Raw genomic sequence first — 57,671 nt, 5'->3', positions numbered from 1 at the left:
CATCCGGTCCTCGAGGTCGGACATGTCCAGAGGCGTCTCAGCCAGCCACGGGTAACCCGGCATGATGGATTCCGGCACCAGCGACTGCGGGTCGATCAGGTGCTGGACCTGCCACTCGTTGGAGTACTTACCGCCCACCCGGGCCAGGTCCGGGCCGGTCCGCTTGGACCCCCACTGGAACGGGTAGTCGTACTGCGACTCGGCCGCCAGCGAGTAATTGCCGTAACGCAGCATCTCGTCACGGAAGGGCCGCACCATCTGCGAATGGCAGGCGTAGCAGCCTTCCCGGATGTAGATGTCGCGCCCCCGCTGCTCCAGCGGGGTATAGGGCCGGACGCCGTCCACCTCTTCGACGGTGTCGTCGATGTAGAACAGCGGGACGATCTCGACCAGGCCGCCGACACTGATGACGGCCAGAGTCAGGACGATCAGGAGTCCGGCGTTAGTCTCTACGCTTTCGTGCTTCATGATTCCTCTTCTCCCCTGATCAGGCCGTGCGGGCTTCGGCTTCGATGGCTTCCTGACGGGCACGGGCTTCCGCCTTGATGCCCGAGCGGACCGTCATGAAAATGTTGAACGCCATGATCACCATGCCCAGGAGGAACAGACCGCCGCCGATGGCACGCACCACGTACGGCTGATGCAGGAACACCACGGACTCGGTGAAGGTGTAGGCCAGGTTCCCGTACTGGTCGAAGGCGCGCAGCATCAGGCCCTGACCGATACCGGCCACCCACATCGCAGTGATGTAAAGCACGATGCCGACGGTGGCGAGGAAGAAGTGCACGTACACCAGCTTCAGGCTGAAGAGGTTCACGTTCCACAGCCGCGGGATCAGGTGATAGAGCGAGCCGAAGCTGATCATCGCCACCCAGCCCAGGGCACCGGAGTGCACGTGGCCCACCGTCCAGTCGGTGTAGTGGGACAGCGCGTTCACGCTCTTCAGCGACATCATCGGCCCCTCGAAGGTCGACATGCCGTAGAACGCCAGCGCGGTGATCAGGAACAGCATGATCGGGTCGGTGCGCAGTTTGTCCCAGGCGCCCGACAGGGTCATGATCCCGTTGATCATGCCGCCCCAGGACGGCAGCAGCAGCAGGATGGAGAAGGTCGCCGCCAGGGTGGAGACCCAGTCCGGCAGGGCCGTCCAGTGCAGGTGGTGCGCACCCACCCACATGTACAGGAAGATCAGCGCCCAGAAGTGGATGATCGACAGCTTGTACGAGTAGATCGGACGGCCGGCCTGCTTCGGCACGAAGTAGTACATCATCCCGAGGAACGCGGCCGTCAGGAAAAAGCCCACCGCGTTATGGCCGTACCACCACTGACGCATCGCGTCCTGCACACCGGAGAACATCGGGTAGGACTGCGGGTTGAACAGGCCCACCGGCACTTCGATGTTGTTGAAGATGTGCAGCAGCGCGGTCGCAAGGATGAACGACATGAAGAACCAGTTCGCCACGTAGATGTGCGGCTGGTTGCGGCGCAGCAGCGTCATGGTGAAGACCAGGAAGTACACCACCCAGGTCACCAGGATGATCAGGTCGATCTGCCAGTTGAACTCGGCGTATTCGCGACCCTGCGTGATCCCGGCCATGTAGCTGATCACGCCCAGGATGAGCGCGAGGTTCCAGCCATAGAACGTGAAACTGGCCAGGGAGTCGTTCCACAGTCGCGCGTGACAGGTGCGCTGAACGACGTAATAGGACGTGGCGAACAGGGCGTTACCCCCGAAGCCGAAGATCACCGACGTGGTGTGCACCGGGCGGAAGCGCCCGAAGGTGATCTGCGCGATGTCGAAGTTCAGGAACGGCCACGCGAGCTGCGAGGCAATCCAGACCCCGGCGGCCATGCCGAACACGCCCCAGAGGACGGCGGCAACCGCGAACTTCTTGACGATCGCGTAGTTGTACTGCTCGGTTGAAGCGACTGACGCTGCGGGTGCGGCACCCGCGGTAGTGGCTGCTTGTGACATGACTTTTCCACCTTGCTGCGGGGAACACGAAGGTCCCGATGGATCGGGGGCTCAGAACTCTACCCCATTACCGGTCGACAAAAAAAACCAAGACCACCCCCTGCAGTCGGACATTCGTTCGAGAGCAGGGGAACTTTCTGGCCGCTGAAGGATACACCGGCGGATACCCCTGACGCGAGAGTGCACCGAGTGATTCCGCTCGGTGTTGAGGCAAATCACGCACCCGCGATTTTGACGCGGGATTTTCGAGGGAGTGCGAGCGGCGGGCTTCAGGAGACCGGCCGAATCGGGATGGTGCGCCCTTCCGGCGCGCGCGGCGGGGGCGCATCCGGCACCCAGGCGTGCCCGTACACGACCTCCCAGGTCGCCGGCAGGCGGCCTTCCACGCCGAATCGCTCGGCGTAGGCCTCGGCCACGGCCACCAGGCGCCGGGGGCCGGTAAGCCCGCGGCCACGCCCGGCCAGGGCGTTGCGCACCCCCACACCCCGCAGATCGCGCATCAGTCGGGTGAGATCGGGATAGGTCAGGGTCAGGGTTTCCTGATCCATCACCGGGTCGGCGAAGCCTGCGCGCACCAGGGCATCGCCGATGTCGTGCATGTCGATGAAGGCATTCACGTGGGCGGCCGCACCGCCGTCCACCGCGGCGAACGCCTCGCGCAGCTCGCTCAGGGTGGCCGGGCCGAAGGTGGTGAACATCCACAGGCCACCGGGCGCCAGGATCCGGCGGACCTCGGCAAACGCGCGATCCAGACTGCTGCACCACTGCAGCGCGGCGCTGGAGATCGCCAGATCCTGCGAGGCGTCGGCCAGCGGCAGGGCCTCCATGTCGGCACACAGCACCCGCGGGCGCCGCAGCCAGCGCCCGCGCCGGCGGGCCCGCTGCAGCATGGGCGGCGCGAAGTCGACCCCGGTCAGACGGGCGCTGCGATAACGGCGGGCCAGGTCGTCGAACGATTCGCCGATCCCGCAGCCCAGATCGATCACGCGTTCCGGCTGCATGCGGATCAGGTCCAGGCGTTCGAGCAGGCGCCCCTGAACCTCGCGCTGCACTGCCGCGTGCGTTTCGTAGTCGGCAGCGGCGCGGGCAAAGCCTTCACGCACCCGTGCCTTGTCGAGTTCGAAGCCGGAAGGGTCGATGTCGCTCATGCGGGGATCTCCGCCAGCGTTGCATGGATGAATTCGGCGACCGTATCGGGCGCCGCCAGCGGCAGGGCGTGCGGACCGGGCACCCGCCGAATGCGCGCCCCGGGCACCCGGGTCGCCAGATGCCGTTCCAGACCCGGCGGGATCAGGGCGTCGTCCTGGGCCAGCAGCGCGGCCAGCGGCAACCCGGCGCCCAGATCGCCACGCCGGTCCGCATCACGCAGCGCGGCGAGCCCCGCCACCAGGGCCTCGGGTCGCGCCGCCGCCGCTTCCAGCCCGCCGCGCAGGGAACGCGCGAGCGCGGCGGGCTCCCGCGCGCCCCGCGCGCACAGCGCAGCAAACTGGCGGCGCAGGCGTCCGGTGTCGCTGCCGAGCAGACGGGCAAAACCGTCCAGCTCGCGGGGATCCATTGCCTCCGGCCAGTCCGCCGCGCGCACGAAGCGCGGACTTCCCGCCACCAGCATGCGCCCCCGCGCATGCGCGCCCGGGACAGCCAGCGCGGGCAGTGCGCCCAGCGACCAGCCGGCCCACACGGGACTCTCGAGGTCGTCGGGCAACCCCGCCACCAGCTGCGCGGCGACGGCATCCGGATCGGCCAGCTCGTCACCGCCGCCGGCGGCGCCATGGCCGGGCAGGTCCGGGGCATGGATCCTCCCCGCGTACCCCCGCGCCCGCAGCGCACGGATCACGGGCTCCCAGACCGCGCCGGAGAAACCCCAGCCATGCAGCAGAACCAGCGCGGGGGCGCTCCCGTCCCTCACGAGCGCCCCCTGCCCCGGCCACGTCCCGTTGCGTATGATGGGCCCGCATTCGCCAACCGGAACCGCTCCACCATGCTCAGCGCCATTGCCATCGTCCTCGCCTATCTGCTCGGGTCCGTATCCAGCGCGATCCTGGTCAGCCATGCGCTGCGGCTGCCCGACCCGCGCACCACCGGCTCGCGCAACCCCGGCGCCACCAACGTGCTGCGCACCGGCGGACGCACGGCGGCCCTGATCACCCTGCTGGGCGACGTGGCCAAGGGCTGGCTGCCGGTCTTCATCGTCCTGCAGTGGACGGACCTGCCGGGCTGGGCCGCGGGCGCCGTGGGCCTGGCGGCCTTTCTCGGCCACGTCCTGCCAGTGTACTACCGCTTTCAGGGCGGCAAGGGTGTCGCCACCGCGCTGGGCGTCCTGCTGGCGCTGAACCCGCTGGTCGCCCTGCTGAGCGCGCTGACCTGGCTGGCGGTCGCGGCGATCTGGCGCTATTCCTCGCTGGCGGCGCTGGTGGCCGCCGGCGCGGCGCCGCTGTACCTGGCCTTCGCCCCGGGCGAGCCGGATTTCTGGATCGTCACGCTGGTCGCGGTGATGGCCCTGATCCTGTTCATCCGCCATGACGAAAACATCCGGCGGCTGATGCGCGGCGAGGAATCCCGCATCGGCGAGAAGAAAAAGCCAGCCTCCGGGGAAGACGACGCCGAAGAAGACGGCTCCGCGTAGGGCGGCTGCGGCCCGGCTTCAGCCGGTCAGCTCCGCCAGCGGCCAGCGCGCCCGGGCATGGATGACCGGGCTGCCGGCGTCGTCCACCGCCTCGGCGGCGCGCCCGGTCTGCAACCGGCGCAGGCCGGCCAGCGCGATCATCGCTCCGTTGTCGGTGCAGAATTCCGCCCGCGGAAAATGCACCGGCACACCGCTCTCGCGCGCCATGCGCTCCAGACCCGCGCGCAGGGTCGCGTTCGCGGCCACCCCGCCGGCCACCACCAGCGCCGGCGCACGGCTCTGCTTCAGCGCACGCCGGGTCTTCTCCACCAGGGTCTCGCTGACCGCCTCCTCGAACGCCCGCGCGACATCCGCCGGGGCGTGTCCGCCCTTGCGCACGGCCGTCAGCACCGCGGTCTTCAGCCCGGAGAAGCTCATGTCCAGACCGGGCCGGTCGAGCATCGGCCGCGGCAGGCGCAGCGCATCCGCCTGTCCGTCGGCCGCCAGCCGCGCCAGCGCCGGCCCGCCCGGATAGCCCAGCCCCAGGAGCTTCGCGGTCTTGTCGAAGGCCTCGCCGGCCGCATCGTCGATGCTCTCGCCCAGCAGCTCGTAATCGCCCAGCGCACGGGCATGGATCAGCTGGGTGTGCCCGCCGGACACCAGCAGCACCAGAAACGGGAAATCGAACTCGCCCTCCAGCATCGGCGCCAGCAGATGCCCCTCGAGGTGATGCACCGGCAGGGCCGGCACACCCCAGCCCCAGGCGAGCGAACGCGCCACGGCGGCGCCGGTGAGCAGCGCCCCCAGCAGCCCCGGCCCGCCGGTGTAGGCGATGGCATCCAGCTCTTCCCCGCGCATGCCGGCCTCGTCCAGCACCGCGCGCACAAGCGGCAGCAGCCGCCGGACATGGTCGCGCGAGGCCAGCTCGGGCACCACGCCGCCGTAGACCGCGTGCAGATCGGTCTGGCTGTAGAGCCGGTGCGCGAGCAGACCCTCGCGCTCGCTGATCAGCGCCACGCCGGTCTCGTCGCAGGAGGTTTCGATGCCGAGTACGTTCACCCGGGAATCATGCCCCGCGGCGCCCCGGCGGGAAAGTGCCCGCACCGGCCCCGTGTCTCCGTCACAGCCGCCCCCGGCGGTCGGGAAGGCCGGCCCGCGACAGCGAGGGGCAGTCGCGGGTCAGGGCCATGACCTGAAAGCGCTCGCCCATCTCCCCCGGCAGTGTCAGCATGCGCACCGCCTGCGCCGCGCGCAGGGTGGTCTCGGCGTCACTGGCGTCGCCCACCCGCGCATCGAAGCGCGCGGGCAGCCCGGCCGCCAGCAGGAACTCGCCCTGTGCGGCGTACACCGCGACCTCCAGCCCGACGGCATCCGCCGCCTCCGCGACCGCGGTAAAATCCACGCTGGCGGTCAGATCCATCAGCCCCGGCTGCGCCAGTGGATCCAGCACCATCTGCTGACGGTGGTAGCCCACCAGCGTCCCCTGATGCCGCTCCGGGGCGTAGAAGGCATCGCGCGGGAAGCCGTAGTCGACGATCACCACCGCGCCGCGCTCCAGATGCTCCGCCGCGGCCGCGACCCAGGCATTCTGGGCCGGACGCCACTCCGAGGTGTAACCCTCGGGCCACGGCCCGCAGCGCGCGTGCAGCTCGTACACCGCGCTGCGCAGCGGCTCCGGGGCCGGGCGTTCGGCCAGCACCAGACCGCCCTCGTCCGCGGACACGCCCATCTGCCCCACCGCCCCGTCGCGCCAGCGGAACAGCTCCACCGGCAGGGCATCCAGCACCTCATTGGCCAGCACTACGCCGCGCCAAGGCTCCCGCGGCAGGGCATCCAGCCAGGTCACCCGCGCGAAGTCTTCCGCCGGCAGCACCGCCTGCAGATGCTCGCGCTGGCGCTGGCGCAGATCGGGGCTGACCTCCAGGATCCAGTACCCCGCCCACGGCACGCCCGCCTCGCGCAGGGTGGCCAGCACGTCGCCCGCCAGCCTCCCGGTGCCTCCGCCGAATTCCAGGATCACGCCCTCGCCGCCGAGGTCCTGCTGCAGCACCGGCGCCAGCCATGCCGCCAGGGTCTCGCCGAACAACGGCGAGATCTCCGGCGCGGTGACGAAATCCCCGCCCGCGCCCAGCTTGTGCGCCCCGTTGACGTAATATCCCAGACCCGGTGCATAAAGCGCCCGGTCCATGTATTCGACGAAGGGCAGGAAACCTTCGGCCTCGCGGATGCTCTGTTGCAGGGAGTCCACCAGCCGCGCGGAAAGGTCCGCGGCCGGGTCCCCGGGGCCTGTGCTAGATTCTGCCGGCGGCATTGGTCATTCGTTCCATGCAGGGAGTTGGCAGTGGCAGAGAGTGCCCCAGGCAAGGATTCACCGAAACCCCCGGAGGACGGCGGCGAACGCCGCGTGGTCCTGATCACCGGCGGCGCGCGGCGCATCGGCGCGGCCATCGCGCGCGAACTGCACGCCGCCGGACTGGACGTCATCGTGCACTGTCGGCGCTCGCGCGCCGATGCCGAAGCGCTGACCGACGAACTGAACGCCCGGCGTCCCGACAGTGCCCGACCGCTGCAGGCCGACCTGCTCGACCCGCAGGCCCCGGAGGCCCTGGCCCGGGAAGCGCATGCCTGGCGCGGCCGGCTGGACTTTCTGGTCAACAACGCCTCCACCTTCTACCCCACGCCGGTGGGCGAGATCACCATGGCGCAATGGGACGATCTGATAGGCTCCAACGTGCGCGCCCCGCTGTTCCTGACCCAAGCCTGCACCCCCGCCCTGCGGGCGAGTGGCGGTGCGGTGGTGAACATCGTCGACATCCACGCCCTGCGACCGCTGAGCGGCTACCCGGTGTATTCCGCGGCCAAGGCCGGGCTGCATGCCCTGACCCAGTCGCTGGCACGCGAGCTGGGCCCGGAGGTGCGCGTCAACGGCGTGGCACCGGGGGCGATCCTCAGTCCCGAGGACCCGGCCAACGTCGCCCCCCACGAGGCAATGGTGGAGCGCACGGCCCTCAAGCGGCCCGGCGACCCGGCGGATATCGCCCGCACCGTGCGCTTCCTGCTGCTGGAGTCCCCCTACATCACCGGCCAGGTGATCCCGGTGGATGGCGGCCGGTCGGCCTCGCAATGACACCGGAACGCGTTAGACTGGAAGAACCGAAACCCGGAGACCGCAGGCATGCTTGACCCGAAACATTTCGATGACCTCGCCCGACGCATCACCGAAAGCCTGCCGGAATCGGTGCGCAGCGTGCAGGAAGACGTCCACCGCCAGGTGCGCAGCTCGCTGCAGGCCGGTCTGGAGCGCATGGACGTGGTGACCCGCGAGGACTTCGACGTCCAGGTCGCCCTGCTGGAGCGCACCCGCGAGCGCCTCGCCGAACTGGAGGCCCGGGTGGAAGCCCTCGAGCAGGCCGCCCGACCGCAGGACACCGATTCCGACAACTGATCGCCGCATGTGGCGCCGGCCGCGGCCGCGCCATCACCAACCAGTTGCCGCCGGGCCCGGAACGCCCGGCCCGAACAGGGAGAGGCAGGGATGCCCATCGCCATTGTCACCGCGCGCGCGACCGACGGGATCCGCGCACCGGCCGTCACCATCGAGACCCACCTGGCCAACGGCCTGCCGGCCTTCCAGATCGTCGGCCTGCCCGAGGCCGCGGTGCGCGAAAGCCGCGACCGGGTACGCGCGGCCATTCAGACCGCAGGCTTCGAATTTCCGCGTCGGCGCATCACCGTCAACCTGGCGCCCGCCGACCTGCCCAAGGAGGGCGGGCGCTTCGATCTGGGGATTGCACTGGGGATCCTGGCGGCCAGTGAACAGGTCCCGCAGAGCGCCCTGGATACCCGCGAATTCCTCGGCGAACTGAGCCTCGACGGGCACATCCGTCCGGTGGGCGGCGCCCTGCCGGCCGGACTGGCCGCCGGCGAGGCGGGGCACCAGCTGGTCCTGAGCCCCGATGACGGTCGCGAGGCCGCCCTGACCGGACGTGCCGACATCGTAACCGCGCGCCACCTGGGCGAGGTCTGCACGGCCCTCAACGGTGGCCCCGCCCTGCCCGCCGCCGAACCTCCGGCAGCGTGTCCACCGGCCTACCCCGACCTGGCCGACGTACGCGGCCAGCATCGCGCACGCCGCGCGCTGGAGATCGCCGCCGCCGGCGGGCATCACCTGCTGATGGTCGGACCGCCGGGCAGCGGCAAGTCCATGCTGGCCGCCCGCATGCCCGGGCTCCTGCCGCCCATGGATGACGCCGAAGCCCTGGAAACCGCCGCGATCCACAGCCTGCGCGGTACCCGGCACCTGCACGAGGACTGGCGCAGCCGCCCGTTCCGGCAGCCGCACCACACGGCCTCGGGCGTGGCCCTGGTGGGGGGCGGCGGGACGCCCCGCCCGGGAGAGATCTCGCTGGCCCACAACGGGGTACTGTTCCTGGACGAGCTGACCGAGTTCGACCGGCGGGTGCTAGACGTGCTGCGCGAGCCCCTGGAGACCGGCGTCATCCACATCTCCCGCGCCGCCCACCAGGCCGAATTCCCGGCGCATTTCCAGCTGGTCGGCGCCATGAATCCCTGCCCGCAGGGCTTCGACTGTGACCTGGGGAACGCGTGCCAGTGCACCCCGGAGCAGCGCGGGCGCCATCGCAAGCGGCTGTCGGCGCCCCTGCTGGACCGGATCGACCTCGCAATCGACGTACCGCGCATCCCGCCGGCGGAACTCGGCCGCGACACCCCCGATCCGGACGCCGAGGACAGCACCACGGTCGCCCGCCGCGTGGCCGCGGCGCGCCGGCTCCAGCTGGAACGCCAGGGCTGTCTGAACCGGATGCTGGAAGGCCGCGCCCTGCAGCAGCACGCCCGCCTGCCCGAGGAAGAACGGGCGCTGCTGGATGCCGCCGCGGAACGTTTTCGCCTGTCGGCCCGGGCCTACCACCGGATCCTGCGCGTGGCCCGCAGCCTCGCCGACCTGGCCGGGGCACCGACGATCGGCCGCGCCCAGCTGACCGAGGCCCTCAGCTTCCGCGCCCTGGACCACTGGCGCGTGGAGTAGACACGAAAAAGCCCCGCCACGACGCGTTCGTGGCGGGGCTTTTCGCAGCCCGGCCTCAGGACTCGTCGAACGTCGCGATATAGGCAGACAGATCGGCGATATCCTGATCCGACAGATTGCGCGCGTTCGGCGCCATCAGGTGGGTGTCATCCCCCACGGTCTCGCCGGCGCGGTACGCCACCAGACGACCGGCAATGAACTCCGCCGTATTCCCGGCGATGGCCGGGAAGATGCCCACGCCCTGCCCCCGGGCGCCGTGGCAGGCGACGCACGTGCCGTACAGCTGGTTTTCCGCGCGCGTGGCGTCACCCGCAGCCAGATCGATGCCGTTGACGGTTTCACCATTGCCATTCGTGGCGGCTTCCTCCGCGGCGGCCTCCTCCTCGGCGGCGGCCTCTTCTTCCTCGCTCGCGGCTTCCTCACCGTTGCCGTTCTCCGCGGCACCGTTGTCCGGCGACCAGCCGTGATCCACGTCCGCCTGATCCAGCATGTAGGCGACCGCCTGGCGAACCTCGTCGTCGCTCAGGCTCGGGTCCCCGCCCTTCGCCGGCATCGCATTGAAGCCGTTGATGGAGTGATCAAAGAGGGTATCCATGCCCTTGTCACTGAAGCGCGAGGACCATTCGTCGGTGTCGTCCACGATGGGCGCACCCGAAGCACCCGTGTCGTGACACGCCGCGCAGACATTCTGGTAAATATCCCCCGGACTCAGATCGGCCGCTTCCTCGTCCGCCACGTCCACCGGACCGGCCTCGACCCGTCCCGCCGGAGTCAGGCGTTCCGTCAGCTGTTCCTCGGTAATGGTGGTGCGTTCCGCCGTGCCCATCTGGCCGAGCCAGTTCACCAGCTGGGCCACCAGGAAAATGACCGCGCCCGCCAGCGCGATTGCCGAGATGAACAGCAGCACCTTGTTCCCGGCATCCATCTTGATCGGTTGATTCGCCACTTCTCTCCCTCCGAGATCCGGCCGAATGCGGCCTTGATTTTGGTTTCCCCTGGAATCCGGGCGCGGCCCTGAAAGCTGCGGCGCACGGGCGCGCACGAGGGGCGAGAGTATAGGGCATCCGGCGCAACCAGACCACAAACCAAGTACAGCACTCAAAAATCACTGGACGAAAAAGGCCGCGCGGCGTACCATTTCGCTCCGTAGCGCCCGTAGCTCAGCTGGATAGAGCGCCACCCTCCGGAGGTGGAAGTCAGAGGTTCGAATCCTCTCGGGCGCGCCATTTCCCGCAAGACCCAGACCCTGCCATCCGATTCGGGGGGTCACTGGTGAACCTCCCACGACGGCCGATGACGACATTGAAGACGGGGCAGGCAGGATGCACGGCTCCGAGCTTTTGTGCCGGAACCGGTCCTCGGCGAGCGAACGGAGCACGCAGACGGAAGGCCATCCGGCTGGCCTGACGGCCGGTCGTCAGGCGAAGAGATCTTCCGGACGTTTTGCCGTCAGAATCCGCTCGGACCAGCGCAGCAACGTCTCCGAATCCGCCTGTTCGATTCGGGCACGATACGTTTCGGCCGCCTCGGCGCCGAAACGCATCTCCACCAGGCGCAGCAGCACGGCTTCCCCGCCTTCCTTGCGACCCTCTTCACGACCCTCTTCACGGCCCTCTTCACGACCCTCTTCACGGCCCAGTTCGCGTCCTTCCCTTCGCCCCTCCTCGATCCCCTGCTGCTTCCAGTCCCGGGTCCATTCCTCCACACGTTCCGCAAGCATGCTGCGTACCTCCTGCAAGTCCGCTACCTGTTCCAAGTCTACACCCGGCACGCGCGCCGGCAGCAACACGCGCTTGATCCACACCGTAAAACTCCGCCGCAGTCCCGTCTGTTCCGGACGGCGCAACCACGCCACCAGCCTCTCCAGGACCCGTTCCATGTCCTCCGGACGACGGCTGTTCTCCAGCGCAAACAGCGCCGCCGCAAGATTGCGCACCTCCGGCAGCCCGTCGTCCCGAAAACGGCTTTCGTCCAGCAGCAGATAACGCAACTGCGGGCGATAGCGTTCCAGACCGCCCGGAACCGTCTCGATCAGCTCTGCAACCTCCTCCGGCGCCTGCCAGCGGCGCGAACCGCTGTAGAGCACCACCGGCAACACCGGCGGCAATCGACCGGAAGCCGTCAATTGAGCGCCCTTGCGCAGATCCTCGTACAGCAGCCCCAGATAGGTCATCAGCCGGAGCGCCATGAACCGCTCCGGCGAGGACTGGAATTCCAGCAGCAGATACACATACAGCCACTGCCCGTCCCCCGCCCAACGCACGCGCCAGACCATGTCGTCCTCGCGCTCGCGCAGGTCCTCGCTGACGTAGCCGTCACTCACCCGGCTCAGCGTGGAAAAATCCAGCCGCTCCACCCATGGCTCGCGGACATACCCGCGAATGAGATCCGCCACCATCTCCGGGTGACTGAACAGCAGCTTGTACCCGTAATCGTGCCCACGGGCCCGGCCCGCAGCGTCCTTGTCCTGCCCCATCCCTGGGTCCTCCCTGATTGTGCGTGGCTCACAACTCTATCCCCGCTCGCGACACCGAACCAGAATCGCCGCCGAGATCACCGGCGGCGCCCGGGGCCCGCGCACCCCCCGCGCCAAACTGGCGCCCCGCATTCGAGCACTGGCAGCGGACGTTCCTGTGCATGCGCTGCGGGGACGTTCCGAAACGGGCAGGCATTGACGGAACGACTCCACTGGCTCAAGCACGCGGAATCGTGGCAGGCTCCCATGGCGCTGCCGTCCCCCGGTTTCTCAACGGGTCTTCCCGTTGCGGTCTCGGCGCACGAGGCCTTGAAAATAAGGCCGGTCGTGCAGTACATTAGCAACCCTTTCCGCCACGAGCGGTAGCGCATGACGTCCGGCAACCGGCACCACCCGCGATGCAGTCCCGCGACCCGCTGCCCGGGCGCACACGGGTGTACCGCGTTCGGGGGCGCATGAGGCGTTCGGGCGCGATCCGGTGGCTGCGGGCCGCCTGGCTGCTGGTGCTGCTGAGCCTGGCGGCCCCCGGGAGCTCGGCGCTCGCCGGGGCGCCCGAGTTCGAGGAGGTCTTCGATCAGCACGGGGTGGTGATGCTGTGGATCGAGCCGGAGTCCGGCGAGATCGTCGATGCCAACCCCGCCGCGGCGTCCTTCTACGGCTACTCGCGGGAAGAACTGCGTGGCATGCCGATCCAGCAGATCAACACCTTCACCCCGGAGCAGGTCGCCGAGGAACGCGAGCTGGCTGCACTCGAGGGGCGCAACTATTTCATCTTCCGCCACCGCCTGGCCGATGGCGAGATCCGCACCGTTGAAGTGCATTCCCATCCGTTCCCCTTCGGCGACCGTACCCTGCTGCTGTCGGTGATTCAGGACATCACCCCCGGCCGCAACCTCCAGCAGGGCCTCTGGCATTATCAGGAACGCTTGGAGGAAATGGTCGAGCTGCAGTCCACCGAGATCGTCGCCCGGGAGCGCCAGCTGCGGTACTGGCTGATCGGCGGCCTGGTGGTACTGTCCGTGCTGGTCGTCGCCCTGGCGCTGAACATCCGCCGGCGCCGCCGTATCGAAGAGCGCCTGCGGACCTTCAGCGAGGACTTTCACACCTTCCTCGACCAGACCACCGATTTCATCTATTTCAAGGACGCGCAAAGCCGCATCCGCTTCTGCAGCCAGCCGATGGCACGCGTCACCGGGCACGATGACTGGCGCGAGATGGTGGGCAAGCATGATCGCGAGATCTTCCCCGCGGATACCGCGCGGATCTACGAGGAGGAAGAGAAAGCCATCTTTGCCGAGGGCCGGCCGATACTCAATCGGGTCGACCCGTTCTACGATGCCGATGGCCGCCCGGGTTACGTGCAAACCCACAAGCGGCCGCTGTTCGACCCCCAGGGGCGAGTGCGCGGCGTGTTCGGCATCAGCCGCGACATCACCGAACACAAGCTCATCGAACAGATCCTCTCCACGCTCAACGGTGAACTGGCCCGGCTGGGCGGCGAGGAGTTCTTCCAGCGTGCCTGCCGCCTGCTGTGCGAATCGTTGGGGACCGAGATTGCCTTCGTTGGCCGCCTGGAGGAGGGGCAGCATCGGGTTGAGGCGTTTGCCGGCTGGGCCGACGGTCAGCCACTGACGCCCTTCCGCTACGATCTGGCTGGCGCCCCCTGTGCCAACGTGACGAAAGACGGTACCGCCTGTTACCCGGAGAACATCCGGAGCCTGTTCCCGCAGGACCACCTGCTCGAGGAGATGGACATCGAGGCCTATGTCGGCCACAACCTGATGGATCGGCAGGGCCGGGCCCTGGGGATCCTGGTGACCCTGAGTCGCCACCCGCTGAAAGAGCGCCTGCACGAACTGGCCCCCGCGATGCTCGGTCTGTTCGTCGACCGCGTCGCCTCCGAGATGCAGCGCAGCGAGGCCGAAGACCGGCTGATGCAGGCCGCCAGCGTCTTCCATCATGCCAACGAGGGGATCCTGATCACGGATCCGCAGGGCCGCATCCTCGACGTGAATGCCGCCTTCTCGCGCATCACCGGCTACCGGCGCGAGGAGGTGCTGGGCCGTAATCCGAGCATGCTGCAGTCCGGCAAGCACGACGAGGCCTTCTACGCGGACCTGTGGCAGACCCTCGAGGCCGAGGGGAGCTGGTCGGGCGAGGTATGGAACCGCCGCAAGGACGGCGAACTGTACGCCGAGATGCTGACCATCAGCGCGGTCCGCGATGGCGAGGGTGCGGTGCAGCGCTATGTGGGGCTGTTCTCGGACATCACCCCGCTGAAGGAGCAGCAGCGACAGCTTGAATACATGGCCCATTTCGACGCGCTCACCGAGCTGCCCAACCGGGTGCTGCTGGCGGATCGTCTGCATCAGGCCATGGCCCAGGAGGCGCGGCGTGGACAACAACTGGCGCTGGTCTACCTCGACCTGGACCGCTTCAAGGAGATCAACGACGGTCACGGCCACGAGGTGGGCGATCACATGCTGGTGGCACTGGCGGAGCGTCTGAAGGGATGCCTGCGCGAAGGCGATACGCTGGCGCGGCTGGGCGGCGACGAGTTCGTCGCGGTGCTGCTGGACCTGCCGGACATTGAATCCGCCCAGCCGCTGCTGCAGCGCCTGCGCGAGACCGCATCCCGCCCGGTGCACGACGGCAGGCACCACCTGCAGGTCACCGGCAGCCTCGGGGTCAGCCTGTATCCCCAGGCCGAACCCGTGGACGCCGACCAGCTGCTGCGCCAGGCGGACCAGGCGATGTACCAGGCCAAGCTGGCCGGCGGGGACCGCTACCACCTGTTCGATGTGGCATCCGACCGCAACCTGCGCGATCAGCACGAGGCCCTGGAGGCCATCCGTCAGGGCCTGGCGAACGACGAGTTCGTGCTCTTCTACCAGCCCAAGGTGTCGATGCGCAGCGGCGAACTGGTGGGGGCCGAAGCCCTGATCCGGTGGCAGCATCCGCAGCACGGCCTGCGGCCCCCGGGCGCATTCCTGCCGCAGCTGGAAGGCCATCCGCTGATGGTGGAGCTGGGCAACCGGGTGATCGAGATGGGGCTCGCGCAGATCGAACAGTGGCGCGAACAGGGCCGCCCGCTGACGGTCAGCGTCAACGTGGATGCGCTGCAGCTGAGCGACCCCGGTTTCATTGCCGGGCTGCGCGCCGCCCTCGCCCGCCATCCCGGGGTACTGCCCGGGGACCTGGAACTGGAAGTGGTCGAGACCAGCGCCCTGCACGACATCACCCACGTGTCGTCCCTGATCGAGGAGTGCCGGGAGCTGGGCGTACGTTTCTCGCTGGACGATTTCGGTACCGGCTATTCCTCGCTGTCCTATCTCAAGCGCCTGCCGGTCGAGACCCTCAAGATCGACCAGTCCTTCGTGCGCGACATGCTGTACGACCCGGACGATCTGTCCATCCTGCACGGGATCATCGGCCTGGCCGGGAGCTTCCAGCGCGAGGTGCTCGCCGAGGGAGTGGAGACCGAACTGCACGGCGAGATGCTGCTGCAGCTGGGCTGCGAGATGGCCCAGGGCTATGCCATCGCCCGCCCCATGCCCGCCGACCAGCTGCTGTCGTGGCAGGCGCAGTGGCAGCCGCACGCCAGCTGGACGCAGGCCACGCCGGTCGCGAACGAGCTGCGCCCGATGCTGTTCGGCATCGTCGCCCACCGCGCCTGGGTCAACTCGCTGCAGGAGTTCCTGCAGGACCGGACGGAATGGCCGCCCGAGCCGGATCCGCGACGGTGTCCGTTCGGTCGCTGGCTGCATGCCCATGACCCCGACGGCGACCGAATGCCGTCGATCCACGCCCTGCACGATCAGGTCCATCAGCTGGGCGATGAACTGGTCCGGCTCAAACACGAGAGCCACGCCGCACGGGCCCTCGCCCGGTTTGGCGAGATGGAGGCGCTGAGCCACCAGATGACCGGCGCGATCCGTGGCCTGATCGGCGCGCATGCGCCCCGGCCGGAAGAATGAAGCGGACATGTACATGGATCGACGCAGCTTTCTGGTCACCGCCGGCGCCACCCTCCCCGCCCTGCTGGGGGCCTGTGGCCGTCCGGACTCGCCGCTGGAGATCGCCGGCCACGTATGGCCGGGCTACGAGCCGATGTTCCTGGCTCGGTCCATGGGCTGGCTGGACCCCGACCGGGTCCGGCTGCGCAAGACCGCTTCCGCCAGCGAATCCATGCGCCGGCTGGCCGCGGGCGAAATCCATGGTGCGGCGCTGACCCTGGACGAGGTGCTGCGGGTGCGCGCCCGGGGGACGGATCTTCGCGTCGTGCTGGTCTTCAACATCTCCGCGGGGGCCGACATGGTGCTGGCGCGCCCCGCGATCGAGACCCTGGAGGCGCTGGCCGGGCGCCGGATCGGCGTGGAAGACTCGGCCCTGGGGGCCCTGATGCTCCACCACACCCTGGACGTGGCCGGCGTCGCCCGCGACGAGGTGGAAATGGTATCGCTGACCATCGACGAGCAGGAGGCCGCCTGGGAGCAGGATGACGTGGATGCCGTAGTGACCTATCAGCCCGTCGCCGACCGCCTGCTGGACAACGGCGCGCACGTCCTGTTCGACAGCCGGGCCATGCCGGACACAATCTTCGATGTCCTCGCGATCGAGGCCGGTCACCTGGAGCGTCGCGAACGATCGACCCGCCACCTGATCGCGGCGAATTTCCGTGCCCTGCATCACCTGCGCGCCAACCCGGTGGACGCGGGCTACCGCATGGCGGAACGCCTCGGAGTGCCCGGCCACCGGGCCATGGAAACCTTCCGCGGACTGGTGCTGCCGGATCCGGCCAGCAATCGCCGTCTGCTGGCCGGTGCCGATTCCCGGGTCCTGCAGGCGGCACGGGAGATCGCCGGCCTGCCGGCAGACGCGGACGCGCCGCTGGACCGCAACTTCGGGGATGAACTGATACGCCCCGATCTGCTGCCGCGCGAGGAGCCCCGATGAGATACGCGATCGGGATCGCAGTACCCCTGCTGGTCGCCGTGCTGATGCTTGCAGCGACGCCGGCGGTGGCCGAACGCAGCGTGACCGTGGGGATCCTGGCCTTCGAACCGGAGGATATGGCCCGCGAGCGCTGGGAGCCACTGATCGAACACCTGGACGCGCAACTGAAAGACGTGACCGTGGACGCGGTGATCGCCGATTACTCGGCCCTGGAGGAGAATCTGCGCAACAACCGGCTGGATTTCCTGCTGACCAACCCCAGCCACTACATTCGCATCCGCAGCGACAGCCATCTTTCGGGTGCTCTGGCGACCCTGGTCCCGCTGCACGAAGGGACACCGGTACGCGGCTTTGGCGGGGTCGCCTTCACCCGTGCCGAGAACGATCATATCCGCGACTGGGACGACGTCCCCGGGCAGCGGATCGCAGCCGTCCTCCAGGACTCGCTGGGCGGCTACCAGGCCCAGGCCCGGGAACTGCGCGAACTCGGCGCGACACCGCGTGATGAGGACATCGAGTTCACCGGCATGCCGCATGACCGGGTGGTGGAGCGGGTCCTGGACGGCGAGGCGGACGTTGGATTCGTGCGGATCGGGATCCTGGAACGCCTGCTGGAGACCGGCCAGATCGAGCCTGAAGAACTCCGTGTCATCGGACGGCAGGACATGGTGGATTTCCCGCTGGCCCTGTCCACGCGCGTCTATCCGGAGTGGCCGTTCGTGGCCCTCGAGCAGGTCCCGCGCGATCTCAGCCACCGCATGCTGATCGCCCTGCTGGAGCTGGACGGCCACCCGGGACCCGCGCAGGCCGCAGGCATCGACGGTTTCACCGTCCCCATGGACTACGAGCCGGTGGAAGAGCTGGCGCGCGAACTCCGGCTGCCGCCGTACGACGCGACCCCGGAGCTCACGGTGCAGGAATTCCTGGAAACCTACGGCCGCCAGGTGACCCTGGTACTGGTGGTCGCCAGTCTGATGCTCGTGTTGATCCTCGGCCTGGTGCTGGTGAACCGTCGCCTGACCACAGTGCGCCGGGAACTGGAAGACAAGGCGGCGGCGCTGGAGCGCAGCGAGACCCACGCGCGCGCACTGATGCGGGCCCTGCCGGACAGCCTGTTCCGGATGGACCGCGACGGCACCTTCATCGAATGCGAGGCCGTCTCGGAAGAGATGCTGCTGATGCCACCCGAGGAGTTTCTCGGGCGGCGCCTGGACGAACTGTTCCCGCCCGCCTATGCCGAACCGGGCACCCGGGCGATCCGCGAGGCGCTGAACAGCGGCGAGGTCCGCGACTTCGAATACGACACGACCGCACTGGGCATGCCCGGCCCTTTCGAGGCCCGGGTGGTCCCGCTGAACGACCGCGAAGTGCTGATGATCGTGCGCGACGTCAGCCAGCGTTTCGCGATGGAGGCTGCGCGCAGCGAGGAACGCCGCTTCCGCGAGAACCTGCTGGCCAGCCTCGGCGTAGGCGTGTTCGGCATCGACCGGGAGGGCCGTTTCACGTTCATCAACCCCACCGGATGCCGCCTGCTGGGGTTCGCCGATCAGAACGAGGCCCTGGGACGGGATTCCCACCAGACGGCGCATCACAGCCACCCGGACGGCTCCCATTATCCTGCGGAAGAATGCCCGATCCACGGAGTCCTGGTCAGCGGCGAGATGGTGGAAGGCTGGGAGGACCATTTCTGGCGTCAGGACGGCGAAGCCTTCCCGGTACTGGTCTACGCCTCGCCCATGCGGGACGATGCCGGTGAGTTGAGCGGCGTGGTGGTGTCGTTCCAGGACATTTCGATACGCAAGGCGATGGAGCGGGCCCTGGCCGACAGCGAGGCCCGCTTCCGCCTGGCCCAGGAGGCCGCGCGATTCGGCATCTGGGAATGGGATCTGGCGGAAGACCGGATCCACTGGGATGCACAGTGCTGGCGGATGCTGGGCGAGGACCCGGCGGAGGGCCGGTTGCTGGCCTACGAGGACTGGCGCAACCGGATCCACCGGGAGGATCTTGTCCAGGCGGAAGCGGAAGTACAGCGCCAGCTGGCCGAGGGCGGGAAGTTCTCCATCGAGTTCCGCTATCGCCTGGCGGACGGCGGCTGGCTGTGGACCCTCGGCCGGGGGCAGGTCATCGGGTGGAGTGCGCAAGGCGAACCGCGGCGGATGACGGGCATCCACGTCGACATCCAGCGGCTCAAGGGAACCGAGGCCGAGTTGCGCCAGCGCGAGAACGAGCTGGCCGAGGCCCAGCGCATCGCGCACATGGGCAACTGGATATCCGATTTCCGCTCCGGCGAGATCCGCTGGTCGGAGGAGGTCTACCGCATCTTCGGACTGGACCACGACCAATGGGGCGCAACCGAGGCGGCCTTCATGGAACGGGTCCACCCCGACGACCGCGACACGGTTCGCGCGGCCATCGATGCCTCGGTGAGCGGCCCGGGTGTGCCCTATCAAGTGGAACACCGGATCCTGCGCCCGGACGGCGAGGTCCGCACGGTCTACCAGCAGGGCGAGGTCGAATTCGACGACGAGGGCACGCCTCTGTGGATGCTCGGGACGGTGTTCGACATCACCGAACGCAAGGCCACGGAAGAAGCCCTGGCCCGGCGCCAGGCCGCCGACCGCGCGACCTCCGACATCGCCACTCGTCTGGTGACCCGACGCGACGTGGACCGGGCGACCGAGGAATCGCTGGCGGTGCTGGGGGAACTGCTGGGGGCCAGCCGGTCCGCGGTCCTGCTGCTGCGGCGCGACGGGTCGCTGATGGACAACACCCACGAATGGGCGGCCCCGGGCATTCGCCGGAAAAAGGATGAACTGCAGGCAATGAACCTGGACGAACTGCCGGCGTGGCGGCAACGGATGGAGCAGGGACAGCTGATGCAAATGCCGGGCGACGCCCACCCCGGCGAGAGCTCCTCCGCCGAACACGAGCTCATGTGGGCTCTGGGCGTCCAGGCAATGATGGCCGCCCCCCTGCAGGCCGCCGGCGAACCCGTGGGCCTGCTGGGTGTAGCGGACGTACACGGCACGGCATCCTGGGGGCCGGAGGACGCCGAGACCCTGCGGCACGTGGCCGACCTGCTGGGCAACGTGCTGGAACGCCACCGGGTGCAGCAGGCCCTGGAAGGGCTGAATCTGGAGCTGCGCCGCTCCAACGAGGAGCTGGAGCAGTTCGCCTACGGGGTATCCCACGATCTGCGCCAGCCGCTGCGCATGGTCAGCAGCTACCTGCAGCTGCTGGAGCGCAGCCTGGGCGAACGGCTGGATGCCGACCAGCAGCGTTTCCTCGGTTACGCCACCGAGGGCGCCCGACGCATGGACCGCATGATCGTGGGCCTGCTGGAATACTCCCGAGTTGGACGCAAGACCGACCCCATGGCCCCGCTGGACACCCGCGAGGTCCTGGACACCGCTCTGGCGTTCCTGCAGCCGGCAGTGACCGAAACATCCGCGCGCATCGACGTCGAAGGCGACTGGCCGCGCCTGGTCGCCAGCCAGGACGAGCTGGTACGCCTGCTGCAGAACCTGATCGACAATGCGCTGAAGTACGTGCCGGGCGACACGCGCCCCGAGGTCCGCATCGACGGACGCATCGATGGCGACCACTGGGAGGTCCGCGTGCGCGACAACGGGGTTGGCATCCCGCAGGATCAGGAGGATCGACTGTTCCGGGTCTTCTCGCGTCTGCACGGTCACGGGGAATATGAAGGCAGCGGCATCGGTCTGGCGCTGTGCCGCCGAATCGTGGAACATCACGGCGGCCGCATCGGCGCCGAATCGGACGGACCGGGACACGGCAGCACCTTCTGGTTCCGGATACCCCGCCGGACTCCGGAAGACGAGCGGACTGAAGACAACGCAGGCGCATGAAGGGGCCCGTGGAGAACACCCGATGAACGAGACCGCCGAACCGGTCACCGACGTCCTGCTGGTGGAAGACGAACCGGCGGACGTCCACCTGACGCGCATGGCCTTCGAGGAAGCCGGGGTCACCGCGCGCCTGCATCACGTGAACGACGTGCGCGAGGCCCTGCGGTTCCTGGCCGGCGAGCCACCGTACGACGAAGCCCCGCAGCCGGGGCTGATCCTGCTGGACCTGAACATGCCGCACATGGGCGGCCTGGAGTTCCTGCAGCGCCTGCGCGAGACCGACCAGGCCGACGCGATCCCGGTGGTCGTCCTGTCCACCTCGGATCTGGAACGCGACATCCGCGCGAGCCGGCAAAACGGGGCGGCCGACTACATGGTCAAGCCGCTGGACATGGAACAGTTCTGCGACCGTGTTCAGCGCCTGGCGAAGGACTGGAACCTGCCGCTGGTGGAGCACGCCCCGTCTCCGACGCCCGCCCCTTCCCCGACCGGGCATCGCGACGCCTCGCCGGAAGTGCCCCGAAAAGGCGGCGACCATGCAACGGCCCCGGCGGACACCCGCGGGGAGGGCGTGCCAGTGCTGCTGGTGGAAGACGACCCCGGGGACGCGGATCTGGTGCGCTTCGGCCTGCGCGGCTCGGCCCGCGAACACTTCGAGGTGACCTGGGTCGACCGGTTGTCGGCGGTGCCGCAGGCCCTGGACAAGGTTTCGCCCGCCATCGTTCTGCTCGACCTGTCACTGCCTGACAGCACCGGGGTGGACACCGTGCGCGCCGCACGCGAGTGGTTCCGGGACACGCCAATCATCGTGCTGACCGGTTACGACGACGAGGATTTCGCTCTCAGGACACTGGAAGCCGGGGCGGCGGACTACTTGGTCAAGGGTCGTATCGAGACCTCCGCCCTGGTGCGCGCGATCCGCTATGCCCGCAGCCGCGCGAGTCTGGAGGGACGTGTCCGCGAATCCGAGGCGCGCATGGCCGCCGCACTCGAAGGGGCCCATCTGGGCCTGTGGGACTGGCGGATCGACGAGGATTTGATGTTTTTCGACCGTCGCTGGGGCGAGCTCACCGGTCTGGCGGAGACGGAAGGTACGGGGTCCGTAGCGCTGTGGGACGGGGCGGTGCATCCGGATGACCGCGAGCGGCGGGACACCGCCCTGCAACGACACCTGAAAGGCGAAACCCCACGCTATTCGACGGAGTTCCGTGTACGTCGCCCGTCCGGCTCCGAGGCCTGGCTACAGGATGCCGGGCAAGTGATCGAACGCGACCGTGACCAGCGCGCCCGGCGAATTGTGGGCGTGGTCCAGGACATCACCGAACACAAACGAATGGAGCAGCGACTGGAAACGCTGGCGAGCACCGACCCCCTGACCGGGCTGGCCAACCGTCGGCTGTTCATGGACGAATTGGAGCGCGAATACGCGCGGATGCGCCGGGAACCGGGCTATGCCGCCGGCCTGCTGATGCTGGACATCGACCACTTCAAGCGTTTCAACGACCGCTATGGTCACGAGATCGGAGATCAGGTGCTGGTCGCATTCGCCGACTGCATCGCATCCGCGCTGCGGGCCGGCGACCGCGCCGCACGCCTGGGTGGCGAGGAATTCGCAATCCTGCTCCACGGGGCCTCGCCGGAAGACGCCGAGCACACCGCGGAGCGCGTACGGGCCCGGGTGGAGGCGATGGAGCCACAGACCGAACGCCCGGACACTGCCGGGGTAACCACCAGCATTGGCGTAACCATACTTCGCGCGGACGACAGGGGCGCCGACGATGCGCTACGGCGGGCCGATGACGGCCTCTACGCGGCAAAATCCCGGGGACGCAACTGCGTGGTCGTCAACGACAGCACCCGAGAGGAAGAGCCTCCGAAAGATTGAGACAGGTCATGGCAGCCCTGTGGGGAACCGGTCTATTTTTGTAGCAGGTGCGGCATTTACCACAGGGAGAGCGCCATGATTACCGAAATCCTGTTTCAGTCCCCGATCGGCATCCTGACCATTGCGACCCTGCTCGGCATCGTTGTCTTCCTCGGCTGGGTGGGCTATGTGGTCGTGCACAACGTGCGCGAGGCCGGCAAGAACAAGTAACCCGGCATCCCCGAACGCCCCGACGGGCATCGGCGTCGGATTCCCCTGAACGAAAAGGCCCCGCATCCGGGAACCCGGATGCGGGGCCTTTTGCTGCGGCACCACGGCCGCTCGGCGGGTCAGACGGGTCAGGTGTGCTGATCGCCGTGGTACAGACGCACCACGTGCTTCGCCTCGGCGAAGAACAGCCAGCGCTCCATTCCGACGCCGATCAGGGACGAGACCACCGCCAGCCAGGCGGTCGCTGCCGGGGCCCCCGTCAGGACCGCGGCGAACACCAGGGCCGGCACGATGAAGCCCAGCAGGAACACGGCCATCTTCAGCGTGTCGGTGGTGTTCTTGCCCGGGTCGTAGCCGAACTCGTCGGTCAGAAAGGTGCCGGCGGTGTGGCCGGTATCCAGCAGCCGGACGGTGGCGCGGTTAAAGGTGGTGGCGGTGTTGATGGTCGGGCCGCTCACGCGCGAGATCCAGAAGTAGTAGATCCCCTTGAGGACCGCGGCGATCAGCAGCATCACGATGGCCACGCCGGCGTGCATCGCGGTGGCGTTGTCAAAGGCGCTGGCAATGGCTGCATAGGCGACCGCGCCGGTGGCCACGCCCAGCATGATGTAATTGGCCGGGGTCAGCGCGGTGTTCCACTGGCGGATGGTCTTCAGGCAGCCGTAGATCATGCCGGTCGAGAACAGCGTGATCACGGCGAGGATCGCGGCCACCAGGCCGGCCACCATGCCCAGCGGGCCGATCTCCGGACCGAACAGCAACACGCAGAGGCCATAGACCAGCGCAAACGGATAGAACAGCACGGCAAACACCGCCTCGCGCGAGAGCCAGGAGGTCCTGAAGCGCATGAACGAACGCCAGGCGTTCTTCTTGTTCGCCAGGTGGCCGGTGGAAAGGAGCAGGCCGAAGGTAATCAGGCCCAGCGCGGCAACGCCGTGGGCGATCAGTTCACCGTGGCTCATCGCCGGACCGATGCCGGCCAGATGAAAGATTACCAGCAGGACGAACAGACCATAGCCGGCGCCCGAAGTGACCGTGAACAGGATGACGGAAAGTGCAGGATGCATGGTGTTTTCTCCCCGGATGCGGCGCCTTAGCGCGCCACCATCTTGTTGACCCAGTCCTTCACCGAGCTGATCAGCGTATTGGCACGCACGTCGTCGGTGGGGATGGGGCGGGTGACTCGCGGCGGCAGATACGTATTGACCGGCTTGTAGCCCAGCTCGGGCATCTGCTTCACCCCGCCGCGTTCGCGCACCAGACGGCTGACCTCGGATTCTTCGTCGTCGAAGTCACCGAAGAAGCGCGCATGCGCCGGGCAGGTGATCACGCAGGCCGGCTGGCGCTCTTCCGGCGGCAGGGCCTCGTCGTAGATGCGGTCCACGCACAGGGTGCACTTTTTCATCACGCCGTCTTCGCGGTCCAGCTCGCGGGCACCGTAGGGGCAGGCCCAGGCGCAGTAGTTGCAGCCCATGCACTTGTCCTGGTCGACCAGCACGATGCCGTCTTCCGGGCGCTTGTAGGAGGCGCCGGTCGGACAGACGTTCACGCAGTCGGCATGCTCGCAGTGCATGCAGGACATGGGGATGTTGACGGTCTTGTTGTTGGGGTAGTCCCCGACCTCGTAGTGGCGGATGCGGTTGAACCACACGCCGCTGGGGTCTTCGCCGTAGGGCTGATAGTCGGTCAGCGGCCCGGTGGTGCCGCTGGTATTCCACTGCTTGCAGGCTACCGCGCAGGCATGGCAGCCCACGCAGGTATCCATGTCGATCACGAGTCCAAGACGCATGGTTGGTACTCCCTCAAATCGTTCGTGCGGGCGAACCCCGTGACGGCGCCGGGCCGCCACGGGGCGGGCCGGCTCAGTTCTTGTCGTCGTCCAGCGAACCGCGGGTCAGCACGTCGCGGATGTCGCGGTTCAGGTGCACGGGCTTGTGCGCGTGGTAGCGCAGCTGGTCCGGCGATTCGGACATGCCCGGCGTGGCCTTGACCTTGTCGAACTGCGGCCAGGAGCCCTGCTCCTCCGGCTCGGCCGGCGTGATCCTGACCTTCAGGTCGTACCACGCGGCCTGGCCGGTGACAGGGTCGGAGTTGGTGATGTCGTCCACCGGGTCGCCCTTCTCCGGCAGCAGCTCGCTGATGAGGTGATTCATCAGGAAGCCCTTCTGCGACTCGTTGGCGTCGTCCTTCAGACCCCAGGCGCCCTTCTGCTTGCCGATCGCGTTCCAGGTCCAGACAGTGTTGGGTTCGCAACCCTCGATCAGCTTCACCTGCACGCGGATCTTGCCGTTGTGCGACTCCAGCCACACCCAGGACATGTCGGCGATGCCCATGGACTCGGCCTTCTGGCGGTTCATGTACAGGTAGTTCTGGGCGCAGATCTGACGCAGCCAGGCGTTCTGCGAATCCCAGGAGTGGTACATGAACATCGGGCGCTGGTTGACCGCGTAGAACGGGTACTCGTCCTCGTCGATCCGGGTCTGCTCCAGCGGCTTGTGCCAGATCGGCAGCGGATCGAAGAACTCGGCCAGACGATCCTTGTGCTCCTGCTTGGTCGGCTGCGGGCCGTCATACAGGCCCTGGCCGGCCAGCTTGAAGCGCTGCTGGGTCTCGGAGTAGAGCTCGATGGTGATCGGGTCGGTCTTGCCCACCCAGCCGGCGTGCTTCGCCAGCTCCAGGTACTCCTGGTTGGCGTAGCGGTAGAACTGCTGGCTCTCCGGCAGGTGATACATGAAGAACCCCTGGTTCTCGATGTACGCCTCCCACTGCTTCGGATTCGGCTCACCGCGCAGGTGGCTCTGACCGTCCTTGCCGCGAAAGCCCGACAGGAAGCCGATGCCCGGCTCCTTCTCGAAGTTGACGATGAAGTCCTTGTAGTCCTCGAACTTGCGGCTGCCGTCGTCCTTCGTGAATGCCGGGAACTTCAGGCGGCTGGCCAGCTCGACCATCACCTCCTGCCACGGACGCACGTCGCGATCCGGTTCCAGGATCGGGTGGCGGATGGAGTCCGCCGCCGCGGCCGGCTCGGAGATCGGGCGGTCGAGCATGGAGATGGTGTCGTAGCGCTCCAGATAGGTGGTATCCGGCAGCACCAGATCGGCAAAGCTGACCATCTCGGAGTTGAACGCGTCCGAGACCACGAGATACGGGATCTTGTACTCGCCGTTCTCGTCCTTGGCCCGCAGCATGTCCATCACTTCATCGGTGTTCATCGTGGAGTTCCACGACATGTTCGCCATGAAGAAGATGAGCGTGTCGATCGGGTACGGGTCGCCCTTGACCGCGTTGGTCACGACCATGTGCATCATGCCGTGGTTGGAGATCGGCGCATCCCAGGAGAAGGCCTTGTCGATGCGCAGCGGGTTGCCGTCGTCATCGATCACCAGGTCTTCCGGCGCGGTCGGGAACCCCAGCGGCGGGCTCTTCAGCGGGGTGTTCGGCGCGCATTCCTTCGCCGGCTTGATGCCCGGCGGGACGTGCTTGGGATACGGCGGCTTGGCCAGGTGACCGCCGGGGCAGTCCACCGAACCCAGCATGATCTGCAGGAAGTGGATCGCGCGGCAGGTCTGGAAGCCGTTGGAGTGCGCCGAGATGCCGCGCATCGCGTGCATGGACACCGGACGCCCGACGACCTTGTCGTGCTTGCGGCCCCAGGAGTCGGTCCACTCGACGTCCAGCTCGATGGTCTCCTTGAACGCGACGTGGGCCATCTCCAGCGCCAGGCGCTCGGTCTGCTCGGCCGGCACGCCGGTGATCTCGGCGGTGTTCTCCGGAGAGTACTCGTCATCCAGATAACGCTCGGCCAGCAGGGTCATCACGGTCTTGACCGGGCGGCCGTCCGGGGCGGTGTACTCGCCGAACAGCGCCGGCTTGATGTCCACCTGGCTGCCGTCGACGAAGTCTTCCTTCTCCAGCTCCCAGACCAGCGGGTTGTCGTTGTCGTCGCGCAGGATCAGGCCGTCGCCCTGCTGCCCCGGGGTATGCACCACCAGCTGGGTGGCATTGGTGTAGCGCACCAGGAAGTCCCAGTCGAACTGGCTGTTCTTCAGCAGCACGTGCAGCATCGACAGCGCGAACAGGCCGTCGGTGCCGGGCTTGATGCCCACCCATTCGTCGGCGATCGCCTGATAGCCGGTGCGCACCGGGTTGATGGCCACGAACTTGCCGCCGTTGCGCTTGAGCTTCTCCAGCCCGATCTTGATCGGGTTGGAGGCATGGTCCTCGGCCACGCCCCACAGCATGTGGTACTTGGTGCGGTCCCAGTCGGGGTCGCCGAATTCCCAGAAGGCAAAGCCCGTGGTGTACAGGCCGCCGGCGGCCATGTTCACCGAACAGAAGCCGCCGTGGGCCGCCCAGTTGTAGGTGCCGAACTGGGTCGCCCACAGGCCGGTCAGGGCCTGCATCTGGTCACGGCCGGTAAAGAACGCCAGCTTGCGCGGATCGGTCTCGCGGATCTTCTTCAGGCGCTCGGACAGGGTGTCGATGGCCTCGTCCCAGGAGATCGGCTCGAACTCGCCGGCGCCGCGCTCGGTGCCCGGCTTGCGGCGCATCGGCTGATGCAGGCGGGCCGGGGACTGCTGCTTCATGATCCCGGCGTTGCCCTTGGCACAGAGCACGCCCTTGTTGATCGGATGATGCCGGTTCCCCTGGATGTAGCGGACCTTGTTGTCCTCCACGGTGACCTTGATGCCACAGCGACAGGCACACATGTAACAGGTGGTGTACTTGATCTCCTGCTTGCCGTGATCTTCGAATTCGGGCAGGGCACTCATGGGCGCGACCTCGTTGACTGTCGGTTCAGTTGTCCACGGCGTATTGTGGACCCCGCCGGAAGGCTTGGCCAACGAGAAGTACTTATGCTCGGATAACCCATATTAATCCCAGAAAGAATTTATTTATTCTCGCGCCGGAACTGGGCATTTTCCGCGCGACCCGCCGCATGGGCTACGATGTTCCCTCGCAAACATAACGCCTCGCCCGAGGCCGGGGGCCTGGATGAACGACCGCGGACTGGTGGATCCCTTTGGCCGGAAGATCGAATACGTGCGCGTATCGGTCACCGACCGCTGCGACCTGCGCTGCTTTTACTGCATGCCGGAGGGCTTTCGCGATTTCGAAGTGCCCGAGCACTGGCTGACCTTCGACGAGATCGAGCGGGTGATGGCGGCCTTCGGGCGCCTCGGCACCCGGCGCGTGCGCCTGACCGGGGGCGAGCCGCTGGTGCGCCACAACATCCCGGATCTGGCGGCGCGGCTGAACGCCCTGCCGGGCATCGACGACATCTCGCTGTCCACCAATGCGGTGCGTCTGGCGAAGCACGCCGACGCGCTGGCCGCGGGCGGGGTCGGGCGCATCAACGTCAGCCTGGATACCCTGCGCCCGGAGGTCTTCAAGGACGTGACCGGCGGCAAGCTGGAGAAGGTGCTGGACGGGCTGATGGCAGCGAAGCGCGCCGGGCTGGACCCGATCAAGATCAACATGGTGGTGATGGGCGGCATCAACGATACGGAGGTCGGCGACATGGTCGACTTCTGCATCGAGCACGGTTTCACCCTGCGTTTCATCGAGACCATGCCGGTGGGCGACACCGGGCGCGCGGCGAACGAAGGCCACTACGTGAACCTGCAGGACGTGCGCCGCGACCTGGAGCAGCGTTTCGAGCTGCTCCCCGGGGTGATGCCCGGCGGCGGCCCGGCGCGCTATGTGCAGGTGGCGGGCACCGACATCCGCATCGGCTTCATCACCCCGATCTCCCAGCATTTCTGCGACACCTGCAACCGCGTGCGGCTGTCGGTGGACGGCACCATCCACACCTGCCTGGGCAACGAGCACAGCCTGGCGCTGCGTCCGCGGCTGCGCGACGGCTGCAGCGATGCCGAGCTGGAAGAGGCGATCCGCGAGGCGATCGCGCTGAAGCCCGAGCGCCACGAATTCAACGAGCGCCCGGAGAAGGTCATGCGCTTCATGTCCATGACCGGGGGGTGAGTCAGGCCACCCAGATCGTCTTGGCATTCACAAACTCGCGGATCCCCAGATCGGCCAGTTCGCGCCCGTAGCCGGAATCCTTTACCCCGCCGAAGGGCAGGCGCGGGTCGCTCTTCACCACCGCGTTGACGAACGCACAACCGCATTCCAGCTGGCGCGCCATCGCCTCGCCGCGGGCGCGGTCGGCGGTCCACACCGACCCGCCCAGACCGAAGCGCGAGCGGTTAGCCAGCTCCACCGCCGCCGCGGCATCCGCAGCCCGCGTAATCGCGGCGACCGGCCCGAAGGTCTCCTCGTCGAACGCCGCCATCCCCGGCTCCACGTGATCCAGCACGGTCGGCGCATAGTAGAAGCCTTCGCCCTCCAGCGGCTGACCGCCGGTGCGGCACACCGCGCCGGCCGCGACACTGCGCTGCACCTGGTCGTGCAGTTCGTCGCGCAGATCGCCGCGCGCCAGCGGGCCCAGATCCGTCCCGTCTTCCATCGGATCACCCGTGCGCAGGCCCGCCACCGCCTGGCTCAGGCGGTCCGCAAAGGTCTCGGCGATCGAATCCTCGACGATGAACCGCTTGGCCGCGATGCAGGTCTCGCCGTTGTTCTGGAACCGCCCGCGCAGGGCCTCGCGCACCACGGTGTCGAGGTCCGCGTCATGCAGGACGATGAAGGCGTCCGAACCGCCCAGCTCCAGCACCGAAGTCTTCAGGGCCTTGCCCGCAGCCGCACCCACTGCACGCCCGGCGCGCTCCGAACCCGTCAGACTCACGCCCTGCACCCGCGGATCGGCGATCAGACCCTCGACCGCAGCGGAACCCACCGGCAGGTTACGGAAGACCCCGTCGGGGAACCCGGCCGCGCGGAACACCTCCTCCAGCGCCTGCGCGCACCCGGGGACATTGGAGGCATGCTTGAGCAGCACGGTGTTGCCGGCCAGGGTCGCCGGAATGGCCTGGCGGAAGGCCTGCCAGTAGGGAAAGTTCCACGGCATGACCAGCAGCACGGTGCCCAGCGGCTGCCAGGCCACATACGAGCGGTCCGCCTCGGTGGCCACCGGGACATCCAGCAGGAAGCCCGGCCCGTGCTCGGCGTAGTACTCGCAGGCCACCGCGCACTTCTCCAGCTCGGCCAGCGCCTCGACCCGCCGCTTGCCCATCTCGCGGGTCGCGGTCACCGCCAGTTCCTCCACGCGCCCGCGCAGGACCGCGGCCAGCTCGCGCAGCAGGGCGGCCCGTTCGTGCACCGGCTGCAGGGCCCAGGCCGCGCGGGCGTCCACCGCGCCCTGCAGCGCGGCCTCCACGCCGGCGGCATCCAACCGCGGGTAACTCGCCAGCACCTTGCCGGTGGCCGGATTGACGGCAGTCAGTTCAGTCATCTTCGGGCCTCTCTCTCGGGACTCGCCGGGCCAGCGCCCGCCCGGGTGGATTGATCACGCGCCCACAGCCGAGTATAAGACGCACACATCCGTATTCGGTAAGGGCCTTCGCAATCATGTCGACTCTCTCGATTCGCAACGTCTGCCTGCTGGGCGGAACGGGCTTCGTCGGGCACCACATCGTGGCGCGGCTGATCGACCGTGGACTGAATGTACGCGTGGTGACGCGCCACCCGCACCGTCACCGCGAGCTCATGGTGAACCCCGAGGTCGACCTGATCGCCGGCAACGTCCACGACCCGGAGGATCTCGACCGGGTCCTGCGCGACCAGGATGCCGTGATCAACCTGGTCGGGATCCTCAACGAGCGCGGCCACGACGGCTCCGGCTTCCGCCGCGCTCACACCGAGCTGACGGAAAAGGCCCTGGCCGCCGCCGAGCGCCAGGGCGTGCGCCGCTTTCTGCAGATGAGCGCGCTGAAGGCCGACATGCCGGACCCGCCCAGCCACTACCTGCGGACCAAGAGCGAGGCCGAACAGGCCGTGTTCGCGGCCACGGCCTTCCCGGTCACGGTGTTCCGCCCGTCGGTAATCTTCGGCCCGGAGGACAGCTTCCTCAACCGCTTCGCCACCCTGCTGCGCTTCTCCCCGATGATGCCGCTGGCCCGCGCCGAAGCACGCTTCGCCCCGGTGTTCGTGGGCGACGTGGCCGACCACTTCGCCGCGGCCCTGAACGATCCGGGGACTTTCGGTCAGGGGTTCGAACTGTGCGGCCCGCGGGAATACGGCCTGGGCGAACTGGTGCGCTACGTCGGCCGGGTCTCCGGCCACCGGCGCCCGGTCCTCGGCCTGCCGGACTGGGCGGGCCGCCTGCAGGCGAACGTCCTGGAGTACGTGCCGGGCAAGCCGCTGTCGCGCGACAACCTCGCCTCGCTGTCGATCGACAGCGTATGCGCCGGACAGACCCTGCACTGCCCCACACGGCTGGAGAGCATTGCGCCCACCTATCTGGGCAAGGGCGGCCGCGAGGCGCGCATGCAGCAGCTGCGCACCAGCTACGAGCGCGACTGAGGCGCCCGCGTCCGGGATGCACATCTATCTGGTCGGTGGCGCGGTCCGCGACCGGCTCCTGGGCCGCCCGGTCAGTGAACGCGATTACGTAGTGGTGGGCGCCACGCCCGAGGCCATGGAAGCGGCCGGCTATCGTGCCGTGGGGCGCGACTTTCCGGTGTTCCTCCATCCGCGGACGCAGGAGGAATACGCCCTCGCCCGCACCGAGCGCAAGACCGCGCGCGGCTACCACGGCTTCCAGTTCAACGCCGCCCCCGATGTCCCGCTGGAACAGGACCTGGAACGGCGCGACCTCACCATCAACGCCATGGCCGAGGACGACGGCGGCGAGCTGATCGACCCGTTCGGCGGCCGTACCGACCTGGAAAACCGCATCCTGCGGCATGTCTCCCCGGCCTTCGCCGAAGACCCGGTACGCCTGCTGCGTCTGGCACGCTTCGCCGCCCAGCTGGCCCCCTGGGGGTTCGAGATCGCCGACGAGACCCGCGCCCTGCTGCGCGAGCTGGTCGCCTCGGGGGAAGTTGACGCCCTGGTACCGGAACGCGTCTGGGCCGAGTTCGAAAAGGCCCTGGCCAGCCCCGCTCCGCGCCGGTTCATCGAGGTGCTGCGCGAATGCGGGGCGCTGGAGGTACTGCTGCCGGAACTGGAACGGCTGTTCGGCGTACCTCAGCCAGCGAAATACCATCCCGAGATCGACACCGGCGTACACACCCTGATGGTGCTGGACCAGGCCACGCGCCTGAGCGACGCGCCCGAGGTCCGCTTCGCCGCGCTGACTCATGATCTGGGCAAGGCGGATACCCAGGAGGACATCCTGCCCGCGCACCACGGGCACGAGGAACGCAGCGTCACCCACATCAAGGCGCTCGCCGAACGCCTGCGCATTCCCCGGCGCTACCGCGACCTCGCGATCCGGGTGGCGCGCCATCACGGCCTCGCGCATCGCCTGTTCGAACTGCGCCCGAAGACCGTGATGAAACTGATCGAGGGCCTGGATGCCCTGCGCCGCCCGGAAAACGTCGAGCCCTTCCTGCTGGCGGTCGAGGCCGACTTCCGCGGGCGCACCGGCTGGGAGGAGCGCCCCTACCCCCAGGCCGACGCTCTGCGCCGCGCCGTGGAGGCCGCCGCGGCCGTCAGCCCGCAACCCCTGATCGAGGCCGGCCACCAGGGCCCGCAGCTGGGCGAGGCTCTGCGCCACGAGCGCATCCGCGCAATCGCCGACGCGCTGGCCAAAGACTGAAACCGGCACCACTTGCCTGCAACGCGCAGCGGCCGTACTCTTCACGGTTCGTTGCCGCACAGAGGATCCCGCAATGGATTTCGCCAAGGCCCGGATGAACATGGTGGAACAGCAGGTACGTCCCTGGGACGTGCTGGACATGCGCGTGCTGGGGGTGATGGAGACGCTGCCGCGCGAGCGCTTCATGCCCGAGCCCTACCAGGCCCTGGCCTACGCCGACACGGAGATCCCCCTGGGCCACGGCGAGGAGACCCTGCCGCCGCGCGTCATCGGACGCATGCTGCAGGCGGTCGCCCCGCAGCCCACCGACACCGTGCTGGAGATCGGCACCGGTTCCGGCTATGCCACCGCCTGCCTCGCGAGCCTGGCTGCGCATGTAGACAGCGTGGATCGCCATGACGACCTGCGTCTGGCCGCGCGCAACCGCCTGCACGACCTGGGGCTCACCAATGCCGCCCCGCGCACCGGAACGGTGACCCCGGGCTGGCGCCCCCCGCGCGAACGCTACGACGTCATCGCGCTTAACGGGGCGATGACCGAATACGACGATTTCCTGGAACAATTCCTCGCCCTGGGCGGCCGCCTGTTCGTGATCACCGGGGAACCGCCGATCATGGAAGCGCGCCTGATCACCCGCACCACCGAGGACAACACCCGGCACGAGGACCTTTTCGAGACGCGGGTCCCGCCGCTGGCCGGTTTCGAGCCGCGTCCGGCCTTCGAGTTCTAGATCCCGCGAAACCCGCGGATCCACCGGGCCCGCCCGCCTTCGGCGGCGGGCTTTGCTAGTATCGAGAACTTCGCCAGCCCGGAATCGAATCGCCATGAAACGACTGCATCCCCTGATCGCCGCCGCCGGTCTCGCCCTGTTCACGGCCGCCCCCGCCCAGGGCGCGAGCCTGATGGAAGTCTACGAACAGGCCGCGCAGGAAGACGCCGAACTGCAGATCGCCGAGGCGGAATACCGCAGTGCCCTGCAGAATCGCCCGGCCGCCCGCTCCGGTCTCCTGCCCCAGCTGCGCGGCGAGATCGAAGGCGGTGCGTTCTACAACGACCCGGACGGACGCGACAGCACCGATGGGCGGCAGAGCCGTTTTGCGCTGTTGCTGGACCAGAGCATCTACGACCGGCGCAACTACGTGGAACTGAGCCAGGCCGACCTGGAGATCGCCCGGGCCGAGGCGGAACGCGATGCCGCGCGCCAGGACCTGATGCTGCGGGTGTCCGAAGCCTATTTTGACGTGCTCGTGGCCCAGGAAGGCCTGGAATTCAGCGTCGCCGAACTGGAGGCCATCGAGCGCCAGCTGGAGCAGACCGAACGCCGCTTCGACGTCGGCCTGATCGCCAGCACCGACGTAAAGGAAGCCCGCGCCCAGCGCGACCTGGCCGAGGCCCAGCGCATCGGCGCCGAAAACGAACTGGACGTGGCCCGCGAACAGCTGGCATTGATCACCAACCGCTACTGGGACGAACTCGATACCCTGGCCCCCGATGCCGAACTCCAGCTGCCGCAGCCGCGGGATGCCGAGGCGTGGGTGCAGCGTGCCCTGGAGAACAACCTGGAGCTGGCCGCGCAGCGCCTCGCCACCGAGACCGCGCGCGAGCAGATCGACCGCCAGCGGGCCGAAGGTCTTCCTCGTCTCGGCCTCAACGCCTCAGTCAGCGAAAACCGCTTTCATTCGGTGGACGAACCAGCCATGCCTCCCGGCCAGAGCTCCCAGTTCAACGACTCCACCGAAGCTCAGATCGGCATCCGTCTGGAGATCCCGCTGTACACCGGCGGCCGGGTGACCGCCCTGACCCGTCAGGCGCGCGAGGACTTCCAGGCCGCGCAGCAGGGGCAGACGCAGGTCGAGCGCATGACCCGGCGCGACACCCGCAACGCCTATCTCGCCTCGGTGGCCGCCGAATCCCGCGTGCGCGCACTGAACCGGGCACTGGAATCGACCCAGGCCGCGTTCGAGGCGGCCGAGGCCGGCTTCGAGGTCGGCACCCGCACTCAGGTGGATGTCCTGCTGGCCCTGCGCGAAGTGTTCGGCGCCGAGCGCGACTTCGCCGAGGCGCGTTACGAGTTCCTCGCCAACACCCTGCGCCTGGAACGCGCGGCGGGGCAGCTGGCCGAGGAAGACCTCGAATCCATCGACGCCATGCTGGAGTGATGAGCGGGGCTGCGCGGGCTCGCTGCGAGCGTTCCGAACGCTCGCCGCTGCTGCTGGTCGACCTGCAGGAGCGGCTGATGGCGGCGATGCCGGAAACCGATCGTGAACGCACCGTGCGCAACGCCGGGCGGCTGGTGGAAGCCGCGCGCCAGCTGGGTATTCCGGTGGAGGTGTCGCGCCAGTATCCGCAGGGGCTGGGCGACACCGTTGAACCACTGCGCTCCGCGCTCGAGGATCTCGGCGATCTGGCCACCGTGACCGACAAGACCGCCTTCTCCTGCTGCGGCGAGGCGGCCCTGGAGCAGCGCCTGGCGGGTTGCCACAGCGTGGTCATCGGCGGTGCCGAGACCCACGTGTGCGTGACCCAGACCGCGCTGGACCTGCTGGATGCCGGGGTCACGGTGTTCGTGGCGGCCGATGCGGTGTGCTCGCGCAACCCCGAGCTGCGCGGCAACGGCCTCGAGCGCCTGCGCGCGGCGGGGGCGATCATCACCAATCACGAATCCGTGCTTTTTGAATGGCTGGGCGATGCCCGCGCCGCCGAGTTCAAGTCGGTCAGCCAGCTGCTGCGCGAGGTCTGAGATGCGCGTGATCGGCAACATCCTGCTGGGCATCTGGCTCGTGCTGTACGGCCTGCGCGGGCTGCTCGGACTGCAGTTCCAGTACGATCATTACGTCATGAGTGCCCTGGCACTGACCGCCGGCGTGCTCTTCATCCTGCGTCGATAAAGGGATCCCGATCGCATGCGCCTGACCCCGGACGAATACCGCGAGCTGGACGGCCGCCGCATCACCCTGCTGGGGATGTCGGGAGTCGGCAAGACGCGGCTGTCCAACATGCTGCGCCAGGAGGACTGGTTCCATTACTCCGGCGACTATCGCATCGGCACGCGCTACCTGAACGAACCGATCCTGGACAACATCAAGTCCCAGGCGATGCAGGTCCCGTTCCTGCGCGAGCTGCTGCGTTCGGACTCCATCCAGATCATCAACAACATCACCGTCGACAACCTGCACCCGGTGTCCAGCTTCCTCGGCAAGCTGGGCAACCCGGAGCTGGGCGGGCTGCCGCTAACCGAATTCAAGCGCCGCCAGGCCCTGCACCACGAGGCCGAAGTGCAGGCGATGCTGGACGTGCCGGACTTCATCCACAAGGCGCGCACCCTGTTCGGCTACCCGCATTTCGTCAACGATGCCGGCGGTTCGGTGTGCGAGCTGGACAGCCCCGGCGTGCTCGAGACCCTGGCCGAACACACCATCATCCTCTATATCCAGGCCACGGACGAGGACGAGCGGGAGCTGATCGAACGCGCCGAGGCCAACCCCAAGCCGCTGTACTACCGCGAGGCCTTCCTCGACCAGCAGCTGGCCGAATACATGCGCATCGAGGAACTGGAGTACGTCGCCCAGATCGACCCCAATGCCTTCGTGCGCTGGGTATTCTCGCGCCTGTTCCGGGCGCGGCTGCCGCGTTACGAACAGATCGCCGAGACCTGGGGCTACACCGTCAGCACCACCGAGGTGGCCCGGGTGCGCAACGCGGCCGACTTTGACGAGCTGGTCTGCATGGCCCTGGAACGCGAGAGGCGACTGTAATGCCCCTGGTTGCACACTCCGGACTCCCCACCTTCGAACGCCTGCGCAGCGAGGGCGAATCGGTCCTGCCGAACGACTTCGCCCGCCAGCAGGAGATTCGCGCGCTGCACATCGGGCTGCTGAACATGATGCCGGATGCCGCACTGGCGGCCACCGAGCGTCAGTTCTTTCGCCTGATCGGCGAGAGCAACCAGATCGCGCAGTTCTACATCCATCCGTTCACGCTGCCGCAGCTCAAGCGCGGCCGGAAGGGGCGCGAGCACGTCGAGAACTACTACGAGGACTTCGAGAAGCTCAAGGAAGAAGGCCTGGACGCGCTGATCATCACCGGGGCCAACGTGACCCAGCCGGATCTGGCCCTGGAGCCGTTCTGGGAACCGCTGGCCGAGGTGGTGGACTGGGCCTGGCAGAACGTGACCTCCACACTGTGCTCCTGCCTCGCGACCCATGCGGTGCTGCAGTCGCACTACGACGAACACCGCCAGCACATGGGCGAGAAGCTCTGGGGCGTGTTCCCGCACCGGGTGGTCGACCGCGGGCACCCGCTGGTGACCGGGGTGAACACCCGTTTCGACGTGCCGCACTCGCGTTACAACAAGGTCACCCGCGAGCAGTTCGAACGCCACGGCCTGCGCGTGCTGGTGGAAAGCGAGGAAGCCGGCATCCATCTGGGCGCCTCGCCGGACGGTTTCCGCATGGTCTTCTTCCAGGGCCATCCGGAGTACGACTCGATCAGCCTGCTCAAGGAATACAAGCGCGAAGTGGTGCGCTATATCGAGGGCGACCGCAAGGCCTATCCGCCGCTGCCGGAGAACTACCTGATGCCGCAGGCGGCCGCGATCCTCGATGAACACCGCGAGCACGTGGAGGCGGCGCTGGAGCACTGCACCGAGATCCCGGCCCTGCCCGAGGCCCTGCTGCTGGACCGCCTGGACAACACCTGGCACGACACCGCGCTGGCAGTCATCAACAACTGGCTGGGCAACGTCTATCAGCTGACCAACCTCGACCGCCGCAAGCCCTTCCGCGACAGCGTCGACCCCGACGACCCGCTGGCCGGGCGGCGGTAGAACGTTACGCCGGAACCCGACCCCGGTCATTGCGAGGCGCCGCAGGCGCCGTGGCAATCTTTTCTGCGGAGGCACCCGAGCCGAACGCCCTGTCGGTGTCCGGAGATTGTCACGGCGCCCTCGGCGCCCCGCAATGACGGGCGACACAACGGAAGGACTGCATGACCGAGACCGATCGCGACAAACGCCGACGCCCCCTCGTCAGCCTGTACGAGACCATCGCCGGCGACGAGGATGCCCGTGCCTGCAAGGACATCCCCGAGGGGGCCTGCAACGCGCAGCCACGCAATTTCCTCGTCCACCTGGTCGCCAACACCCTGTCCAAGATCGGCGACGAACTGGCCTCCGCGCGCCTGGTCCTCGCCTGGCTGCTGAGCGCGCTGGGGGCCCCGGCCGCGTTCGCCGGTTTCCTGGTCCCCATCCGTGAATCGGGCTCGCTGCTGCCGCAGCTGTTCGTGGCCGCCTCGATCCGCCGCCGCGCCATCCGCAAGGGGTTCTGGGTACTGGGCAGCGCGCTGTCCGGGTTTGCGGTCGCGGGCATGGCGATCACCGCCCTGACCCTGGAGGGGGCCGCCGCGGGCTGGGCCATCATCGCCCTGCTGATCGTGTTCGCCCTGTCGCGCGGCATCAACTCGGTAGCGTCCAAGGACGTGCTGGGCAAGACCATCGCCAAACAGCGCCGCGGCACGGTGATGGGCTACGCCGCCTCGGCCGCCGGCTTCTTCACCCTGGCCCTGGGCGGGTACCTGACGCTGGCCAGCCTGGACGATGCCGGTATCGGCCTGTTCGTGGCCCTGCTGGCAGCCTCGGCCGGCGCGTGGTGGATCGCGGCGGCGGTGTTCGCCCGCCTGCACGAGGATCCGGGGGCCACCGAAGGGGGCGTCAACGGGTTCGGCGAGGCGCTGCGCTCGCTGCGCCTGCTGTGGAGCGAGCGCGCCTTTGGTCACTTCGTGCTGACCCGCGCACTGCTGATGAGCACTGCGCTGGCGCTGCCGTTCTACGTGCTGCTGGCCGAAGATGCGACCGAGGGGGCACTGGCGACCCTGGGCCTGCTGATCCTCGCCAGCGGTCTCGCCTCCGCACTCAGTGCCCCGGTGTGGGGCCGGATGTCCGACCGTTCCGCCCGCGGGGTACTGGTGGTCGCCGGACTGCTGGCGACGCTGCTGGGCTTCGTCGTCGCCCTGGGGAGCTGGTTCGCCCCGGCCGCCTCCGGCCTGCTGGACATGGGCTGGGTGCATGCGGTGCTGTTCTTCCTGCTGGGCATCAGCCACGCGGGCGTGCGTCTGGGGCGCAAGACCTATCTGGTCGACATGGCCACGCAGGAGACCCGCGCGGCCTTCACCGCGGTCAGCAACACCGTCATCGGCGTGCTGCTGCTGGTCGGGGGCCTGTTCGGCCTGGTGGCCCAGCTGGCCGGCACCGAATTCGCCATCTTCGTACTGGCGCTGATGAGTCTGGCCGGGGCCCTGAGCGCCTGGCGCATGAAGGAGGTCTGAACATGGCCCTGATCACCCTGCGCGACATCCACCTGGCCTATGGCATGGCCTCGCTGCTGGACGGCGCCGGCCTGAGCCTGGAACCCGGCGAGCGGGTGGCGATCGCCGGGCGCAATGGCGAGGGCAAGTCGACCCTGCTGCGCATCCTCGCCGGCGAGGTGGAGCCGGATGCCGGCGATATCACCCGCCGCGACGGGCTGACCGTCGCGTGGCTGACCCAGGAGCTGCCGCCGGGCATCGAGGGGAGCGTGTTCGACGTGGTCGCCGAAGGCCTGGGCGAGTCCGGGCGGCTGCTGGAACGCTTTCACCACCTGAGCCAGGCGGCCGCCAGCGGCGACGCCGAGGCCCTGGAGAAGATGGGGCCGGTACAGGCACAGCTGGACGCGATCGACGGCTGGAGCTTGCAGAACCGGGTCGAAACCACCCTGTCGCGGCTGGAGCTGGACCCCGAGGCCGAGTTCGCCACCCTCTCCGGCGGGCTCCGGCGCCGTGTGTGGCTGGCCCGCGAACTGGTGCGCGATCCCGACATCCTGCTGCTGGACGAGCCCACCAACCACCTGGACGTGGCCGCGATCCGCTGGCTGGAGGGCTTTCTGACCGGCAGCCGCATGACCGTGGTGTTCATCAGCCACGACCGCCAGTTCATGGAGAACGTGGCCACCCGCATCCTCGAGCTGGACCGTGGCCAACTGCACGAACACCCGCCGTCCATCGCCGCGTTCCGCGAGCGCCAGGCCGAGCGGCTGGAGGTCGAAGCCCGCCAGCAGGCGGAGTTCGACCGCAAGCTGGCGCAGGAGGAGGCCTGGATCCGCCAGGGCATCAAGGCCCGGCGTACGCGCAACGAGGGCCGCGTGCGCGCATTGCAGCAGCTGCGTCAGAAACGCGCCGAACGTCGCGAACGCGCGGGGCAGGTGCGCATGCAGCTGAGCCCGGAACAGCGCTCCGGCAAGCGGGTGATCGAGGCCGAACACGCCAGTTTCGGCCACGCCGGCAAGCCGGTGCTGCACGACGTGAACCTGCTGCTGCAGCGCGGCGACACCCTGGGCGTGATCGGCCCCAACGGCGCCGGGAAAACCACCCTGCTGCGCGGCCTGCTGGGCGATCTGCCGCCGCTGGCCGGGACGGTCAAGCTGGGCACCCAGCTGACCATCGCCTACTTCGACCAGACCCGCGCCCACCTGGACGAACAGACCACCGTGCAGGATGCCGTGGGCGAGGGCCGCGAACAGGTGACGGTCAACGGCGAGACGCGCCATGTGCTGAGCTATCTGGGCGATTTCCTGTTCCCGCCGGCGCGCGCCCGCCAGCCCGTCTCCGCGCTGTCCGGCGGCGAACGCAACCGCCTGTTGCTGGCGAAGCTGTTCCTGCGTCCGGCCAACCTGCTGGTGCTCGACGAACCCACCAACGATCTCGACGTGGAGACCCTGGAGCTGCTGGAGTCGCTGCTGATCGAATACAAGGGCAGCGCCATCGTGGTCACCCACGACCGCGCATTTCTCGACAACGTGGCCACCAGCACCCTGGTGGTCCCCGGCGATGGCAGCATCGAGGAGTTCGTCGGCGGCTGGTCGGATCTGCCCGAGCGCGTGACCCGGCGCCTGATCGAGGGGGACCCGGCGCCGGACTCCGGGGCCGCCGCGGACGCGGCATCCCGGGCCACAACCCGGACCGCCCCGGCGCCGGAGCCCGCCGTCGCGGCCTCGGGCTCGGGCTCGGGCTCGGGCTCGGGCTCGGGCAAGCTCTCCTACAAGGATGCCCGCGAACTGGAGGCCCTGCCGGGCCGCATCGAGGCGCTGGAGACGGAGCAGGACTCGATCAACCAGGCCCTCTGCGACCCCGAAACTCAGCGGGACGGCGAGCGCGTGCGCGAACTGCAGGCGCGCCTGGCCGAAGTGGAACAGGAGCTGGAAGAAGCCTACCAGCGCTGGGAAGAACTGGAATCCTGAAGCTCTCGCCCGCGTCTCTCCCGGTGAAGCCCGGCCGGACCACCTGCCTTTTCGCGGCTCCGGGAGCGATGCCCCCCCACGAAACACTCAACTCCGGGGCATCTTTGCCGTAACAGCAGGAGAAACGACACGACCCGCGGGTCACCCTTTTCGTGTACGCCCGTACGCGGTGGTAGCAAGCGCCCGCAGAGGCGCCGGCGGAGGAGCAACTCATGCTGGACAAGTTTTCGATCCGCGGACTGCTGACGGCCGGCTTCGGCCTGGTGGTCCTGATCCTCGTCATCAACTCGGTCATGGCCCTGCATGCGCTGCAGACCGGCGCCCGGGACGTACAGAACCTGACCGGAGAAGACTACCCGGCCGTCGCCCGGGTCAACGAAGTCCAGCAGCGGCTGCAGGAAAGCGCGGCCTTCCTGGGCTTCTACCTGATGAGCGACGAGCAGGGCCACCATGACGCCTGGCTGGAATCCATGGACGCCCTGCAGACCGCGGCACGGGAGCTCAACAACGACCCGGTGGTGGCGGCCGACCGCGACATGGCCCGCTCGGCCGAAGCGGTCCGCGAACACGTCGACCGCTTCCACGGCCACGTCGACCGTCTGACCGAACTGGCCACCGACGACGCCGCCAACATGCCCGCGCTGGACATCGCCAACCAGCGGGCCAATCCCGCCACCCGCGCCATGGCGCAGCAGGCGTCCACGATGATCGACGCCGAGACCAACCTGCCGGAGTTCCAGCGTTCCCTGGAACGTCTGCAGCAGTTCCATAACCTGCGCATGAGCGCACTGCAGGTCACCTCGAACCTGCGCGGCTTCCTTGCCTTCCGCGACGACGCCTTCGTCCAGAACGTGAATCTCTATCGCGGGCAGCTGGAAAGCATCGTGGAGGATCTCGAAGGGCAATCCGCCACCCTGGACTTCGAACAGGAAATCGCGCTGGAAGATTTCGCCGGATCACTGGAAACCCTGCGGGGTGCGCTGGACGACATCTTCGAGGTCCACGGCTCGCCCGAGGCATTCCAGGATGCCGACATGATCCGCACCGAAATCGGCCCGCTGCTGATGGAAGCCCGCGGGGAACTGGATGGGCTCAGCGAGGCCATCACCCGGCGTGCGGAGACCCGGGCCGGTGAACTGACCACCACCATGCGCAACACCCAGGTGGCGCAGATGGTGCTGGCCATCGCGGGCATCATCCTCGGACTGGCCGGCGCGGCCACCATCATCATCACCATCCGCCGGGCCATGAACCGCTCGTCCACCGCGCTGGAGGAGATCGCCGACGGCGACGGCGACCTGACCCGCCGGCTGGAAGAGCACGGACTGAAGGAGACTGCCGCGCTGGGGCGCGCCTTCAACCGCTTCACCGACAAGATCGCCAGTGCCGTGGGCAAGGCCCGTGGCAGCACCGAGACCCTGCGTCAGGCCACCGACAACCTGAACCAGGAGGCCTACGGGGCGCGCGAGGCGGTTTCGCGCCAGCGCGACGAGACCGAACGCGTGGCCACCGCCATCAACGAGCTGCAGAGCAGCGCCGAGGAGATCGCCCGCAACACCGACGCCACCTCGCAGTCGGGCCAGGAGGCCGGTAACGCCGTACACCAGGGCATGGAGGTGATGGAACGCAACGTGGCCTCGATGTCCTCCCTGCTGGGCACGGTGGAACAGGCCGCCGACACGGTCTCGAACCTGGGCGAGGATTCCCGCCAGATCGGCACCATCCTCGAGGTGATCCGCGGAGTGGCCGAGCAAACCAACCTGCTGGCGCTGAACGCCGCGATCGAGGCGGCCCGCGCCGGCGAACATGGCCGCGGCTTCGCGGTGGTCGCCGACGAGGTGCGCAAGCTCGCCACCCGCACCCAGGAGTCCACCGACGAGATCGAGGGCATGATCTCGCGGCTGCAGAGCGCCACCAACAACGCGGTCTCGGTGATGAAGAAGGGCCAGGAAGAGGCGGAGACCACCATGGAACACACCGCCGAAGTGAACGGCGCGCTGCAGCAGATCCGCCAGTCGGTGGACACCATCTCCGAGATGACGGATCAGATCGCCGTCGCGGCGCGCCAGCAGACCACCGTGGTCGAGGACATCAACCGCACCATCGTGCAGATCTCCGACGGGGCCGACCAGTCGGCCGAGACCGCCGACCGTGTCAGCGCGGCCTCCGACGAGCTCAAGCAGGTGGAAAGCGAGATCCAGCGCGCCCTGGCGCAGTTCCGCCTCTGAACGCCGGCCGCGGGGGTAGCCGGGTCCGCCGCCGGGGCTGCCCGCGCGGACCCGAAACCGCTGCCCCGGGCGGTGCATTGTTCCCCGTCACGCCCCCGTGGCAGTCTTGTTCGATGCTGAACCTGCGACGCCCGGCACCCCCGACGGACCCCGCGGCCGATCGCGAACGCTTCCGGCGAGCGTTGCTGTGGCCCTTCTTCGGGGTGATGGCCCTGGTCCTGATCCACGCCCTGCAGGAAATGCTGGGCGCGGATTTCTCGCGTCTGGGCATCCTGCCGCGCGACGGCGTCGGCGCGCTGGGGATCTTCACCTCGCCCCTGATCCACGGATCCTGGGGGCACCTGATGGCCAACGCCCCCACCCTGTGGGTGCTGGGCATCCTCACGCTCTACGGCTTCCCGCAGGCCACGCGCACCGCGGTCCCGCTGATCTGGATCATGGGCGGGCTGGGGGTCTGGCTGTTCGCCCGCGAGGGCCTGCACATCGGCGCCAGCGGCCTGACCCACGGCCTGATGTTCTTTGCCGTGGTCATCGGTATCCGCCGCCGCGATGCGCTGTCCATCGCGCTGACGATCATCGTGCTGTTCCTCTACGGCAGCATGTTCTGGGGGGTATTCCCGACCACCCCCGGCGTGTCGTTCGAGGCGCACCTGTTCGGCGCGACCGTGGGCGCAGTCTGCGGCTGGTTCCTGTACCGCCGCGACCCCTTCCCGGTGGCACAGCGCTACGCCTGGGAAGAAGACCCGGACGACCCCACCGACGCGGAGACCCTGCGCAAGATCGAGCAGGGCCGCCTGGACGAGATCGAACCGCCCCGCCACCGCGACCAGCACGGCCCCGGCGGCCCTGACGGCCCCGACGATCCGCCCGACCGCCGGACTTAGTCCCCGAAGGTCACCCGCAGACCCGCGCGCAGGGTCAGCCCCGGGGCGGGCTCGTAATGCCGTCCGAAGTTTGCGTTGATGCGAACGTTGTCGATGTTGTCGGCATCCAGAAGGTTGTTCGCGCCAACGAAGGTCTCGATATTCGCGCCGTTGCGCGTCCACTCGCGCCCGGCCCGCAGGTTGACCGTGGTCTGCGAGCCGACGCGCTCGTCGTTGGCGTCGTCGGCGTAGCGCGCCCCGGCGTGCAGGGCATCCACGGTGACGAACCAGGGACCGTCGCGCCAGTCGGCCTCCAGGAACAGTTGTTCGCGCGGCAGTCCGGGCAGCCGATTGCCGTCGTGGCGCACGCCGTCGACGTCTTCGTATTCACGGAAGCGGAAATCATTGAGGGTGAAGGCGCTGCTCAGGGTCCATTGCGGCGTCGCCTGCCAGTCCAGTGCCAGTTCCAGCCCGTCGCGCGCGGTGCGACCGGCATTGGTGTAGAAGTCCCGGTCCCCCTCGCCCTCGATCTGGAAGGGCGTGATCTCGTCGCGCACCCGTGTGCTCCAGAGCACCGCCTCCCAGCCGAACGCACCCTGTTCGCCGCGCCAGCCCAGTTCCAGGCTGCGAGCCTTCTGCGGCTCGAGGTCCGGGTTGAAGCCGCCTCCGCCCCCGGGATTGGCGAATTCGGTGAAGGTCGGGGTCTCGAAATTGGTGGCCACGTTCACCCACGCCCGCTGCCCCGGGCGGAAATGCCACACCAGCCCCGCCATCAGGCTCTCCTCGCGGAAGGTGCGCCCATCCGAACGATCCGGCTCGCCGACCTCCTCGGAAAAGTCATCATCGATGCTGAAACGAATACGATCGTGGCGCGCCCCCAGCACCAGGTTCCAGTCCTCGCCCAGCAGGGTATCGGTATGCAGGAAGGCGCCACGGGTGCGGGCGCGTTCGGTCTGTTCCAGGGCAAGATTGGTGACGGGATCATTCGGGTCCGCGGAACAACCGGGAGCCTCGTCGTCTTCCTCGGGATCACGATCGAACAGCTGTCCGGCGGAACAGCGTCGGGTCCGTTCGTCGCGCTGTTCCTCCAGATCCACGCCCGCCAGCCAGCGCGTTGGCCCGAGATCGCCCTCCAGCTGGGCATTCAGCCCGTAGAAGTCGCGCTCGTAGGCCACCCGGCTCGACCCCGGGAACGGCAGCTGCTGGGCGTAGTCGCGCTGCGTCCAGAATCCGCCGACGCGCAGATCCAGCTCACCCACCGGCTGCTCCCAGCGCAGCCCGGCGGTCAGCTGTTCGGCTTCCTGGGTCGCATCCAGCGACTCGGCGTTCGGGGCGGCCTGGCGCCGGTCCGCGCGAAGCTCGTCGCGGGTCAGTCCGCCCGGGTCCTCGGTGCGCGGGGCGTCCAGGTAGCGCAGGTGGGCACGCAGCGTGCCGTCGCCCAGTTCGCTTGCCGTATGCAGGCGCAGATAGCGCTTTTCCGCCCGCGACTGGTCGCGGTAGCCATCCATGCGGAAATCATGCGCGGTCAGCGAGTAGCGGTGCTCGCCGAGGTCCGCCTCGCTGGTCGCCTCCAGCCGACGAAACCCGTGCGAGCCTGCCAGCACCCCGCCGCCATGCCCGCGGGGCTCGCTGCCGTCCCGGGTGCGAATCGAGATCACCCCGCCTGAGGCGTTGCCGTACAGCGCCGCGCTGGGCCCGCGCAGCACCTCGATGTCGCGGATGTTCAGCAGGTCGATCGCATCCACCTGCGACTGCCCGTCCGGCGTGGTCTCGGGGATCCCGTCCTGCAGGATGCGCAGCCCGCGCACGCCGAACGGCGCCCGCGAGCCGAAACCGCGTATGGAGATGCGCACATCCTGAGCGAAGTTGTGGCGGTTCTGCGCATACAGCCCGGGCACCCGGTTGAGCGCCTCGTCCAGCTGCAGCCCCTGGCGCGCCTCGGTGGCCTGACGCCCGTCCACCCGGCTGACCGAGGCCGGCAGCTCCGCCAGTGGCGTCGTCAGCCGCGGCGCCGACACCTCCACCGGATCCAGCACCACGGGCTCGTCCGCCAGCCCTGCCAGGGGCAGGAGCACGGACAACGTCCCCGCGACACGCAAAAGACAGCTCGACATGACCCCCTCCCGTTCTTGAACGTCCGTGTTACCGAGTCGTCATCGCCCGGCAACACATGCGTCATTTCCGTTCTCTAGCGTGGGCGAACCATTCGCTAGAAGGAGCACCCTCACATGCAACATGCGAAACATTCCCGCCGGCTGTCTACCCTGGCGCTGGCCATGAGTGCCCTGTTTGCTGGTAGCAGTGGCACCGTAGCCGCTCAGGCCATCGATGCCGACGATGTTGACGCGGGCCAAGTCCAACTCTCCGACGATGTCCTGACGGTCTATCTGCATGACCACGGCGACGCGATCGCCGCCCGTTTCACCGAGGACACCGGCATCGACGTGCAGATCGTCGACATGAGCGGTGGCGAGATCCTGGCTCGCATCGAGGCGGAGCGCGTGAACCCGCAGTGGGATGTGGTTTACGTAATGGGGCACGGCAGTGTCCACCGGCTTCACGACGAAGGCATCCTGCTCCAGGACGACTGGCAGCCGGCGGCGGTCAGCGATTACACCGACCACGCCCGGACGATCTACGAGCGCCATCCCGACGCCTCCTGGTGGCCGGTCACCATCAGCGCCCCCGCGCTGCTCGCTTACAACCGCAGCTGCGAGGGGACCGAGGACATCACCGGCTGGGATGCCCTGCGCGATCCGCAGTTCGAAGGCCGTATCGGGATGCCCAATCCGAACATCTCCGGCCCGGCCTTCCCCTATGTGGCCTCGTTCTTCGAAGACGACATGGATGCCGGCTACGCATTCTGGGAAGACGTCTTCGACAACGGCGTGCGCATGTTCCGCTCCAACAGCCCGGTCGCCGAGGCACTGATGACGGGCGAAATCTGCGTGGCCGGACTGGAAGAGCCGAACACCTACGGTGAAGTCGAAAAGGGCGAGGACATCGGCATCGTCTATCCGGAAGAAGGTGTGCCGGGCGCAGCCCGCGGTATCGGCATCTCGTCGGATACCAGCGTCCGGGATGACGCCCGCGCGTTTGTCGACTGGATCCTTTCGGCCGAGACGCAGGACTACCTGACCGAGATCGAGCATCGCAACAAGTTCTTTCAGCCGGTCAACCGCAACGCGTCCCCGAACGAGCTGCTGCCCCCGAACGAGTATCTCGACGGCGACTCCCCGTACGTCTTCAGCGACTACGTCTGGATGGGCGAGGTCGAGAACACCATCAAGCGCTGGTTCGCCGACCGGATCATGTAATGCCTCCTCTGCCACGGACGGATGCAGCACCCCGGGGCTCTGCCGACAAACAGCAGGGCCCCTTCCTTTGCAGCCCTGGATCCGCACACCGGGCGCGCCATGCGAGCCGGACTTTCCCATGAGCCATGTAACCAACCGTTCGATGTCCCTGACCCCTTCGCCTCTCGCGCGGCTCGCGGCGCGCCTGCCCGGGAACGACACCCTGATCGTCACGCTGGTGTCCGGTTCGCTGGTGCTTCTGGTTGCGCTGCCGCTGGTTGCGATGCTGCTGCATCTGGCCTTCCCGCGCCTCTATCTCGGCGATTTCACCCTGGGGGACTTCCAGCTGTTCCGGGATTTGTGGGAGAGGCGTCTGTGGCGTACTTCGGTGACCAACTCCCTGTTGCTGGCGACCGGGACCATGGTGCTCGGAACCATCATCGGTGCCGGTCTCGCCTGGATCCGCCACAACTACCGCTTTCCGACGGCTGGCCTGATCGATTTCGCCGCCTGGTTCGTGCTGGTGATGCCTTCGTTCATCATCGCCCAGGGCTGGGTGCTGTTTTCCCGCAGCAGCGGTACGGCGGCGCAGCTCGGCATGCCCTGGATGAACGACTTCGTGTTCTCGCTGCCCGGACTGATCACGGTGATGGCGCTGACCAACTTCCCGCTCGACTACCTGGCAACCAGCGCGGCCCTGCAATGGGATGTCTCGCGCTATGAACAGGCGGCCCGGCTGTGCGGCGCAAACGCAGCACAGACTCTGTGGCGGGTGCGTCTGCCACTGCTGATTCCGGCCTTCGCCTCCGCCGCGATCCTGGTGTTCGTCGACAGCATCGGCGATTTCGGGCTGCCGGCGGCCTTTCTCTCGGTATTCAGCTTTCCGCTGATCCCCTACAACATCCGGGCGGAGGTCGCCACGGTGCCCGTATCCTTCGAGGGTGCCGCCGTACTGTCCTTCGTACTGGTCAGCCTTGTGGGGACGGCCATTGCCCTGCAGATCCGGGTGCTGCGCAACGGCGGTCGCGACTTTCTGAGCGCAGCCGCGGCGCCGCGCAATCGCCCGAAGCCGCGGCTGTGGCCGCTGCTGACCACGATCAATCTGGTGTTCCTGACGCTGGCCATCTTTGCCCCGCTGGGAACCAGCCTCTCGGTCTCGTTCATGGACCGCTACAGCCAGGGACTGACCCTGAGCAACCTGACGCTGAGCAACTATGTCGAGGTCCTGTCGGCGGGGTCCTCCCTTCTGCCGGCGTTGCGGAATTCATTCTTCATCGCCTTCACGGCCGCGGGCATCTCCATGATCGTCGGCTTTCTCGCCGCCTACCTGCTCGCCTTCAGCAACAACAAAATGAAGCGTTTCATCGACGTAACCTCCACGGTCACGCTGGCCGTTCCCGGCATCGTGCTCGCAGTGGGTTACATATTCATGTGGAATCAGCGCTGGCTCGCCGATCTGGGCATCCAGGTCTACGGGAGCCCCTGGGCCATCATCCTGTGTTCGGCCGCCGCGTCCATCCCCATCGCAGTACGCGTCATGCTCGGCACGATGTCGCAGACACCGGACTCCTTCATGGCCAGTGCGGCCCTGCAGGGGGCCGGGCTGTTCACGCGCCTGCGCAGCATCCTGATGCCGATGGTCCTGGCCGGCCTCCTCTCGGCCACGCTGGCGGTATTCGCGACCAGCGTCTTCGACCTGGCGATCACCATCATGCTGCAGCCACCGGGCTACCCGACCATTCCGGTGATCATCGACGAAGCCTTCCGCACCGTGGAATACGGCTGGGCCACCGCCGCCACCGTGATCGTCTGCAGCCTGACCGCCCTGATCATCGTCGCCGCCCGCTGGGCCGTGCGGCGCACCTTCCCGTCCTACTTTCTTGTCAACGAGGACCACGCGAAATGAACGGAGAAAGCCTTGATGTAAGCATCCGGGGCCTGACCCGCCGCTACCAGGACAGCATCGCGCTGGACTCGGTGGACCTGGATATCGCCTCCGGCGAGGTGATCGCCGTGCTTGGTTCCTCGGGCTGCGGCAAGTCCACGCTGCTGCGACTGCTGGCGGGGCTCGATACCCCTAGCGAGGGTACGATCGCGATTGGGGGCCACCAGGTGAACGGGCCCGGTTTCCACATCCCGCCGGAGCGCCGGCCGGTGAACATGGTCTTCCAGGACTTCGCATTATGGCCGCACATGAACGTGCGCAAGATCATCGAGTTCGGGATGCGTCACCGGGGCATCCCGCGTGCGGAATGGAACACGCGACTCAGGGACCTGCTCGGGCTGCTGGAACTTGGGGGGCTGGAAGATCGGCTCCCGCGCCAGCTCTCCGGAGGGCAGCAGCAGCGCGTCGCGATTGCGCGGGCCCTGGCCACCCGGCCCCGGCTACTGCTGCTCGACGAGCCGCTGTCCAACCTGGATTCACAGCTGCGCCTGCAGATGCGCGACGAGCTGGCGGCCCTGCTGCGCCGGATCGGTACCACCGCGCTGTATGTAACCCATGACCTCCACGAGGCCATGACCCTGGGCCACCGGCTGGTGGTCATGCGCGACGGCCGGATCGAGCAGAGCGGAACTTCGGACGAAATCTTCCGCAATCCGGGGAGCCCCTGGGTCGCCGGTCTGGTCGGTTTCTCCAACCGGATCCCCGTGGTGGTGGAAGACGTGAACGGCGAGCGGGTCCGGGTCCGCAGCGGCCGCCATCGGCTGGATGCCAGCCGCGGAGAATGGCTGAAGGTTGGTGACGAAGCACTGCTGCTGGCCCAGCCTCAGGCACTCACCCTGGCCAGCGGCGATGGGGCCAATCGGCTGCGGGCACAGGTGCAAAGCTGTCACTTCGAGGGCACCGGCTGGCGCCTGCGCTGCGAGAGCGAGGCCGCCCCCCTGACCGTGCATACCAGCAGCCCGGTCGCCGAGGGCCAGTCGGTCACCATCGAGGTCCCGGCGGAGAGCGCGCGCGCCTACTCCCGGACGGCGGCCTGATTCCGTTCGTCCGGAGCGCCTTGCTGAGCCGGGCGGGCACCCTGGATGGATTACCTGTTTACGCGCGCACAAAAAAGGCCACCGGACGGGATGTCCGGTGGCCGAAGGTCCCCGAAGACGTTACGAGGGGATCAGAAGCTGTACTGCATGCGGGCGAGGAAGATGTCCGGACTGTCGTCGCGGAAGGCGCCTTCCGAAAGGGCGTCCACGGCATCGCTGTCATCCACATCCACCATCACGTAGTTCGCCATGAAGCGCAGATTGGGATTGACGTAATAGTTCACCCCCAGAGTGAAATTCTTCTGCTCCCCTCCCAGGATCCCGGAATCTCCCAGATCCACCGAGCTGTAACGCGCGGCGATCTCCCACGCACCGGACGAGCGCTCGGGCTCGACGGTGCGGAAACCGGTCGGACGATAGCCACGCGTCTCGCCGGTCAGGACCCAGCCGGCCTGGACATGCCAGCCATCAAAGCTGACGTCCGAACCGGAGTCACGATCCACCTCGGCCCGCATGTATTCCGCGCTGGCGTGGAACGGTCCGGTGAGAAAACCGAGCTCCAGGCCCGCCTTGGTGGTGGAGCGGGCATCGATGCTGCCCGTATCGATCAGGCGATTCCCCTCGGTCGGGCGAGATTCCGGACGATCACGAAAGCGCACGCTGCCCTCGCGCGCATTGCTGGCAATGCGTTCGTGGGACAGGGAACCACCAAGGTGGACGACCTGATCGCCGCGAACCGGATTGAAAGTCACGCGGCCGGCGGCGCCCAGCGGTGCGTCGCCATCCGGATCCCCTTCGATGGAGTGCGAGTACCCCATCACGGAATAGTGATAGTTATCACCGGACTGATCGAATCCGACACCGATGCGACGGGAATCGGTGAAAACCTGAGATGAAGCCCGCTCGATGAAAGTCATGCGATTGGAACTGGTCAGTGTTTCCATGCCCTGCGGCACCTTGAACTGACCCATCTGGAGTGTACCGGCATCCGTGTCATACGAGATCTTGAGATCGTTGTAACTGATGCTGCCACCGGCGAAATCAAACTCGATCTGATAGCCCCAGCGGCCACCCAGATCACCACTGCCACCAAGACGCGCACGCCGCACCAGGAACCCGTCCTGAAAGGCTTCCTCTCCGAGGTTGTCAGTGTTGTGCATAGCGGCGTCCAGATGCAGACGACCGCGTGGATCGAACGTCAGATCAGCCGCGGCCGGGGCGCTAACTGCAACCCCCAGGCCGAGGATGAATGCGGTATTTACGGTGTACTTAATGCCTTTCACGTTCTGTCCCTCCCGTCATTGAAATTGGCAGGAACAGAAGCTACCGGGGCCGAATGGCAGCCCCGTTACGTCCGGAAGACGCTCCGTTTACATGACACGCAGAGCGCGAGAACGGTCATGCCGACTTCATCATGGCGCCACACGCCTGAAATGTCGTCGCTGCAGTATCGCCCTCCTCACACGGCAAAGACTCTTCCGGAGATCGCATGAAAAAGACCATCCTTGCACTGACTCTGACCTCAACCCTCGGAGTGTCCGCCGGCGCGGCCCATGCCGCCCCCTGTCCCGACACGCTCCGGTTCGCCGACACCGGGATCGAGGGGATGGAGGAAATGGTGCGTACTTTCGGGCCGTTCGGTGATGCCCTGGGTGAAGCGGTGGGCTCGGAAATCGAATTCTTCCCGGTCAGTGACCGGACCGCCGCGGTGAACGCGCTGCAGTTCGATCAGGTGGACATCATCCTGGCCGGCCCGTCCGAGTACGCGGTCATGCGCTCGCGTCAGGATGTGCAGCTGATGGTGGGTCTGGAACGTGCCGAGTACGGCACGGCCTTCGTAGTCCACGCCGACAGCGATATCCATTCGCTGGAAGACCTGCGTGGCAAGGACATCGCGCTGAAGGACCCCGGTTCCACCACCGGTCATATCGTACCGTCCTGGATGCTGGTGAACGCCGGTCTCGATCTTGATCGCGACGTGAACACCCATCTGCTGGATGGCGCCCGCTTCGAGGCCCTGATCAACCGCGACGTGGATGCCATGGGCTCCGGCGTGCGTGATGTTGCGCGCGTGAAGGAGCGCGACCCGAACGGTGACTACCGCGTCATTGCCGAGAGCGACACCATGCCCCGCGATGCCTTTGTTGCCCGCGGAAGCCTGGATCAGGCCTGTGTCGCCCACGTGAACGAACAGAGCATTGCCTGGGCCGGGTAGGGCTCGCCGACCGCGCCGGCCAGCGCGCCGACACGCTCTCCGGCGGGCAGCAGCAGCGGGTGGCCATCGCGCGCATGCTGATGCAGGCCCCGCGGCTGGTCCTCGCGGACGAACCCGTCGCCAGCCTCGACCCGCGGTCCGGGCGCGAGGTGATGGACCTGCTCTGGGAGATCGTGCGGGAAGAAGGCATGACCGTGGTGTGCACCCTGCACCAGCTGGACCTGGCCCGCGAGTACGGCGATCGTCTGCTCGGCATGAAGGCCGGCAAGATCCAGCTGCAGGGGCAAATCGACGATTTCGATACTTCCAGCCTTGAATCGCTCTACCAGGGCGAGGTGCGGGTGGATGCCGACCCGCGAGCCGAAGCCCCCCTCGCGGCCACTGCCTCCACCTCCTGAACAGCCAGCGGAAACCGCATCATGCATCCAGTCGATCAACGCGTGGCCGCCCTCGCGCCCGCCCGATTCACCTCACCTTCCGTATTCACCTGGGTGATCCTCGTCGGCTTCGCCGCCTTCTTCATTCAGGGCTTTCTGTCCGTCGATGTCACCTTCGCGCGTCTGATCCAGGGATTCGGCAATCTCGGGGGATTCTTCGCTCAGGCCTGGCCACCCGAGACCAGCCGGCTGGAACCGATCGCCTGGTCCATGCTGGAAACCCTGAACATGGCCATCGTGGGCGTGACGGTCGGTGTCATCCTGAGCGTGCCGATGGCCCTGCTGTGTGCCTCGAACACCGCCCCGAACCGTCTGGTTCGGACCCTCAGCCGGACCATCGTGGCCACCATGCGCACCATCCCGGAACTGGTCTGGGCGCTGATCTTCGTCGTCGCGGTCGGACTCGGCCCGCTGGCCGGGATCCTGGCCATCATCATGGACACCATCGGCTTTTGCGCGCGCTTCTTCTCCGAGCGCGTGGAGGAGGTCTCGAAGGGGCCGTCCGAGGCGCTGACCTCCACCGGCGGGGGCCGGCTCTCGGTGATCTTCGGCGCCATCCTCCCCAAGTCGATGGCCTCGATGACCGCGACCAGTCTGTACGGCGTGGAAAAGGCGATCCGCTCGGCCGTGGTGCTGGGTCTGGTCGGCGCCGGCGGGATCGGGGTAGAGCTTTCCACCGCGATGCGCATGTTCCAGTTCGACCAGGCACTGACCATCATCCTGGTGATCCTGGTCGTTGTTATCGGTTTCGAGCAGATCTCCTCGGCCATCCGCCGCCGCGTAATCTGACCACCGGAACACGCCCTTCCAGCCCCTCCGGTCGCAGGACCGGAGGGGCTTTCTTGTGTGTACCTCAGTCGCGCAGGTGCTCGTTGACGAAGCGGGTCACGCGGACCATGGCATCGCGCGCGGCCAGGTCATCGGCAAAGGTGCGGTTGTCGCCGTTGCGGAAGTCGAAGCCACGACCCACGCCCGGGTATTCGATCCACGTGACGTCGCCACCACGATCCTCGAGCCCGTCGGCGGCCATCTTTGCGGTCCGGTGGCGCTGGTACTGCTCCTCGTCCCCGATCAGGATCATCACCGGGATCTCCAGCTGATTGAATTCGCTGGCATAGCGATACACCTGGTGGGGTTCGCCCAGGTTGGGGTCCTGCACATGCGGGTAATAGCCCGCCCAGCAGGCCACGTCATCCACCTGGCGTTCATGGGTCACCGCGACCTTGAGGGTCTTGTACCCGCCCCGGGTGATCGACACCAGGCAGGCGCGGTCGCCGAGGATGTCTTCCCGCGCGAGCAGCTCGTCCAGACCGCGGTCCAGATCCCCTTCCAGTTCGTAGTCGTGGTCCAGCGGGTGGGTCTCGATGAAACGACCGGTATAGAGATCCGGCGCCAGCACCACGAATCCGCGCGCGGCCAGGCGTTTCACGTGCAGCTCGGCCAGATGGTCCAGCCCGCGCCGCCCGTGCGACCACAGGATGGCCGGATAGTCCTCGCCGTCGGCCGGGCGCGCGACCATCGCCGGAACGATCACGCCGTCACGCTCGTATTCCAGGCGTTCAACCTCGACCTCGTGGTTCTCGATGTCGGGATTCAGCTGGCCTTCCTGCCACCAGCCATCGTCCCACCACCACTGGCCGTCGCCGGTCTGCGCCTCGTTGGCTGCCAGCGGCCCTGCCATCATGCCGGCCAGAAACGCGCCCGCGATACCCCGTACCATTGCTCCCTTCATGCTCTTCCCCCGCTGGTTGCAGCTCATGGTTCACTTCGCATCGAAAGATAGACGCAACGGACCGCCTTCGCCGTCCATGACGCCCGACCCTTGCGCGCGGCCCCGGTATCCGCTAGTATCCGCGATCTTTCGTCCCGACCCGAACATCTGGAGTAGCCCCGATGTCCCGAGTATGTCAGGTGACGGGCAAGCGCCCGGCTACCGGTAACAATGTCTCGCATTCCCAGCGGAAGACGCGGCGTCGCTTCCTGCCGAACCTGCACACCCATCGTTTCTGGGTGGAAAGCGAAAAGCGGTTCGTGAAGCTGCGCCTGAGCAGCAAGGGCATGCGCATCATCGACAAGCGCGGCATCGAGGCAGTCCTGGCCGACTGCCGGGCCCGCGGCGAAAAGGTCTAAGGAGGCAGCACGATGGCAGCCAAGAATCAGGGGCGCGAAAAGATCCGGCTGGTCTCCAGCGCCGGCACGGGTCACTTCTACACCACGTCCAAGAACAAGCGGAACATGCCCGAAAAGATGGAGATCAAGAAGTTCGATCCCGTCATCCGCCAGCACGTGATGTACAAGGAAGCCAAGATCAAGTAAGCGCGGCCCGTCGCGCGCATGAAAAAGCCCGGCCATGCCGGGCTTTTTTGTGGCCGGACTTCGAGCGGGGCGGGGTCAGCTGTCGCCGCCCTGCGCCTCCACCACGTCCTCGGCCCAGCGGGTCATCAGCCTGCCCCAGCGATGGGCCGTGGCCGGATCCAGCTCGATCTTGGTGTAACGTTCACCATCGCGGATAATGACCCGCAGCAGGGGCATCCCGGAGTCGTGCAGGATCTGGCGCAGCTCCACGATCTCCCCGAACGGCGCGTTGATGGAATCCATGTCGCGTTTCCTCTTGTTGCGGCCCGTGTCCCGCAGGAAGGACCGATCCACATCGTTTGCAGACAATAAGCATGCAGCCAATTTTTGTCGGACGGCAACCCATTTTCGATGGCGAGGAACGCACCATCGGGTTCGAACTGTTGTTCCGGGCCGGGGCCAATGCCAGCGAGGCCAACGTGGTGGACGGCGATCTCGCGACCTCCGACCTGCTGCACAGCGCCTTCATCGACATCGGCATGGAGAACCTCGTCGGGGAACACCTCGCGTTCGTGAACCTGCCGCGCGGCTTCCTCGATCACGAGGTCCTGCAAAGCCTGCCGCCCGAACAGGTAGTGCTCGAGATCCTCGAGGACATCGTGGTGGACGACGAGGTCATCGCCGCCGTGCGCCGGCTGAAGGAACACGGCTTCCGCATCGCCCTCGACGATTACCAGTTCCGCGAACAGGACTCGCCCCTGATCGAGCTGGCGGACATCGTGAAACTGGACCTGCTGGCGTTCGATGGCGACAGCCTGCGCGCCGAGATCGAGCGCCTGCGACCCTTCAACGTGGAGCTGCTGGCGGAAAAGGTCGAGGACGCCGCTACCTACGCGACCTGCCGCGAGCTGGGCTTCCTGTACTACCAGGGCTTTTTCCTGTCCTACCCCAACGTGGTGGAGGGCCAGCGCCTGGAGCAGCTGGAAGTCGGCCTGCTGCAGCTGATCGAGAAACTGCAGGATCCGGAGATGTCGGCCGAGCAGCTGGCCGCACAGATCAATGCCCACCCCGATCTGGCCATCCATGTGCTGCGCCAGGCCAACAGCCCGTTGCTGCGACACCGCCGTCCGATCGAGACCCTGCGCGAGGCGATCGTGCTGCTGGGGACCGACCGCGTGCGCTCGCTGGCGATGGTTGCCGCCCTGCGCACCAGCACCCCGCAGCGCCAGGGCCTGGAACAGGTCATGATCCGGGCACGCATGGCCGCGCTGCTCGCCGCGCCTTCGGGCGTGCCGAACGAGTCCGAGCGCTACTTCACCCTCGGCCTGCTGTCGGGGCTGGACCGGGTGCTGGGCATTCCGCTGCACCGGGTACTGGGCGAGCTCAATCTGAGCCCGGCAATGGAGGATGCCCTGCTGGAGCACAGCGGGGAGCTGGGCGCCGTACCCCGGATTATCGAGACCTTCGAAGACCCGGATCGCCGGTTCCCGTTCGAGGTTTCGCCGGTGTCACCCCAGGTTGCCGGGCGACTGTACATGGAAGCGGTACGCTGGACGGAGAGCATGCTGGTGGAGATGCAGGGAGCGAGCAGCACATGACCATTGATCTGGATACACGCCTGATACCGGCGGATACCGCATCCGCAGAGCCCGCAGACCTGAGCCTGCGGCCCGCGAACGATCCGGGTATCCGCTGCGCGGGAGCGAACGGCACGACCCTGGCGATCGACCCGGGGCTGGCCTCGCTGGACCCCGCCCCGCCGGAGGAACGCTGGTTCGCCGGGCCGGCGAGCAGCGCCCCGTCCGGAGCAGGGGGCGTCTACCGGATGGTCTGCGGCGACGTCCTGTTCATTGCGCGGGAAGGCCCCGACGACGACCTGCGCGAACGCACCCGGGACGTATACCGGGACCTGGTCGCGGCCTGCCGCGAGGCGGGTTATCCGTACCTGCTGCGCATGTGGAACTTCTTTGGCCGCATCCACGAGCCGGAGCAGGGGCTGGAACGCTATCAGGCCTTCTGCACCGGGCGCGCCGAGGCCCTGGAGGCCCTGGAGATCCCGCTGGGCGGCATGCCCGCCGCCACCGCGATCGGGTCCGACCACGCCGGCCTGTTCGTGCACGCCATCGCCGCGCGCGAACCCGGAACTCCGGTGGAGAACCCGCGCCAGGTCAGCGCGTACCACTACCCCGAACGCTACAGCCCCAAAAGCCCCAGCTTCGCCCGCGCCACCCGCATCGAGACGCCGCGCGGCCCGATGCTGCTGATCTCCGGCACCGCCAGCATCACCGGGCACGAGAGCCGGCACCCGGGTGATATCGCCGCGCAGACTCGCGAGACCCTGGCCAACCTGGACACCCTGCATGCCGAGGGTGGCGCCGATCTGCCCGGGCTGCGCTGGCTGCGG

48 protein-coding genes and 1 tRNA gene (2 of these 49 cut by a window edge) are annotated in these 57,671 nt (G+C 67.6%); 33 read left to right on the top strand and 16 right to left on the bottom strand.

Going from position 1 to position 57,671, the window contains the following annotated elements; genetic code table 11:
- From ccoO to F790_RS0100540, 4 genes are all read right to left on the bottom strand, one after another.
- Positions 1–468, bottom strand: the 5' portion of a protein-coding gene (gene ccoO, locus F790_RS0100555; RefSeq protein ID WP_018869081.1) for a cytochrome-c oxidase, cbb3-type subunit II. 267 nt of this gene lie to the left of the window's left edge; the window shows 468 of its 735 coding nt (coding positions 1–468); it begins with the start codon at positions 466–468; the stop codon falls past the left edge of the window.
- 19 nt (positions 469–487) lie between these two features.
- Positions 488–1,975: a cytochrome-c oxidase, cbb3-type subunit I gene (gene ccoN / locus F790_RS0100550; protein WP_024329217.1), complete on the bottom strand. Its 1,488-nt coding sequence runs from the start codon at positions 1,973–1,975 to the stop codon at positions 488–490.
- 269 nt (positions 1,976–2,244) lie between these two features.
- Entirely contained in the window at positions 2,245–3,123 is an 879-nt protein-coding gene (bioC, locus tag F790_RS0100545) for a malonyl-ACP O-methyltransferase BioC (RefSeq protein ID WP_019589898.1), read from the bottom strand.
- Positions 3,120–3,881: an alpha/beta fold hydrolase gene (locus F790_RS0100540; RefSeq protein WP_019590568.1), complete on the bottom strand. Its 762-nt coding sequence runs from the start codon at positions 3,879–3,881 to the stop codon at positions 3,120–3,122. Before F790_RS0100540 ends, bioC begins: the two co-directional genes overlap by 4 nt.
- A 72-nt stretch (positions 3,882–3,953) precedes the next feature.
- Between F790_RS0100540 and plsY the strand changes: the two genes are divergently transcribed.
- Positions 3,954–4,598, top strand: coding sequence for a glycerol-3-phosphate 1-O-acyltransferase PlsY (plsY, locus tag F790_RS0100535; RefSeq protein WP_019021587.1), 645 nt, complete (start codon positions 3,954–3,956; stop codon positions 4,596–4,598).
- Positions 4,599–4,616: 18 nt separating this feature from the next.
- Here plsY and tsaD read toward each other — a convergent pair whose 3' ends face one another.
- Positions 4,617–5,636 (bottom strand): tRNA (adenosine(37)-N6)-threonylcarbamoyltransferase complex transferase subunit TsaD, encoded by a 1,020-nt coding sequence (tsaD, locus tag F790_RS0100530; protein WP_019590567.1) that lies wholly within the window; start codon positions 5,634–5,636, stop codon positions 4,617–4,619.
- A 61-nt stretch (positions 5,637–5,697) separates the two neighbouring features.
- Positions 5,698–6,888, bottom strand: a complete 1,191-nt coding sequence (locus F790_RS0100525) for a class I SAM-dependent methyltransferase (protein WP_019590566.1) — start codon at positions 6,886–6,888, stop codon at positions 5,698–5,700.
- 93 nt (positions 6,889–6,981) lie between these two features.
- Here F790_RS0100525 and F790_RS0100520 point away from each other — a divergent pair, with 93 nt between their 5' ends.
- The 3 genes from F790_RS0100520 to F790_RS0100510 all read left to right on the top strand — a co-directional run bounded on the left by F790_RS0100520 (position 6,982) and on the right by F790_RS0100510 (position 9,624).
- Positions 6,982–7,704, top strand: a complete 723-nt coding sequence (locus F790_RS0100520) for a pteridine reductase (protein ID WP_038036510.1) — start codon at positions 6,982–6,984, stop codon at positions 7,702–7,704.
- 48 nt (positions 7,705–7,752) lie between these two features.
- Positions 7,753–8,022: an accessory factor UbiK family protein gene (locus F790_RS0100515; protein ID WP_018869073.1), complete on the top strand. Its 270-nt coding sequence runs from the start codon at positions 7,753–7,755 to the stop codon at positions 8,020–8,022.
- 90 nt (positions 8,023–8,112) lie between these two features.
- A complete protein-coding gene (locus tag F790_RS0100510) occupies positions 8,113–9,624 on the top strand; it encodes a YifB family Mg chelatase-like AAA ATPase (RefSeq protein WP_019021584.1) in 1,512 nt (503 codons plus the stop codon).
- A gap of 55 nt (positions 9,625–9,679) precedes the next feature.
- On the opposite strand, the gene F790_RS0100505 is transcribed toward F790_RS0100510, so the two are convergent.
- On the bottom strand, positions 9,680–10,570 hold the full coding sequence (locus F790_RS0100505; protein ID WP_018869071.1) for a c-type cytochrome: 891 nt from the start codon (positions 10,568–10,570) through the stop codon (positions 9,680–9,682).
- 203 nt (positions 10,571–10,773) lie between these two features.
- Here F790_RS0100505 and F790_RS0100500 point away from each other — a divergent pair.
- Positions 10,774–10,850 (top strand) — tRNA-Arg (locus F790_RS0100500).
- Between the two features lie 191 nt (positions 10,851–11,041).
- Here F790_RS0100500 and F790_RS0100495 read toward each other — a convergent pair.
- The gene (locus F790_RS0100495) at positions 11,042–12,100 is read right to left on the bottom strand and encodes an Rpn family recombination-promoting nuclease/putative transposase (protein WP_019590564.1); all 1,059 of its coding nucleotides are present in this window, start codon (positions 12,098–12,100) and stop codon (positions 11,042–11,044) included.
- Positions 12,101–12,498: 398 nt separating this feature from the next.
- Here F790_RS0100495 and F790_RS0100490 point away from each other — a divergent pair, with 398 nt between their 5' ends.
- The 5 genes from F790_RS0100490 (at position 12,499) to F790_RS14930 (ending at position 23,020) form a co-directional block, all read left to right on the top strand.
- Positions 12,499–16,077, top strand: a complete 3,579-nt coding sequence (locus tag F790_RS0100490) for an EAL domain-containing protein (RefSeq protein WP_019590563.1) — start codon at positions 12,499–12,501, stop codon at positions 16,075–16,077.
- Between the two features lie 7 nt (positions 16,078–16,084).
- A complete protein-coding gene (locus F790_RS0100485; RefSeq protein WP_026332810.1) occupies positions 16,085–17,056 on the top strand; it encodes an ABC transporter substrate-binding protein in 972 nt (323 codons plus the stop codon).
- Positions 17,053–20,925 (top strand): PAS domain-containing protein, encoded by a 3,873-nt coding sequence (locus F790_RS0100480; RefSeq protein ID WP_019590561.1) that lies wholly within the window; start codon positions 17,053–17,055, stop codon positions 20,923–20,925. The genes F790_RS0100485 and F790_RS0100480 overlap by 4 nt, the downstream gene beginning before the upstream one ends.
- A gap of 22 nt (positions 20,926–20,947) precedes the next feature.
- Complete coding sequence (locus F790_RS0100475) at positions 20,948–22,810, top strand: diguanylate cyclase (protein WP_019590560.1); 1,863 nt, start codon at positions 20,948–20,950, stop codon at positions 22,808–22,810.
- Between the two features lie 75 nt (positions 22,811–22,885).
- Positions 22,886–23,020 (top strand): hypothetical protein, encoded by a 135-nt coding sequence (locus tag F790_RS14930; RefSeq protein WP_018869066.1) that lies wholly within the window; start codon positions 22,886–22,888, stop codon positions 23,018–23,020.
- 128 nt (positions 23,021–23,148) lie between these two features.
- Here F790_RS14930 and F790_RS0100465 read toward each other — a convergent pair whose 3' ends face one another.
- From F790_RS0100465 to F790_RS0100455, 3 genes are all read right to left on the bottom strand, one after another.
- Positions 23,149–24,087 (bottom strand): DmsC/YnfH family molybdoenzyme membrane anchor subunit, encoded by a 939-nt coding sequence (locus tag F790_RS0100465; protein WP_019021578.1) that lies wholly within the window; start codon positions 24,085–24,087, stop codon positions 23,149–23,151.
- Positions 24,088–24,113: 26 nt separating this feature from the next.
- The gene (locus F790_RS0100460; RefSeq protein ID WP_018869064.1) at positions 24,114–24,809 is read right to left on the bottom strand and encodes a 4Fe-4S dicluster domain-containing protein; all 696 of its coding nucleotides are present in this window, start codon (positions 24,807–24,809) and stop codon (positions 24,114–24,116) included.
- A gap of 73 nt (positions 24,810–24,882) precedes the next feature.
- Positions 24,883–27,792: a molybdopterin oxidoreductase family protein gene (locus F790_RS0100455; protein ID WP_019021577.1), complete on the bottom strand. Its 2,910-nt coding sequence runs from the start codon at positions 27,790–27,792 to the stop codon at positions 24,883–24,885.
- A gap of 223 nt (positions 27,793–28,015) precedes the next feature.
- Here F790_RS0100455 and moaA point away from each other — a divergent pair, with 223 nt between their 5' ends.
- Positions 28,016–29,005 carry a GTP 3',8-cyclase MoaA gene (gene moaA, locus F790_RS0100450; RefSeq protein ID WP_019590559.1) on the top strand — a complete coding sequence of 330 codons (990 nt, stop codon included), beginning with the start codon at positions 28,016–28,018 and terminating at the stop codon, positions 29,003–29,005.
- Position 29,006: 1 nt separating this feature from the next.
- On the opposite strand, the gene F790_RS0100445 is transcribed toward moaA, so the two are convergent.
- Complete coding sequence (locus tag F790_RS0100445) at positions 29,007–30,374, bottom strand: NAD-dependent succinate-semialdehyde dehydrogenase (RefSeq protein ID WP_019590558.1); 1,368 nt, start codon at positions 30,372–30,374, stop codon at positions 29,007–29,009.
- A 116-nt stretch (positions 30,375–30,490) separates the two neighbouring features.
- On the opposite strand from F790_RS0100445, the gene F790_RS0100440 reads away from it, so the two are divergent.
- The 12 genes from F790_RS0100440 to F790_RS0100385 all read left to right on the top strand — a co-directional run bounded on the left by F790_RS0100440 (position 30,491) and on the right by F790_RS0100385 (position 44,063).
- Complete coding sequence (locus tag F790_RS0100440; RefSeq protein WP_019021574.1) at positions 30,491–31,444, top strand: complex I NDUFA9 subunit family protein; 954 nt, start codon at positions 30,491–30,493, stop codon at positions 31,442–31,444.
- 16 nt (positions 31,445–31,460) lie between these two features.
- Positions 31,461–32,684 carry a multifunctional CCA addition/repair protein gene (locus tag F790_RS0100435; protein ID WP_019590557.1) on the top strand — a complete coding sequence of 408 codons (1,224 nt, stop codon included), beginning with the start codon at positions 31,461–31,463 and terminating at the stop codon, positions 32,682–32,684.
- Positions 32,685–32,757: 73 nt separating this feature from the next.
- On the top strand, positions 32,758–33,414 hold the full coding sequence (locus tag F790_RS0100430; protein ID WP_019021572.1) for a protein-L-isoaspartate O-methyltransferase: 657 nt from the start codon (positions 32,758–32,760) through the stop codon (positions 33,412–33,414).
- 94 nt (positions 33,415–33,508) lie between these two features.
- A complete protein-coding gene (locus F790_RS0100425; RefSeq protein WP_018869057.1) occupies positions 33,509–34,843 on the top strand; it encodes a TolC family outer membrane protein in 1,335 nt (444 codons plus the stop codon).
- A complete protein-coding gene (locus F790_RS0100420; RefSeq protein WP_018869056.1) occupies positions 34,843–35,424 on the top strand; it encodes an isochorismatase family protein in 582 nt (193 codons plus the stop codon). Before F790_RS0100425 ends, F790_RS0100420 begins: the two co-directional genes overlap by 1 nt.
- 1 nt (position 35,425) lies before the next feature.
- The gene (locus F790_RS14635; RefSeq protein WP_018869055.1) at positions 35,426–35,572 is read left to right on the top strand and encodes a hypothetical protein; all 147 of its coding nucleotides are present in this window, start codon (positions 35,426–35,428) and stop codon (positions 35,570–35,572) included.
- 15 nt (positions 35,573–35,587) lie between these two features.
- Positions 35,588–36,439, top strand: coding sequence for a hypothetical protein (locus F790_RS0100410; protein WP_018869054.1), 852 nt, complete (start codon positions 35,588–35,590; stop codon positions 36,437–36,439).
- Positions 36,439–37,509, top strand: a complete 1,071-nt coding sequence (locus F790_RS0100405; protein WP_018869053.1) for a homoserine O-succinyltransferase — start codon at positions 36,439–36,441, stop codon at positions 37,507–37,509. The genes F790_RS0100410 and F790_RS0100405 overlap by 1 nt, the downstream gene beginning before the upstream one ends.
- A 161-nt stretch (positions 37,510–37,670) precedes the next feature.
- Positions 37,671–39,005, top strand: a complete 1,335-nt coding sequence (locus tag F790_RS0100400) for an MFS transporter (RefSeq protein WP_019590556.1) — start codon at positions 37,671–37,673, stop codon at positions 39,003–39,005.
- A 2-nt stretch (positions 39,006–39,007) separates the two neighbouring features.
- Positions 39,008–40,951 carry an ATP-binding cassette domain-containing protein gene (locus F790_RS0100395; protein ID WP_019590555.1) on the top strand — a complete coding sequence of 648 codons (1,944 nt, stop codon included), beginning with the start codon at positions 39,008–39,010 and terminating at the stop codon, positions 40,949–40,951.
- A 212-nt stretch (positions 40,952–41,163) separates the two neighbouring features.
- Positions 41,164–43,179 (top strand): methyl-accepting chemotaxis protein, encoded by a 2,016-nt coding sequence (locus F790_RS0100390; protein WP_019590554.1) that lies wholly within the window; start codon positions 41,164–41,166, stop codon positions 43,177–43,179.
- A 113-nt stretch (positions 43,180–43,292) separates the two neighbouring features.
- A complete protein-coding gene (locus F790_RS0100385) occupies positions 43,293–44,063 on the top strand; it encodes a rhomboid family intramembrane serine protease (protein ID WP_019590553.1) in 771 nt (256 codons plus the stop codon).
- Here the strand turns inward: F790_RS0100385 and F790_RS0100380 are convergent.
- A complete protein-coding gene (locus F790_RS0100380; protein ID WP_369773022.1) occupies positions 44,060–46,156 on the bottom strand; it encodes a TonB-dependent receptor family protein in 2,097 nt (698 codons plus the stop codon). The genes F790_RS0100385 and F790_RS0100380 overlap by 4 nt on opposite strands.
- A gap of 114 nt (positions 46,157–46,270) precedes the next feature.
- On the opposite strand from F790_RS0100380, the gene F790_RS0100375 reads away from it, so the two are divergent.
- The 3 genes from F790_RS0100375 (at position 46,271) to F790_RS0100365 (ending at position 50,320) form a co-directional block, all read left to right on the top strand.
- Entirely contained in the window at positions 46,271–47,359 is a 1,089-nt protein-coding gene (locus F790_RS0100375) for an ABC transporter substrate-binding protein (protein ID WP_019590551.1), read from the top strand.
- Between the two features lie 118 nt (positions 47,360–47,477).
- Positions 47,478–49,244: an iron ABC transporter permease gene (locus F790_RS0100370; protein WP_019590550.1), complete on the top strand. Its 1,767-nt coding sequence runs from the start codon at positions 47,478–47,480 to the stop codon at positions 49,242–49,244.
- Positions 49,241–50,320 (top strand): ABC transporter ATP-binding protein, encoded by a 1,080-nt coding sequence (locus F790_RS0100365; RefSeq protein WP_019590549.1) that lies wholly within the window; start codon positions 49,241–49,243, stop codon positions 50,318–50,320. The genes F790_RS0100370 and F790_RS0100365 overlap by 4 nt, the downstream gene beginning before the upstream one ends.
- Before the next feature lie 131 nt (positions 50,321–50,451).
- On the opposite strand, the gene F790_RS0100360 is transcribed toward F790_RS0100365, so the two are convergent.
- Entirely contained in the window at positions 50,452–51,603 is a 1,152-nt protein-coding gene (locus F790_RS0100360) for an OprO/OprP family phosphate-selective porin (RefSeq protein ID WP_026279421.1), read from the bottom strand.
- A 206-nt stretch (positions 51,604–51,809) separates the two neighbouring features.
- Here F790_RS0100360 and phnD point away from each other — a divergent pair, with 206 nt between their 5' ends.
- Genes phnD through phnE form a run of 3 tightly spaced genes read left to right on the top strand, consistent with a single transcriptional unit; the run spans position 51,810 to position 53,761 of the window.
- A complete protein-coding gene (gene phnD, locus F790_RS13670) occupies positions 51,810–52,535 on the top strand; it encodes a phosphate/phosphite/phosphonate ABC transporter substrate-binding protein (RefSeq protein WP_019590548.1) in 726 nt (241 codons plus the stop codon).
- On the top strand, positions 52,490–52,933 hold the full coding sequence (locus F790_RS13665) for an ATP-binding cassette domain-containing protein (RefSeq protein WP_369773024.1): 444 nt from the start codon (positions 52,490–52,492) through the stop codon (positions 52,931–52,933). Before phnD ends, F790_RS13665 begins: the two co-directional genes overlap by 46 nt.
- Before the next feature lie 21 nt (positions 52,934–52,954).
- On the top strand, positions 52,955–53,761 hold the full coding sequence (gene phnE / locus F790_RS0100345) for a phosphonate ABC transporter, permease protein PhnE (RefSeq protein ID WP_019590546.1): 807 nt from the start codon (positions 52,955–52,957) through the stop codon (positions 53,759–53,761).
- 64 nt (positions 53,762–53,825) lie between these two features.
- On the opposite strand, the gene F790_RS0100340 is transcribed toward phnE, so the two are convergent.
- A complete protein-coding gene (locus F790_RS0100340) occupies positions 53,826–54,692 on the bottom strand; it encodes a dienelactone hydrolase family protein (protein WP_019021561.1) in 867 nt (288 codons plus the stop codon).
- 173 nt (positions 54,693–54,865) lie between these two features.
- Between F790_RS0100340 and rpmB the strand changes: the two genes are divergently transcribed.
- Together rpmB and rpmG are read left to right on the top strand one after the other, a co-directional pair.
- On the top strand, positions 54,866–55,102 hold the full coding sequence (rpmB, locus tag F790_RS0100335) for a 50S ribosomal protein L28 (RefSeq protein WP_024329587.1): 237 nt from the start codon (positions 54,866–54,868) through the stop codon (positions 55,100–55,102).
- Positions 55,103–55,114: 12 nt separating this feature from the next.
- Positions 55,115–55,288, top strand: a complete 174-nt coding sequence (gene rpmG, locus F790_RS0100330; protein ID WP_018869042.1) for a 50S ribosomal protein L33 — start codon at positions 55,115–55,117, stop codon at positions 55,286–55,288.
- Between the two features lie 75 nt (positions 55,289–55,363).
- Here the strand turns inward: rpmG and F790_RS0100325 are convergent, their stop codons facing one another.
- Positions 55,364–55,570 (bottom strand): hypothetical protein, encoded by a 207-nt coding sequence (locus F790_RS0100325; RefSeq protein ID WP_019021560.1) that lies wholly within the window; start codon positions 55,568–55,570, stop codon positions 55,364–55,366.
- 71 nt (positions 55,571–55,641) lie between these two features.
- Here F790_RS0100325 and F790_RS0100320 point away from each other — a divergent pair, with 71 nt between their 5' ends.
- On the top strand, positions 55,642–56,865 hold the full coding sequence (locus F790_RS0100320; RefSeq protein WP_019590545.1) for an EAL and HDOD domain-containing protein: 1,224 nt from the start codon (positions 55,642–55,644) through the stop codon (positions 56,863–56,865).
- On the top strand, positions 56,862–57,671 hold the 5' portion of the coding sequence (locus F790_RS0100315; RefSeq protein ID WP_019590544.1) for a hypothetical protein. It continues 147 nt past the right edge of the window; only the first 810 of its 957 coding nucleotides appear in the window; its start codon is at positions 56,862–56,864; the stop codon falls past the right edge of the window. The genes F790_RS0100320 and F790_RS0100315 overlap by 4 nt, the downstream gene beginning before the upstream one ends.

Source organism: Thioalkalivibrio sp. ALE20 (assembly GCF_000381405.1).
Taxonomy (GTDB): domain Bacteria; phylum Pseudomonadota; class Gammaproteobacteria; order Ectothiorhodospirales; family Ectothiorhodospiraceae; genus Thioalkalivibrio.
The sequence above is the reverse complement of the archived record's forward strand: the minus strand, read 5'-3'. Positions and strand labels throughout refer to the sequence as shown.

Bases quoted from the DNA above. Each gene is read 5' to 3' on its own strand.
- ccoN (WP_024329217.1), bottom strand. From the start codon at position 1,975: ATGTCACAAGCAGCCACTACCGCGGGTGCCGCACCCGCAGCGTCAGTC.
- bioC (WP_019589898.1), bottom strand. From the start codon at position 3,123: ATGAGCGACATCGACCCTTCCGGCTTCGAACTCGACAAGGCACGGGTG.
- plsY (WP_019021587.1), top strand. From the start codon at position 3,954: ATGCTCAGCGCCATTGCCATCGTCCTCGCCTATCTGCTCGGGTCCGTA.
- F790_RS0100525 (WP_019590566.1), bottom strand. From the start codon at position 6,888: ATGCCGCCGGCAGAATCTAGCACAGGCCCCGGGGACCCGGCCGCGGAC.
- F790_RS0100515 (WP_018869073.1), top strand. From the start codon at position 7,753: ATGCTTGACCCGAAACATTTCGATGACCTCGCCCGACGCATCACCGAA.
- F790_RS0100510 (WP_019021584.1), top strand. From the start codon at position 8,113: ATGCCCATCGCCATTGTCACCGCGCGCGCGACCGACGGGATCCGCGCA.
- F790_RS0100495 (WP_019590564.1), bottom strand. From the start codon at position 12,100: ATGGGGCAGGACAAGGACGCTGCGGGCCGGGCCCGTGGGCACGATTAC.
- F790_RS0100490 (WP_019590563.1), top strand. From the start codon at position 12,499: ATGCAGTCCCGCGACCCGCTGCCCGGGCGCACACGGGTGTACCGCGTT.
- F790_RS0100485 (WP_026332810.1), top strand. From the start codon at position 16,085: ATGTACATGGATCGACGCAGCTTTCTGGTCACCGCCGGCGCCACCCTC.
- F790_RS0100480 (WP_019590561.1), top strand. From the start codon at position 17,053: ATGAGATACGCGATCGGGATCGCAGTACCCCTGCTGGTCGCCGTGCTG.
- F790_RS0100475 (WP_019590560.1), top strand. From the start codon at position 20,948: ATGAACGAGACCGCCGAACCGGTCACCGACGTCCTGCTGGTGGAAGAC.
- F790_RS14930 (WP_018869066.1), top strand. From the start codon at position 22,886: ATGATTACCGAAATCCTGTTTCAGTCCCCGATCGGCATCCTGACCATT.
- F790_RS0100465 (WP_019021578.1), bottom strand. From the start codon at position 24,087: ATGCATCCTGCACTTTCCGTCATCCTGTTCACGGTCACTTCGGGCGCC.
- F790_RS0100460 (WP_018869064.1), bottom strand. From the start codon at position 24,809: ATGCGTCTTGGACTCGTGATCGACATGGATACCTGCGTGGGCTGCCAT.
- F790_RS0100455 (WP_019021577.1), bottom strand. From the start codon at position 27,792: ATGAGTGCCCTGCCCGAATTCGAAGATCACGGCAAGCAGGAGATCAAG.
- moaA (WP_019590559.1), top strand. From the start codon at position 28,016: ATGAACGACCGCGGACTGGTGGATCCCTTTGGCCGGAAGATCGAATAC.
- F790_RS0100445 (WP_019590558.1), bottom strand. From the start codon at position 30,374: ATGACTGAACTGACTGCCGTCAATCCGGCCACCGGCAAGGTGCTGGCG.
- F790_RS0100440 (WP_019021574.1), top strand. From the start codon at position 30,491: ATGTCGACTCTCTCGATTCGCAACGTCTGCCTGCTGGGCGGAACGGGC.
- F790_RS0100435 (WP_019590557.1), top strand. From the start codon at position 31,461: ATGCACATCTATCTGGTCGGTGGCGCGGTCCGCGACCGGCTCCTGGGC.
- F790_RS0100430 (WP_019021572.1), top strand. From the start codon at position 32,758: ATGGATTTCGCCAAGGCCCGGATGAACATGGTGGAACAGCAGGTACGT.
- F790_RS0100425 (WP_018869057.1), top strand. From the start codon at position 33,509: ATGAAACGACTGCATCCCCTGATCGCCGCCGCCGGTCTCGCCCTGTTC.
- F790_RS0100420 (WP_018869056.1), top strand. From the start codon at position 34,843: ATGAGCGGGGCTGCGCGGGCTCGCTGCGAGCGTTCCGAACGCTCGCCG.
- F790_RS14635 (WP_018869055.1), top strand. From the start codon at position 35,426: ATGCGCGTGATCGGCAACATCCTGCTGGGCATCTGGCTCGTGCTGTAC.
- F790_RS0100410 (WP_018869054.1), top strand. From the start codon at position 35,588: ATGCGCCTGACCCCGGACGAATACCGCGAGCTGGACGGCCGCCGCATC.
- F790_RS0100405 (WP_018869053.1), top strand. From the start codon at position 36,439: ATGCCCCTGGTTGCACACTCCGGACTCCCCACCTTCGAACGCCTGCGC.
- F790_RS0100400 (WP_019590556.1), top strand. From the start codon at position 37,671: ATGACCGAGACCGATCGCGACAAACGCCGACGCCCCCTCGTCAGCCTG.
- F790_RS0100395 (WP_019590555.1), top strand. From the start codon at position 39,008: ATGGCCCTGATCACCCTGCGCGACATCCACCTGGCCTATGGCATGGCC.
- F790_RS0100390 (WP_019590554.1), top strand. From the start codon at position 41,164: ATGCTGGACAAGTTTTCGATCCGCGGACTGCTGACGGCCGGCTTCGGC.
- F790_RS0100385 (WP_019590553.1), top strand. From the start codon at position 43,293: ATGCTGAACCTGCGACGCCCGGCACCCCCGACGGACCCCGCGGCCGAT.
- F790_RS0100380 (WP_369773022.1), bottom strand. From the start codon at position 46,156: ATGTCGAGCTGTCTTTTGCGTGTCGCGGGGACGTTGTCCGTGCTCCTG.
- F790_RS0100375 (WP_019590551.1), top strand. From the start codon at position 46,271: ATGCAACATGCGAAACATTCCCGCCGGCTGTCTACCCTGGCGCTGGCC.
- F790_RS0100370 (WP_019590550.1), top strand. From the start codon at position 47,478: ATGAGCCATGTAACCAACCGTTCGATGTCCCTGACCCCTTCGCCTCTC.
- F790_RS0100365 (WP_019590549.1), top strand. From the start codon at position 49,241: ATGAACGGAGAAAGCCTTGATGTAAGCATCCGGGGCCTGACCCGCCGC.
- phnD (WP_019590548.1), top strand. From the start codon at position 51,810: ATGAAAAAGACCATCCTTGCACTGACTCTGACCTCAACCCTCGGAGTG.
- phnE (WP_019590546.1), top strand. From the start codon at position 52,955: ATGCATCCAGTCGATCAACGCGTGGCCGCCCTCGCGCCCGCCCGATTC.
- F790_RS0100340 (WP_019021561.1), bottom strand. From the start codon at position 54,692: ATGGTACGGGGTATCGCGGGCGCGTTTCTGGCCGGCATGATGGCAGGG.
- rpmB (WP_024329587.1), top strand. From the start codon at position 54,866: ATGTCCCGAGTATGTCAGGTGACGGGCAAGCGCCCGGCTACCGGTAAC.
- rpmG (WP_018869042.1), top strand. From the start codon at position 55,115: ATGGCAGCCAAGAATCAGGGGCGCGAAAAGATCCGGCTGGTCTCCAGC.
- F790_RS0100325 (WP_019021560.1), bottom strand. From the start codon at position 55,570: ATGGATTCCATCAACGCGCCGTTCGGGGAGATCGTGGAGCTGCGCCAG.
- F790_RS0100320 (WP_019590545.1), top strand. From the start codon at position 55,642: ATGCAGCCAATTTTTGTCGGACGGCAACCCATTTTCGATGGCGAGGAA.